This is a genomic window from Gordonia sp. SGD-V-85, from assembly GCF_001456905.1.
Lineage (GTDB): Bacteria > Actinomycetota > Actinomycetes > Mycobacteriales > Mycobacteriaceae > Gordonia > Gordonia hongkongensis.
Genome location: NZ_LNQO01000001.1, coordinates 402,046 through 459,276, shown reverse-complemented (window position 1 = coordinate 459,276; position 57,231 = coordinate 402,046). Strand labels below are relative to the sequence as shown.

55 protein-coding genes and 1 riboswitch (2 of these 56 cut by a window edge) are annotated in these 57,231 nt (G+C 68.9%); of the genes, 18 read left to right on the top strand and 37 right to left on the bottom strand.

The annotated features are described in order from the left end of the window. The 4 genes from AS181_RS02035 to AS181_RS02020 form a co-directional block, all read right to left on the bottom strand. Positions 1-840, bottom strand: the 5' portion of a protein-coding gene (locus AS181_RS02035) for an aldehyde dehydrogenase family protein (RefSeq protein WP_058249909.1). It extends 690 nt beyond the left edge of the window; the window shows 840 of its 1,530 coding nt (coding positions 1-840); it begins with the start codon at positions 838-840; the stop codon falls past the left edge of the window. Positions 841-1,032: 192 nt separating this feature from the next. After that, a complete protein-coding gene (locus tag AS181_RS02030) occupies positions 1,033-2,190 on the bottom strand; it encodes an acetyl-CoA C-acetyltransferase (RefSeq protein ID WP_058249908.1) in 1,158 nt (385 codons plus the stop codon). A gap of 37 nt (positions 2,191-2,227) precedes the next feature. After that, positions 2,228-3,067 (bottom strand): SDR family oxidoreductase, encoded by an 840-nt coding sequence (locus AS181_RS02025; RefSeq protein ID WP_058249907.1) that lies wholly within the window; start codon positions 3,065-3,067, stop codon positions 2,228-2,230. Between the two features lies 1 nt (position 3,068). Next, positions 3,069-4,328 carry an acyl-CoA dehydrogenase family protein gene (locus tag AS181_RS02020; RefSeq protein WP_058249906.1) on the bottom strand — a complete coding sequence of 420 codons (1,260 nt, stop codon included), beginning with the start codon at positions 4,326-4,328 and terminating at the stop codon, positions 3,069-3,071. 42 nt (positions 4,329-4,370) lie between these two features. Between AS181_RS02020 and AS181_RS02015 the strand changes: the two genes are divergently transcribed. Both AS181_RS02015 and AS181_RS02010 read left to right on the top strand, forming a co-directional pair. Next, positions 4,371-5,957, top strand: coding sequence for a FadD3 family acyl-CoA ligase (locus tag AS181_RS02015; RefSeq protein WP_058249905.1), 1,587 nt, complete (start codon positions 4,371-4,373; stop codon positions 5,955-5,957). Positions 5,958-6,055: 98 nt separating this feature from the next. Beyond that, complete coding sequence (locus AS181_RS02010) at positions 6,056-6,856, top strand: type IV toxin-antitoxin system AbiEi family antitoxin domain-containing protein (RefSeq protein WP_231742217.1); 801 nt, start codon at positions 6,056-6,058, stop codon at positions 6,854-6,856. A 43-nt stretch (positions 6,857-6,899) separates the two neighbouring features. Here AS181_RS02010 and lysS read toward each other — a convergent pair whose 3' ends face one another. The 3 genes from lysS to AS181_RS01995 all read right to left on the bottom strand — a co-directional run bounded on the left by lysS (position 6,900) and on the right by AS181_RS01995 (position 10,325). Next, the gene (gene lysS / locus AS181_RS02005) at positions 6,900-8,468 is read right to left on the bottom strand and encodes a lysine--tRNA ligase (RefSeq protein ID WP_091344212.1); all 1,569 of its coding nucleotides are present in this window, start codon (positions 8,466-8,468) and stop codon (positions 6,900-6,902) included. A gap of 59 nt (positions 8,469-8,527) precedes the next feature. Next, the gene (locus AS181_RS02000; RefSeq protein ID WP_058249903.1) at positions 8,528-9,010 is read right to left on the bottom strand and encodes a hypothetical protein; all 483 of its coding nucleotides are present in this window, start codon (positions 9,008-9,010) and stop codon (positions 8,528-8,530) included. A 172-nt stretch (positions 9,011-9,182) separates the two neighbouring features. Next, a complete protein-coding gene (locus tag AS181_RS01995; protein WP_058249972.1) occupies positions 9,183-10,325 on the bottom strand; it encodes an FAD-dependent oxidoreductase in 1,143 nt (380 codons plus the stop codon). Between the two features lie 81 nt (positions 10,326-10,406). Between AS181_RS01995 and AS181_RS01990 the strand changes: the two genes are divergently transcribed. After that, entirely contained in the window at positions 10,407-10,877 is a 471-nt protein-coding gene (locus tag AS181_RS01990; protein ID WP_058249971.1) for a TetR/AcrR family transcriptional regulator, read from the top strand. A 10-nt stretch (positions 10,878-10,887) separates the two neighbouring features. Here AS181_RS01990 and AS181_RS01985 read toward each other — a convergent pair whose 3' ends face one another. Continuing rightward, the gene (locus AS181_RS01985; protein WP_058249970.1) at positions 10,888-11,853 is read right to left on the bottom strand and encodes an alpha/beta hydrolase; all 966 of its coding nucleotides are present in this window, start codon (positions 11,851-11,853) and stop codon (positions 10,888-10,890) included. A 60-nt stretch (positions 11,854-11,913) separates the two neighbouring features. Between AS181_RS01985 and AS181_RS01980 the strand changes: the two genes are divergently transcribed. Further along, a complete protein-coding gene (locus tag AS181_RS01980) occupies positions 11,914-12,501 on the top strand; it encodes a TetR/AcrR family transcriptional regulator (protein ID WP_058249902.1) in 588 nt (195 codons plus the stop codon). Between the two features lie 201 nt (positions 12,502-12,702). On the opposite strand, the gene AS181_RS01975 is transcribed toward AS181_RS01980, so the two are convergent. From AS181_RS01975 to AS181_RS01960, 4 genes are read right to left on the bottom strand one after another with little or no spacing between them, the layout of a single operon-like run. Continuing rightward, positions 12,703-13,506 carry a type III pantothenate kinase gene (locus AS181_RS01975; RefSeq protein WP_058249901.1) on the bottom strand — a complete coding sequence of 268 codons (804 nt, stop codon included), beginning with the start codon at positions 13,504-13,506 and terminating at the stop codon, positions 12,703-12,705. 17 nt (positions 13,507-13,523) lie between these two features. Then, positions 13,524-13,964 (bottom strand): aspartate 1-decarboxylase, encoded by a 441-nt coding sequence (gene panD / locus AS181_RS01970; RefSeq protein WP_058249900.1) that lies wholly within the window; start codon positions 13,962-13,964, stop codon positions 13,524-13,526. Positions 13,965-13,966: 2 nt separating this feature from the next. Next, positions 13,967-14,914, bottom strand: coding sequence for a pantoate--beta-alanine ligase (gene panC / locus AS181_RS01965; RefSeq protein ID WP_058249899.1), 948 nt, complete (start codon positions 14,912-14,914; stop codon positions 13,967-13,969). Between the two features lie 20 nt (positions 14,915-14,934). Then, a complete protein-coding gene (locus AS181_RS01960) occupies positions 14,935-15,969 on the bottom strand; it encodes a Rossmann-like and DUF2520 domain-containing protein (protein ID WP_058249898.1) in 1,035 nt (344 codons plus the stop codon). 312 nt (positions 15,970-16,281) lie between these two features. On the opposite strand from AS181_RS01960, the gene AS181_RS01955 reads away from it, so the two are divergent. After that, entirely contained in the window at positions 16,282-17,694 is a 1,413-nt protein-coding gene (locus tag AS181_RS01955) for a serine/threonine-protein kinase (protein WP_058249897.1), read from the top strand. Between the two features lie 26 nt (positions 17,695-17,720). Here the strand turns inward: AS181_RS01955 and AS181_RS01950 are convergent, their stop codons facing one another. The 9 genes from AS181_RS01950 to hpt all read right to left on the bottom strand — a co-directional run bounded on the left by AS181_RS01950 (position 17,721) and on the right by hpt (position 26,180). Next, positions 17,721-18,506 (bottom strand): hypothetical protein, encoded by a 786-nt coding sequence (locus AS181_RS01950; RefSeq protein ID WP_058249896.1) that lies wholly within the window; start codon positions 18,504-18,506, stop codon positions 17,721-17,723. A gap of 160 nt (positions 18,507-18,666) precedes the next feature. Next, the gene (locus AS181_RS01945; protein WP_058249895.1) at positions 18,667-20,022 is read right to left on the bottom strand and encodes a DUF6779 domain-containing protein; all 1,356 of its coding nucleotides are present in this window, start codon (positions 20,020-20,022) and stop codon (positions 18,667-18,669) included. Positions 20,023-20,137: 115 nt separating this feature from the next. Beyond that, entirely contained in the window at positions 20,138-20,653 is a 516-nt protein-coding gene (locus tag AS181_RS01940; RefSeq protein WP_058249894.1) for a DUF3180 domain-containing protein, read from the bottom strand. Then, positions 20,650-21,168, bottom strand: coding sequence for a 2-amino-4-hydroxy-6-hydroxymethyldihydropteridine diphosphokinase (gene folK, locus AS181_RS01935; protein ID WP_058249893.1), 519 nt, complete (start codon positions 21,166-21,168; stop codon positions 20,650-20,652). The genes AS181_RS01940 and folK overlap by 4 nt, the downstream gene beginning before the upstream one ends. After that, complete coding sequence (gene folB, locus AS181_RS01930; RefSeq protein WP_058249892.1) at positions 21,165-21,536, bottom strand: dihydroneopterin aldolase; 372 nt, start codon at positions 21,534-21,536, stop codon at positions 21,165-21,167. Before folB ends, folK begins: the two co-directional genes overlap by 4 nt. Further along, positions 21,529-22,383: a dihydropteroate synthase gene (gene folP, locus AS181_RS01925; RefSeq protein ID WP_058249969.1), complete on the bottom strand. Its 855-nt coding sequence runs from the start codon at positions 22,381-22,383 to the stop codon at positions 21,529-21,531. The genes folB and folP overlap by 8 nt, the downstream gene beginning before the upstream one ends. Positions 22,384-22,433: 50 nt before the next feature. Then, on the bottom strand, positions 22,434-23,045 hold the full coding sequence (gene folE / locus AS181_RS01920; RefSeq protein ID WP_058249891.1) for a GTP cyclohydrolase I FolE: 612 nt from the start codon (positions 23,043-23,045) through the stop codon (positions 22,434-22,436). Positions 23,046-23,054: 9 nt separating this feature from the next. Beyond that, on the bottom strand, positions 23,055-25,445 hold the full coding sequence (gene ftsH / locus AS181_RS01915) for an ATP-dependent zinc metalloprotease FtsH (RefSeq protein WP_058249890.1): 2,391 nt from the start codon (positions 25,443-25,445) through the stop codon (positions 23,055-23,057). Positions 25,446-25,616: 171 nt separating this feature from the next. Beyond that, entirely contained in the window at positions 25,617-26,180 is a 564-nt protein-coding gene (gene hpt / locus AS181_RS01910) for a hypoxanthine phosphoribosyltransferase (protein WP_058249889.1), read from the bottom strand. A gap of 334 nt (positions 26,181-26,514) precedes the next feature. Between hpt and AS181_RS01905 the strand changes: the two genes are divergently transcribed. Continuing rightward, positions 26,515-27,219 carry a hypothetical protein gene (locus AS181_RS01905; protein ID WP_058249888.1) on the top strand — a complete coding sequence of 235 codons (705 nt, stop codon included), beginning with the start codon at positions 26,515-26,517 and terminating at the stop codon, positions 27,217-27,219. A gap of 28 nt (positions 27,220-27,247) precedes the next feature. Here the strand turns inward: AS181_RS01905 and tilS are convergent, their stop codons facing one another. From tilS to dacB, 3 genes are read right to left on the bottom strand one after another with little or no spacing between them, the layout of a single operon-like run. Next, positions 27,248-28,186 (bottom strand): tRNA lysidine(34) synthetase TilS, encoded by a 939-nt coding sequence (gene tilS / locus AS181_RS01900; RefSeq protein WP_078112647.1) that lies wholly within the window; start codon positions 28,184-28,186, stop codon positions 27,248-27,250. Beyond that, the gene (locus AS181_RS01895) at positions 28,183-29,313 is read right to left on the bottom strand and encodes a zinc-dependent metalloprotease (RefSeq protein ID WP_058249968.1); all 1,131 of its coding nucleotides are present in this window, start codon (positions 29,311-29,313) and stop codon (positions 28,183-28,185) included. The genes tilS and AS181_RS01895 overlap by 4 nt, the downstream gene beginning before the upstream one ends. Beyond that, a complete protein-coding gene (gene dacB / locus AS181_RS01890; protein WP_078112648.1) occupies positions 29,310-30,713 on the bottom strand; it encodes a D-alanyl-D-alanine carboxypeptidase/D-alanyl-D-alanine endopeptidase in 1,404 nt (467 codons plus the stop codon). The genes AS181_RS01895 and dacB overlap by 4 nt, the downstream gene beginning before the upstream one ends. A 164-nt stretch (positions 30,714-30,877) precedes the next feature. Here dacB and AS181_RS01885 point away from each other — a divergent pair, with 164 nt between their 5' ends. After that, the gene (locus tag AS181_RS01885) at positions 30,878-31,390 is read left to right on the top strand and encodes an inorganic diphosphatase (protein ID WP_058249886.1); all 513 of its coding nucleotides are present in this window, start codon (positions 30,878-30,880) and stop codon (positions 31,388-31,390) included. A gap of 162 nt (positions 31,391-31,552) precedes the next feature. On the opposite strand, the gene AS181_RS01880 is transcribed toward AS181_RS01885, so the two are convergent. Beyond that, complete coding sequence (locus tag AS181_RS01880; protein WP_058249885.1) at positions 31,553-32,053, bottom strand: hypothetical protein; 501 nt, start codon at positions 32,051-32,053, stop codon at positions 31,553-31,555. Further along, a complete protein-coding gene (locus AS181_RS01875; RefSeq protein WP_058249884.1) occupies positions 32,050-32,976 on the bottom strand; it encodes an aminotransferase class V-fold PLP-dependent enzyme in 927 nt (308 codons plus the stop codon). Before AS181_RS01875 ends, AS181_RS01880 begins: the two co-directional genes overlap by 4 nt. 19 nt (positions 32,977-32,995) lie before the next feature. Continuing rightward, a riboswitch (SAM riboswitch) is annotated at positions 32,996-33,109 on the bottom strand. 107 nt (positions 33,110-33,216) lie between these two features. On the opposite strand from AS181_RS01875, the gene AS181_RS01870 reads away from it, so the two are divergent. Both AS181_RS01870 and AS181_RS01865 read left to right on the top strand, forming a co-directional pair. Continuing rightward, complete coding sequence (locus tag AS181_RS01870; protein WP_058249883.1) at positions 33,217-34,293, top strand: isochorismate synthase; 1,077 nt, start codon at positions 33,217-33,219, stop codon at positions 34,291-34,293. 50 nt (positions 34,294-34,343) lie between these two features. Then, a complete protein-coding gene (locus AS181_RS01865) occupies positions 34,344-35,288 on the top strand; it encodes an ERCC4 domain-containing protein (RefSeq protein WP_058249882.1) in 945 nt (314 codons plus the stop codon). 83 nt (positions 35,289-35,371) lie between these two features. Here AS181_RS01865 and AS181_RS01860 read toward each other — a convergent pair whose 3' ends face one another. The 3 genes from AS181_RS01860 to AS181_RS01850 are packed head-to-tail and all read right to left on the bottom strand — an operon-like array spanning position 35,372 to position 37,466. Further along, positions 35,372-36,589 carry an O-succinylhomoserine sulfhydrylase gene (locus AS181_RS01860; RefSeq protein ID WP_058249966.1) on the bottom strand — a complete coding sequence of 406 codons (1,218 nt, stop codon included), beginning with the start codon at positions 36,587-36,589 and terminating at the stop codon, positions 35,372-35,374. Beyond that, positions 36,586-36,999 (bottom strand): rhodanese-like domain-containing protein, encoded by a 414-nt coding sequence (locus tag AS181_RS01855; protein WP_058249965.1) that lies wholly within the window; start codon positions 36,997-36,999, stop codon positions 36,586-36,588. Before AS181_RS01855 ends, AS181_RS01860 begins: the two co-directional genes overlap by 4 nt. Further along, positions 36,996-37,466 (bottom strand): Rv0361 family membrane protein, encoded by a 471-nt coding sequence (locus tag AS181_RS01850; protein ID WP_058249881.1) that lies wholly within the window; start codon positions 37,464-37,466, stop codon positions 36,996-36,998. Before AS181_RS01850 ends, AS181_RS01855 begins: the two co-directional genes overlap by 4 nt. Positions 37,467-37,636: 170 nt before the next feature. On the opposite strand from AS181_RS01850, the gene AS181_RS01845 reads away from it, so the two are divergent. After that, entirely contained in the window at positions 37,637-38,662 is a 1,026-nt protein-coding gene (locus tag AS181_RS01845; RefSeq protein WP_035716936.1) for an ABC transporter substrate-binding protein, read from the top strand. Between the two features lie 178 nt (positions 38,663-38,840). Then, complete coding sequence (locus AS181_RS01840) at positions 38,841-40,238, top strand: FAD-dependent oxidoreductase (RefSeq protein ID WP_010840728.1); 1,398 nt, start codon at positions 38,841-38,843, stop codon at positions 40,236-40,238. Between the two features lie 183 nt (positions 40,239-40,421). Here AS181_RS01840 and AS181_RS01835 read toward each other — a convergent pair whose 3' ends face one another. Beyond that, on the bottom strand, positions 40,422-40,928 hold the full coding sequence (locus AS181_RS01835; RefSeq protein ID WP_014928029.1) for a hypothetical protein: 507 nt from the start codon (positions 40,926-40,928) through the stop codon (positions 40,422-40,424). 273 nt (positions 40,929-41,201) lie between these two features. Between AS181_RS01835 and AS181_RS01830 the strand changes: the two genes are divergently transcribed. The 3 genes from AS181_RS01830 to AS181_RS01820 are packed head-to-tail and all read left to right on the top strand — an operon-like array spanning position 41,202 to position 44,208. Beyond that, positions 41,202-42,245, top strand: coding sequence for a FecCD family ABC transporter permease (locus AS181_RS01830; protein ID WP_044507228.1), 1,044 nt, complete (start codon positions 41,202-41,204; stop codon positions 42,243-42,245). Further along, positions 42,242-43,381: a FecCD family ABC transporter permease gene (locus AS181_RS01825; protein WP_058249880.1), complete on the top strand. Its 1,140-nt coding sequence runs from the start codon at positions 42,242-42,244 to the stop codon at positions 43,379-43,381. The genes AS181_RS01830 and AS181_RS01825 overlap by 4 nt, the downstream gene beginning before the upstream one ends. After that, positions 43,378-44,208 carry an ABC transporter ATP-binding protein gene (locus tag AS181_RS01820; protein WP_058249879.1) on the top strand — a complete coding sequence of 277 codons (831 nt, stop codon included), beginning with the start codon at positions 43,378-43,380 and terminating at the stop codon, positions 44,206-44,208. Before AS181_RS01825 ends, AS181_RS01820 begins: the two co-directional genes overlap by 4 nt. A 79-nt stretch (positions 44,209-44,287) precedes the next feature. Here AS181_RS01820 and AS181_RS01815 read toward each other — a convergent pair whose 3' ends face one another. After that, a complete protein-coding gene (locus AS181_RS01815) occupies positions 44,288-45,625 on the bottom strand; it encodes a ClC family H(+)/Cl(-) exchange transporter (protein WP_058249878.1) in 1,338 nt (445 codons plus the stop codon). Between the two features lie 76 nt (positions 45,626-45,701). Beyond that, a complete protein-coding gene (locus tag AS181_RS01810; protein ID WP_010840734.1) occupies positions 45,702-46,739 on the bottom strand; it encodes an Lrp/AsnC family transcriptional regulator in 1,038 nt (345 codons plus the stop codon). Between the two features lie 146 nt (positions 46,740-46,885). On the opposite strand from AS181_RS01810, the gene AS181_RS01805 reads away from it, so the two are divergent. After that, on the top strand, positions 46,886-48,451 hold the full coding sequence (locus tag AS181_RS01805) for an MFS transporter (protein ID WP_058249964.1): 1,566 nt from the start codon (positions 46,886-46,888) through the stop codon (positions 48,449-48,451). A gap of 15 nt (positions 48,452-48,466) precedes the next feature. Here the strand turns inward: AS181_RS01805 and AS181_RS01800 are convergent, their stop codons facing one another. Further along, positions 48,467-49,381, bottom strand: a complete 915-nt coding sequence (locus AS181_RS01800; protein ID WP_058249877.1) for an IclR family transcriptional regulator — start codon at positions 49,379-49,381, stop codon at positions 48,467-48,469. 112 nt (positions 49,382-49,493) lie between these two features. Between AS181_RS01800 and AS181_RS01795 the strand changes: the two genes are divergently transcribed. The 3 genes from AS181_RS01795 to AS181_RS01785 are packed head-to-tail and all read left to right on the top strand — an operon-like array spanning position 49,494 to position 53,658. Beyond that, positions 49,494-51,209 (top strand): thiamine pyrophosphate-binding protein, encoded by a 1,716-nt coding sequence (locus AS181_RS01795; protein ID WP_058249876.1) that lies wholly within the window; start codon positions 49,494-49,496, stop codon positions 51,207-51,209. A 32-nt stretch (positions 51,210-51,241) separates the two neighbouring features. After that, positions 51,242-52,033: an SDR family NAD(P)-dependent oxidoreductase gene (locus AS181_RS01790; RefSeq protein ID WP_175404244.1), complete on the top strand. Its 792-nt coding sequence runs from the start codon at positions 51,242-51,244 to the stop codon at positions 52,031-52,033. Then, positions 52,030-53,658 carry a long-chain-fatty-acid--CoA ligase gene (locus tag AS181_RS01785; RefSeq protein WP_058249875.1) on the top strand — a complete coding sequence of 543 codons (1,629 nt, stop codon included), beginning with the start codon at positions 52,030-52,032 and terminating at the stop codon, positions 53,656-53,658. Before AS181_RS01790 ends, AS181_RS01785 begins: the two co-directional genes overlap by 4 nt. On the opposite strand, the gene AS181_RS01780 is transcribed toward AS181_RS01785, so the two are convergent. The 4 genes from AS181_RS01780 to AS181_RS01765 form a co-directional block, all read right to left on the bottom strand. Next, complete coding sequence (locus AS181_RS01780) at positions 53,632-54,111, bottom strand: hypothetical protein (RefSeq protein WP_231742213.1); 480 nt, start codon at positions 54,109-54,111, stop codon at positions 53,632-53,634. The genes AS181_RS01785 and AS181_RS01780 overlap by 27 nt on opposite strands. A 32-nt stretch (positions 54,112-54,143) precedes the next feature. Next, entirely contained in the window at positions 54,144-55,046 is a 903-nt protein-coding gene (locus AS181_RS01775; protein WP_231742211.1) for an LLM class flavin-dependent oxidoreductase, read from the bottom strand. 88 nt (positions 55,047-55,134) lie between these two features. After that, positions 55,135-56,418: a fatty acid desaturase family protein gene (locus tag AS181_RS01770; RefSeq protein ID WP_058249873.1), complete on the bottom strand. Its 1,284-nt coding sequence runs from the start codon at positions 56,416-56,418 to the stop codon at positions 55,135-55,137. A gap of 8 nt (positions 56,419-56,426) precedes the next feature. Further along, positions 56,427-57,231, bottom strand: the 3' portion of a protein-coding gene (locus AS181_RS01765) for a ferredoxin reductase (protein ID WP_058249872.1). It continues 308 nt past the right edge of the window; 805 of the gene's 1,113 nt are visible here — the last part of the coding sequence; its start codon lies off the right edge, out of view; it ends in the stop codon at positions 56,427-56,429.

Below are 57,231 nucleotides of genomic sequence, written 5' to 3'. Positions count from 1 at the left end.
GAGCTTGGCCTCGGGGACGAAGACGTAGTCCGGGCACAGGCACACCTGGCCGCCGTTGACCATGCGGGCGTCGGCGAGCATCGTCGCGGCTTTGTCGATGTCGGCGTCGACGTCGACGACGGCCGGGTTCTTGCCGCCGAGTTCGAGGGTGACCGGGATCAGGTTCTTCGCGGCCTCCTGGGCCACCGAGGCGCCCACACCGGGTGAGCCGGTGAAGAACATGTGGTCGACCTTGAGCTTGGCGAAATCCGATCCGGAGCCGTGCTTGGAGGTGGCGATCGCCAGCTCCTCGATCGAAAAGTAGTTCGGTGCGTGCTTCGCGATCACGTCGGTGGTCTTCGCGGTCACCGACGACGGTCGCATGATGACCCGGTTACCGGCGGCGAACGCCGAACCCGCGGGCACGACCGTCAGCTGCAGCGGGAAGTTCCACGGCCCCATGATGCCGACGACGCCCAGCGGGTCGTGGCGGATGCTCTGCTTGTACCCGAGCAGGCCCTGCACCTTCGCGACCTTCGACTCGGCCATCCACTCCTTGACCCCGCGACGCTGGTGGGCGAGGTCGATCATGCAGCCGGCCACATCGGCGGCGAGCGAGAGCTCGCGCGGGCGGGCACCGAAGTCCTCGGCCAGCGCGGCGGCGATCTCGTCGGCGTTGTCGAGGAGCAGGGCTGCAAGCCGCGTGATGCGGTCGATGCGCGTGTCGGCGTCGGGGATCCCGTCGCGCAGGAACGCCGCGCGCTGGATCTCGACCAGTTCGGTCAAACTATGCGCTTCCGACGAGACGCCACGCGTCGCGCCGGTGGCGCCGGTGCTGGTGTGCTCAGCAGGCTTGGTCATCGAGATCCCCTCAGCTAGGTCGTGCTGCACCTGACGTGCGGCGGTTGGAACGAAATGGTCCGCGTGTGCCACACAATAGTATGCGCCAGATCACACCCGTATGTGGGCACGCCTGTTGTCAGAATGGTACGGCCTCGAGAGGGGAACGTCGAGGGGCGAACTGTGGCCCTCAGGCAGCAGAGGTGGTGACTCTCAGCCGAGCCGCTCGATGATCGTGACGTTGGCGGTCCCGCCGCCCTCGCACATCGTCTGGAGTCCGTAGCGGCCGCCGGTGCGCTCGAGTTCGTTGAGGAGGGTCGCGAACAGCTTGGCGCCGGTGGCGCCGAGGGGGTGACCGAGTGCGATGGCGCCACCGTTGGGGTTGACCTTCGCCGGGTCCGCGCCGGTCTCCTTGAGCCACGCGAGCACGACCGGCGCGAACGCCTCGTTGATCTCGACGACGTCGATGTCGTCGATGGACATGCCGGTCTTGTCGAGGGCGTACTTGGTGGCCGGGATCGGCGCGGAGAGCATCATCACGGGGTCGTCGCCGCGCACGGACAGGTGGTGGATGCGGGCTCGCGGTGTCAGATTGTGTTCCTTCAGCGCGCGTTCGGAGACGACGAGGGTCGCCGACGACCCGTCGGCGATCTGCGAGGCGACGGCCGCGGTGAGCCGGGAACCATCGGCGAGGACCTGCAGGCCGGCCATCTTCTCCATCGAGGTCTCGCGCGGGCATTCATCGACGACGCAGTCACCGAGGGCGACGTTTTCGTTGTCGAACTTGCCGTCGGCGATCGCGGCCCGGGCCCGCTCGTGCGACTGCAGCGCCCAGCGCTCCATGTCCTCGCGACTGATGTCCCACTTCTTCGCCATCATGTCGGCGCCGAGGAACTGCGAGATCTGCGCGTCGCCGAAACGTTCCTGCCAGCCGGCGGATTCGGCGGTGGGCGTGGTGAATCCGAACTCCTTGCCCGAGATCATCGCCTGCGAGATCGGGATGGCGCTCATGTTCTGCAGGCCGCCGGCGACGACGATGTCCTGGGTTCCGCTCATGATGCCCTGCGCTGCGAAGTGGATGGCCTGCTGGCTGGACCCGCACTGCCGGTCGACGGTGGTGCCGGGCACCTCGAGCGGGAGACCGGCTGCGAGCCATGCGGTCCGGGCGACGTTGCCCGCCTGGCCACCGATGGTGTCGAGGCAGCCGAACACCACGTCGTCGACGGCCGCGGGGTCGATGCCGGTGCGCTCGACGAGTGCGGAGATGATGTGGGCGCCGAGATCGGCGGGGTGGGTCTTGGCGAGCGAGCCGTTGCGCTTGCCGACCGGGGTGCGGACGGCGTCGACGATGTAGGCCTGGGGTGTGGTCATGGTCGGTGCTCCTTGAATCGGTAGAAGTCGTTGGCGGTCAAGCACGCTGGCTGGAGATCGAGACGACCTCGCCGGTGAGGTAGGTGGTGTAGTCGCTGGCCAGCATCGCAACGGTCGCGGCGACCTCCCAGACCTCGGCCGCGCGCCCGTAGGCCTCTCGGGAGGCGAGTTCGTCGAGGAGGTCGTCGCTCGTGACCTTGGCCAGGAACGGGTGTTTGGCGATCGACGGCGCGATCGCGTTGATGCGCACCCCGACGTCGGCGGCTTCAAGTGCCGAACAGCGGGTCAGGGCCATCACCCCGGCCTTCGCCGCAGCGTAGTGCGCCTGTCCGCGCTGGGCCCGCCAGCCGAGGACAGAGGCGTTGTTGACGATCACGCCGTTGTGCTCGACCGAGCCGAAATACCGCAGGGCTGCGCGGGTGGCGCGGAATGTACCGGTGAGCGTGATGTCGAGGACACGATCCCATTCCTCGTCGGTCATCTCGGCGACCGGGGTCTCGCCGCCGAGCCCGGCATTGTTGACCAGTACGTCGATACGTCCGAGTTCGGTTGCGGCATCGGCGATCAGCGCGTCGACCTCCGCGGTGACCTGCACATTGCAGGTGCGCTGGGTGACCGTGCGCTCCGGGAATTCCGCCGACAGCTTCTCGGCGGCCTCACCGAGGCGTCGTTCATGCCAGTCGCTGATGAGCACATCCGCGCCTTCGAGCAACGCACGCCGGGCCGACGCGAAGCCGATTCCCGTTCCGGCGGCGGCGGTCACCACGACCTTCTTGCCCAGCAGCAGGCCGTGCCCGGCGATCTCGGCAGGCGGTGTGGCCAGCGGCGAGACCGCTCGGCCGGCCGCCCGGGCCCCGTTGACGTCGACTCCGGTCATCTCAGCGTGCCTCTCGGGGTAGGCCGAGCACGCGCTCGGCGATGATGTTGCGCTGCACCTCGTTCGAGCCGCCGTAGATGGTGTCGGCGCGGGTGAACAGGTAGAGCCGTTGCCATTCGTCGAGTTCGACGTTCTCCGGGTCGGCGATGTCGTTGGCCTCGCCTTCGGCGGTCGCGGCCGGCCCGATCAGCGACGGTGCGCCCACGACGTCCATCGCGAGCTCACCGAGGTCGCGATGCCAGTTGGCCCACAACAACTTCGAGACCGAGGCCGCACCCGCTTGCGAGGTCACGTCCCCGTCCAGCGTCCGCTGGGCGTGGGCGCGCATGACCATCAACCCGATATCCGCCCGAGCCAGCCGCGACGCGATCTCCGGGTCGTCCAGCGCGCCGTTGGCTCGCGCGAGATCGGTGAGATTGCCCAGCTCGCGCGCGAATCCGACCTGCTGACCCAGCGTCGACACCCCGCGCTCGAACTGCAGCAGCCCCATCGCCACCTTCCAGCCGTCGCCCGGGTCACCGACGATGAGATCGGCATCGGTTTCCGCGTCGTCGAAGAACACCTCGTTGAATTCTGAAGTGCCGGTGAGCTGTTGGATCGGGCGGACGGTGACGCCCGGTTGGTCGAGCGGCACCAGCAGGAAACTCAGTCCGGCATGGCGCGACGATCCCTTCTCGGTACGCGCGATCACGAACACCCACTGCGCCACGTGGGCGAGCGAGGTCCAGATCTTCTGGCCGTTGATGATCCACTTGCCGTCTTCGAGCCGCGCCGACGTGGACACGCCCGCGAGGTCCGATCCGGCGCCCGGCTCGGAATAACCCTGCGACCACAACTCGGTGACATCGACGATGCCGGGCAGGAAACGCCGCTTCTGCTCGTCGGTCCCGTAGGCGATGAGCGTGGGGCCCAACAGTTCCTCGCCCAGATGATTCACGCGCGCAGGTGCGTTTGCACGTGCGTACTCGCGATGGAAGATGATGCGCTGTTCGAGCGTCGCACCACGACCGCCGTACTCGACCGGCCAGCCGATGCAGGTCCACCCGGCGCGCGCGAGGTGACGATCCCATTCGAGGCGCTCGGCGAAGAACTCGTGTTCGCTGCCCGGCCCCCCACGACCCTTCAGATCGGCGAAGTCGCCAGCGAGGTTCTCGTCGAGCCACGCACGCACCGCGGCCGCGAACTCGGTGGTGGCGTTCGGTGTCGATTTCGCCCATTCACCCAGGTCGACGGCACGATCGGCGAGATTCGTCGTGGTCATGGGCGCTAGCATAACGCACCAAGCAAGTGCTAGGTTGGGCGCATGGCGCAGACCCCACTGCACGAGGTCCTCCCCACGCCCACGACCCCGGCCGCACTGCGCCGGGCGGCGCAGACCTGGCCCGACCGTATCGCTCTCGTCGACGGTCAGTGGCAGTCTTCGACGCATCCGCGGATCGAGTCGACCTGGACCCGTCTCCACGAGTCCGTCCGGGATTTCGCGGCAGCGTTGGTGGCCTCGGGTATCGAGGCCGGCGACCGGGTCGCCATCTGGTCGCCGAACAGCTTCCACTGGCCGATTGCGGCGCTCGGGATCCACTACGCCGGTGCGACGCTCGTCCCCTTGAACACGCGCTACACCGCGGGCGAGGCGATCGAGATCATCGAACGGTCCGGGGCCCGGGCCGTCGTCGTGTCCGGCGAGTTCCTCGGTGCCGATCATGCGGCCGAGTTGTTGCGCGATCACCGCGCCACGATGCCCGACGTCGTGATCCGGGTGTCGCTCACGGACGACGCCGCCCCGCTCGACGGTGCCGTCGACTGGGATGAGTTCCTCAGTCGGGCGGCAACCCCCGACGCACTCGCCGAAGCCGACCGACGCGCCGATGCCGTCTCACCCGACGATCTCTCCGACATCCTCTTCACCTCCGGCACGACCGGAAAGTCGAAGGGTGTGCTGGCCACCCACCGGCAGACCCTGACCGGCTCGTACGGCTGGGGCGCGAACGCCGGCCTGGGCCCGGACGACCGCTACCTGATGGTCAATCCCTACTTCCACACCTTCGGCTACAAGGCGGGCATCCTGCCGAGCGTGCTGTTCGGCGTGACCATGCTGCCGCTCGCCGTCTATTCACCGGACCAGGCGATGAAACTCGTGTCCGACGAACGCGCGACGGTCTTCCCGGGCGCGCCCACCATCTTCCAGACCATCCTCGACGACCCGAAGCGGGCCGACCACGACCTCTCCAGCCTGCGGATCGTCATCACCGGTGCCGCGATCGTGCCCGTCGTCCTCGTCGAACGCCTGCAACACGACCTGGGCGTCGACACCGTCATCACCGCCTACGGCCTGACCGAGGCGAGCGGCTTCGTCTCGACGTGCACCCCCGACGACGACGATGCGACGGTTGCCAACACCTGCGGACGTGCGTTCCCGGGTATGGAGATCACGCTCTCCGACGACGGTGAGGTGCTGGCGCGCGGAGACATGGTGATGGTCGGCTACCTCGACGACCCGGAGGCCACCGCCGCGACGATCGACGCCGACGGGTGGCTGCACACCGGCGACATCGGGACCCTCGACGAGCGCGGCAACCTCAAGATCACCGACCGGCTCAAAGACATGTACATCTGCGGCGGGTTCAACGTCTACCCCGCGGAGATCGAGCAGACCCTCGCGCGGCTCGACGGTGTCACCGAGTCCGCGGTCGTCGGCGTGCCCGACGACCGGCTCGGCGAGGTCGGCCGCGCCTACCTGACGGTCCGGGCGGACGCCGACCTCGACGAGGCGCAGGTCATCGCGTTCGCCAAGGAGCACCTCGCCAACTTCAAGATCCCCCGGTCGGTGGTCTTCGTCGACGAGTTCCCCCGCAACGCGTCGGGCAAGATCCTCAAGCGCAACCTCACCTGACCCCAGGATTTCGTAGCACCAATGCGCGCTATTCACCTACTGACGCTACGAAATTCGGGGCTGGGAACCGGCCGGACGTGCGGTGCGTCCAAGTGTGTATGACCGACGACCTGCGCGCCATGATCGCTTCCCACGACGGCGTCTTCACCACGCATCAGGCACACTCGCACGGGGTGTCGGCCGACGGCATCCGGCATCGGGTTCGGACCGGACAGTGGGTCCGGGTCACGCGAGGTGCCTTCCGGGTGGCCGACCGGACGGTCGACGATCGGATGCGGATGCGGCTCGCCGTACTCCAGACCGGACCGGGCGCAGCCCTGGCCGGCGCCGCAGCCGCGTGGTGGCACGGCCTCGTCAGCCGGGTTCCGGATGTCCCGGTCGTGGTGGCACCGCACGGCCGGCACGGGACCCGCGTCGAGGATGCGACCGTGTGGCACCGTACCGTCGCGCCTCGCGATCTGACCGAGGTCGACGGGCTGACGGTGACCGGCCTCGAGTTGACGGTGCTCGACGCCTCGGTGGCGCTGGGGGTGAAGGTGATGGACTCCGCGCTGCCGAACAAGAAGGTGACCGTCGCGGCCCTCGACACGGTCCAGCGCCGCAACGCGGGTCGTCGGGGTTCGCCACGCGCGCGGGCGATGCTGGAGGCGATGTCGTCGGGCGCGAGGTCGGAGGCGGAGCGGATCACCGCGAAGCTACTCGAGGGCAGCGGGTTCACGGGGTGGTCGGCCAACACGCCGGCGTGTGGCTACGTCCTCGACTTCGCGTTCGAGGCGTCGAAGATCGCCATCGAGATCGATGGGATGGCTTTCCATAGTGACGCCGTCGCATTCCAGCGAGACCGCACCCGACAGAACGACCTCGTCAGATCCGTACAGCCCTACGACGGAAATCCGTAGCGTAGATGCGGATTTAGCGCGTATCCGCGCTACGAAATCCCGGTCAGGAGCGGGGCTTCACCAGCGGGAACAGGATGGTGTCGCGGATGCCGAGGCCGGTGAGGGCCATCAGCAGGCGGTCGATGCCCATGCCGGTGCCGGTGGTCGGGGGCATGCCGTACTCCATCGCGGCGAGGAACTCCTCGTCGAGGACCATCGCCTCGTCGTCGCCGGCGGCGGCGAGGCGGGCCTGGTCGGCGAAGCGCTCACGCTGGATGACGGGGTCGACGAGTTCGGAGTATCCGGTCGCCAGCTCGAAGCCGCGTACGTAGAGGTCCCACTTCTCCACGACGCCAATCCGCGACCGATGTGCGCGGACGAGCGGCGAGGTCTCGACCGGGAAGTCGCGTACGAAGACCGGGCGGTCCAGCTTCTCGCCGACCATGTGCTCCCAGAGTTCCTCGACGAGCTTGCCGTGCCCGTATCCCTTGTCCTTCGGGATCTCGAGGCCGACGCGCGCCGCGATGGCCAGCAGCTGCTCGACGGTGGTCTCCCCGTCGGCGCCGGCCGGGACGATCTGCTCGCCCAGCGCCTCCGACAGCGACGGGTACATCTCGAGTGCGGTCCACTCGCCCGAGAGGTCGTAGGTGGAACCGTCCGGCATGGTCGGGGTCTGGGTGCCGAGCGCCGCCTGCGAAACCTCTTGCACCAGTTCGCGGATCATGACAGCGGAGTCGTCGTAGGTGCCGTAGGCCTGATAGGTCTCGAGCATCGCGAACTCCGGAGAGTGCGTGGAGTCGGCACCCTCGTTGCGGAAGTTGCGGTTGATCTCGAAGACGCGCTCGATGCCGCCGACCACACAGCGCTTGAGGAACAGCTCCGGTGCGATGCGCAGGAACAGATCGATGTCGAAGGCGTTGGAGTGCGTGACGAACGGTCGCGCGGCCGCCCCACCGTGCAGGGTCTGCAGCATCGGGGTCTCGACCTCGAGGAAACCCCGACGGCCCAGCGCCGCACGGAGTTCGGCGATCACCGAGATCCGGGTGCGGGCGATGCTGCGGGCCTCCGGGCGCATGATGAGGTCGACGTAGCGCTGCCGGACGCGAGTCTCCTCGTTCATGTCCTTGTGCGCGACGGGCAACGGCCGCAACGACTTCGACGCCATCTGCCAGCCGTCGGCCATCACCGAGAGTTCGCCGGTGCGCGAGCTGATGACCTCGCCCGAGATGAACACGATGTCCCCGAGATCCACCTCGGACTTCCACCGCGCCAGCGCTTCCTCGCCGACGCCGTTGAAGCTGACCATCGCCTGCAGCTGCGTGCCGTCGCCCTCCTGCAGCGTGGCGAAGCACAGCTTGCCTTTGTTGCGCAGGAAGATCACGCGTCCGCTCACGCCGACGTGCTGTCCGGTCTCGGTACCGGCCTCGAGGTCGGGGTAGGCGGCGCGGATCTCACCGAGGCTGTGGGTGCGCGGGATGGCGACCGGGTAGGCCTCGCGACCCTCGGCCAGGATCCGCTCACGCTTCTCGCGGCGGATGCGCAACTGCTCGGGCGTCTGCTCGTCGGTCGCTTCGGGGGTGGCGGTGCTGGTCGGGCTGTCACTCACCCCACGCACCCTATCGGGGCCGGTCATCGACTCCAACTCACTGCCTCGCGGTGACCGCGGACACAACCGGGTCGCGCTGGGCGGGTTCAGCTCTCGTGGGCGGAGATGACAGCGAGGTCGTCGGGCCGAATCCGACCGTTGACCCGTGCCGACCGCATCCGACGGTGCCCGCCGACGACGAACACCGCGCCGTGCACCCCGCGCGCCTGCAGGTGCCAGGCGAGCCATTCGGCCTCGTGCCCGTCCTCGCTGACGAGGATCCATCGTGATTCCGGCCGGGCGACGCGCAGTGAGTCCGGGGTGTCCGGCGTGAGCCGGTCGAGAACCTCGACGGCGTCGATGGCCAGGGCCCCGAACAGTGCGCCGTCGAGCTGACGGCGCCGGTGGGAGCGGACGTCGACGGGGGTGGCACCGGCGGCGACGGCGAACGCGTAGTCCTCGACCCGCAACGACAGCGGCGCAGACGGGGCCGGGGCGACGGTCGGCGGTACAGCGGCAAACACCGAAGCAGGGGCAAACACCGAACCGGTGGAAGAAGGACGAACGGAAGAAGCAACCGAAGCGGTCATGAGAGGGGGTCCTCAGGTGATCGAGATCGAGCGGGGAGCGCGAAGGAGGGCAGCCGCAGACGCGGTACTAGCCCTGACAACACTCCCGACAGCTCGTGATCACGGCGACGAGTATGCCACAGCACACCCGCACCGGCCAGGCCCCGACCCGACCGAGGTCGTCACACCGACGTCACACTTCCGGCGGCTGCCACCGCTGCACGCGTCGCATCTGCGCGTTCAGGACGGCGTCGGGCGTCATGCGCAGTGCGAGGTCGCGCGCCCAGACCGCGGGGCCGGCACGCAGTTGCCCGACCCTGCCGATCATCGACGCCTGCCGCACGATCCGCTGGGTCCGCGGGCGTCGGAGCCGGTCGTAGGTGCGCAACGCCTCGTCGAGGTCACCGCGGCCGTGCCGGCGTACCAGCGCCGTCAGGGTGGCCGCGTCCTCCATCGCCTGGTTGGCACCTTGACCCAGGTTCGGGGTCATCGCGTGCGCGGCGTCGCCGATGAGAACACTCGCGCACCCCCGGCCCGCTCTGACGAACGTGGGCAGCGGCTTGGCGAGCTCCTCGATCGGCAGGTATCCGACGGTCGCCGGATCGGTGGCGTCGAGCAACTCCCCGATCGGTCGATGCCACCCCGAAAACCGTTGCCGCACTGCATCGAGCCCGCCCGCCGAGTCGCCCCCGTCGTCCGACACCGAGGCGAACCAGTAGACATGCCCGTCGGGCAGGGGCGCGATCCCGAAACGCGCCCCACGTCCGGTCGTCTCCCCGGCCGCGTCGACCGACACCGGGGTCGTCGTGATGGCCCGCCACGCGGAGTAGCCACATCGCCGGACGCCCGGGTCCTCGACGACCGCGGCACGCACCCGGCTGCGCAGACCGTCGGCGCCGACGATCAGGTCGCAGTCACCGATCTCGGTGCCGTCGGACAGTCGCACGAGACCGCGGTCGGGCACGGCGTCATCGACGCCGGAACCCGTCCTGATGTCCACGACGTCGGCCGCGGCGGCGAGGAGGGCCGCGTGGAGATCGGTGCGGCGCACGACGCGCATGTCGGTCAGCGACGCCGGATCGAACCGGCTGAGCCATCGCCCGTCCGGTGTCCGGGTTCCGCTGGTCGGCGGGGTCGGCGCCGCGGCGCCGCCGAGGACCGACCGCATACCCAGCGCCTCGAGTGCGCGGACCCCGTTGCCGAAGATGCTCAGGCCGGCACCCCCGCCGCGCACCTCCGGCGCCCGCTCGACGACCGTCACCCGGGCGCCCGTCGACGCCAGTCCGACCGCGGTACACAGGCCGGCGATCCCGGCTCCCACCACGACGACCTTCATCAGCTTCTTCTCCACATGGAGAAGAAGCTAGCAAATAAACTTCTCCACGTGGAGAAATCAGCCAACGGGTCGACGCGTGATCTGCTGCTCGACACCGGCATCACCCTCATCGGCACCGTCGGGAGCCGGCAGGCGTCGGCACGCGCGGTCGAAGACGCGTCCGGGGTGCCACACGGGAGCGTTCGGCATCATTTCGGCGGTCAGAGCGGTTTTCTCGCGGCTCTCGTCGAGCATGTGTTCAGCGCCGACCGCGCTGCGGAGGGCGAGTCGACCCAGGAGGTGATCGTCCGCTGGTTGGGCACCGACCGCGTCCGCACCAGGGCGCGGTACGAGCTCATGCTCCTGGCGACGCGCGACGAGGACCTGCGACACGTGATTGTCGGGCATCGGGAGCGCTACGTCGACGGACTCGTCTACGGCGGGTTGACCCGTACCGAGGCCCGGCAACTGGTCGCCGCGCTCGACGGCCTCGTTCTCGACGCCCTCCTGCGGAACTCCGACGGCACCGACTCCGACCACGATCCCACTACCCTGCTGCGCGCGTTCCGCTGACGATCCGGGGTCACGTCGTCCCGACGAGTTCGGCGGCCAACGTACGGAGGTGGTCGGCGAGTTCGTCGACGCCGGGCTGCTCCACCGGGAAGTGCCCGCACCCGGTCAGCAGATGGATCTCGGCGCGCGCCGCGATCCGTCGCGCGAAGCGCACACTGACCTCCGGCGGCGTCCACGAGTCGGCCGCCGGATGGACCAGCAGCACCCGTGGACCCCGGTACTCCTCAGGGGGCGGCACCTCATGCGTCATCAGGTCCGCCAGGAACCCCAGCGACACTGACGATCCGGCACCGAGACGGTCGTCGACGCAGGCCCGGGACAGGTCCGGGTCGCGACTCATCGCCGACATCGGCGCCACCCATCGGATCGGAAACCGCATCCGGGCGAGCACCCCGACGCGGGCGAGCACCGGCATCAGCGGGGTGAGGCGACCGAGCGCCGGCGTGCGCGCGACCGCTCGACGCGCATCGGGATCCCCGGCCAGATCGAGCAGGCAGGTCGCGACGACCGCGGCCACCCGTCCGGTCCGGCTCGCGACCTCGTAGGCGAGCATCCCGCCGAGACTCGCCCCCAGCACGATGAGCGGACGCGGATCGTCCTCGGTCTCGGTCGTCACGAGATCGCAGATCAGATCGACCCAGTCCTGGTAGCGGACCCTCCCCGGATCGGCCACCCGCGTACGTCCGTACTGCGGCAGATCGGGGGCGAGCACCTCGACCCCCTCGTTCGCGAGGATCGCGCCCAGCGGCCAGACCAGGGCACTGTGTCCGCCACCGCCGTGCAGCAGCAACACGCGCAGCGGTGCCGCGCTCGGGCGCGCCCGCAGGATGTGGACGTCGACCTCCCCGCAGGCCCGGCCGGAGCTCGACGGCCAGGTCCACCAGGTGGATTCGGCCGCGACCCCGGCGGCGACGGACCGCCACGGCTCGGGCAGGAACCGAAGGTAGGATTCGGGGGTTCCGGATCGGCGGATCATGTATCCATCGTCGAACCGGCGGCGGGACTCCACAACTCGCATTTCCCGAGGATCGATCAGATGCGCAAAAGGCCACGGCAACAACGCTCTTCGTTCACCGTCGACACGATTCTCGAGGCGGCCACTCAGCTTCTCGACACCGAGGGCGCGGAGATGACGACCAACCGCATCGCCGAGAAGGCCGGGGTGTCGGTGGGCTCGATCTATCAGTACTTCGGCGACAAGCAGGCGATCTTCGACGAACTGGCGCTCCGCCATCTCGACGCGGCCGCCGGGGCGATGACGGCCGTCCTCGACGACCACCCGCCCGGTTCGTGCCCGTGGCCGGAGGTGCTGCATGCGGTGATCGCGGTCGCGGTCCGCGAGAACTCGACGCACGGCCGCGCCCACGGGCGTCTGCGCGAACTGGCCGACCCGACACGCCTGGCCACGGAGTACACCACCCTGATCGATTCGCTGATCGACCGGTTGAGCGCTCATCTCCTCGCCGACGGCTGGACGGCGCAGTCCGCGGCCGCCGACCTACGGCTCGCCTTCGCGGCCGTCGACGCCCAGATCCACCAGCTGGCCGGTACCGACGTGACCGCCGGCGAACTGACCGACCGCATCACGGCCTACACCGAGGCAGCACTCCGCGCGCACCGATGACACGCCGAATCCCCGTGCCGCCGTTCGGTTCGCCTAGTGTCCCGGGTCGGAAATTCGTTTCATGAGTTCGGCGGTCCAGGTGGATGCATCGCGAGGCGGCGGAGGACGCAGCTACTGGATGTACCTGCGACGACGCCAACGAAGCGAGGCGCCGCCTGGGCGTCGCAATCATCAACGAATTTCCGGCGCGGGACACTAGATCTACTTCCCGCGACGGGGATTCGCCTTGGCCCGCTCGTGAACCAGACGCAGGCCATCCAGGGTCAGGTGCGGGTGATGATCGGTGAGGGAACGACATTCGTCGAACATCAGCGGCGCGAGAAATCCCGTCGCGACCACCGTCACGTCGTCGCCGTCGAATCCCGGGACGGTGTCGCAGACGCGGTCGACCAACCCGTCCACCTGGCCGGCGAAGCCGTACAGGATGCCGGACTGCAACGCTTCGACGGTGTTCTTGCCGAGCACGCTGCGAGGCGGCATCAGCTCGACCTTCCGCATGGTCACGGTGTGCTCCGACAGCGCCTCGACCGCGAGGTTGACGCCCGGTGCGATGGCCCCGCCGAGGAATTCGCCCGTCGCGGAGACAGCGTCGACGACCGTTGCGGTACCGAACGCGACCACGATGCAGGGTCCGCCGAATTCCGTGTGCGCGGCAAGGCAATTGGCGACCCGGTCGGTGCCGACCTCTTTCGGGTTGTCGACCAGGAGGGGAACCCCGGTCCGCACCCCGGGTTCGAGCAGCACGTGTGGCCCGTTGCCGAAGTAGCGCGGCACCATCACGCGCAGTTCGCGCAGGAGCGACGGAACCGTCGACAGCGCACTCACCCCGGTCACCTGCTCGATGTCGTCGCCGAGCATGCCGCGGAACGCCCACGCCAGTTCGTCGGCGGTGTAATGCGGGTCGGTGTGGATTCGCCAATCACGCACCAGGCGCGCGTGATCCCCGACCCCGGCGTACACGCCGAGATGGATGTTGGTGTTGCCGACGTCGACGGTGAGCAGCATCGAAGGTCGTCGCCGCGTCAGAGCGAGGCGTCGGCGAAGACCGGACCGTCGAGGTGACGCGGGTCGAGCAGGCCCGACCCCGCGGGCACGTCGGCCGGATCGTCGCCCGTGGTCACGATGCGGTTCTGCGCGTCGACGAACACCACGTTCGGCGAGTACTCACGCAGCTCGGCCGCATCGAGCATGCTGTAGGCGATGATGATGACCAGGTCGCCGGGGTGAACGAGATGCGCTGCCGCACCGTTGATCCCGATGACACCACTGCCGCGCTCACCGGCGATCGCGTAGGTCACCAGCCGGGCACCGTTGTCGATGTCGACGATCGTGACCTGCTCACCCTCGAGCAGGCCCGCGGCGTCGAGCAGGTCGGAGTCGATGGTCACCGAGCCGACGTAGTGCAGGTCGGCCTGGGTCACGGTGGCGCGGTGGATCTTCGAGGTCATCATGGTGCGCAACATGGTCATCGTCCCTCTGTCGTGGTTGTGGTGGCATTGGTCCAGGCGATTTCTTCTTCGAGCGCGGCGATCCCGCCGACCGTCACGCCGACGTTGTCGATCAGGCGTGCGCCGCCGAGCCGGGCGGCGACGAGCAGCCGTCCCGCGCCCTTCTCCGGTGGTTCCTCGAGCTGACGCCCGCGCAGGTCCAGGTAGTCGACCTCGATCTCCGGGACCGTGGCGAGCACCGACCGTGCGGCGGCGAGGATGGCTTCGCGTCCGCCTTCGGCCGCGTGGGCCCCCGCGACGAGCGACGCCGAGAGCGTCGTCGCCAGCTCCCGCTGCTCCGGGGTGAGGTAGCGGTTGCGTGACGACATCGCCAGCCCGTCGGACTCGCGGACGGTCGGGACGCCGACGATGTCGACGTCGAGGTTCAGGTCGGTCACCATCTGCTTGATGAGCACCAGCTGCTGATAGTCCTTCTCACCGAAGAACGCCGCATTGGGTCCGACGATGTTGAGCAGCTTGAGGACCACCGTCAGCATCCCGGCGAAGTGTGTCGGCCGCGAGATCCCGTCGAGGATTCGGCCCACCTCGCCCGGGTGCACCGTCGTCTGCGGACCGTTCGGGTACATCGACGACGCGGACGGCGCGAACACCAGCTCGACGCCCAGCGGCTCGAGGAGCGCGAGGTCGGCGTCGAGGGTGCGCGGGTAGGCGTCGAGGTCCTCGCCGGCGCCGAACTGCAACGGGTTGACGAAGATGGACACCACCACCACGGTGTTGCCCTTGGCCTTGGCGGCCCGGACGAGCTGCAGATGGCCGGCGTGCAGGGCACCCATGGTCGGGACGAGCACGACACGTTTGCCCGCGGCCCGCAGCGCGCGGGTGACGCGGCTCAGGGACGCCGGCTCTCGATGCACGGTCATCGTGCCGGCCGAGTAGGTGGGCTGTGCGTCGGACGGGCCGCTCACGCCGTCTCCTCCGCTTGATGTCATCGGTCCTCCAATGCGTCGATCAACGCCTGCGGTGCGTGGCTGTGGTCCGCGGCGCGCCGGGCGAGTGTGCGATATGCCTCGGCGATGCCGTGCGGTCCCGGGCCGGCGGGGACGGTGCGCAGCGCCGCCAGGTGTCGGGCGACCGCGGGCGCGTCACCGCGGGCGACGGGCCCGGTCAGCGCCGATGGGCCGAGTTCCAGCACGTTTCGCAGCGACGCCGCGGCCAACGGCCCGAGGATGCGTTCGGCGAGGCGGTTACCGTGTCCGTCGACGGTCGCGGTGTCACGGCCGGAGTGGTCGATGGCGGCGTTGAGTGCGAGGACCGCGTCGGAGATCAAGGCGATCAGGTGGTTGGCGCCGTGGGCCAGTGCGGCGTGGTAGAGCGTGCGCTCGGCTTCGGCGATCCGCACCGGGTCACCGCCCATTTCCAGCACCAGCGACGACGCGATGGCCTCGCCGACCGCATCGGCGGCGGTGATGGCGAAACAGGCGTTGGTGAGGCGCGCGGTGTCGTCCTCCGAACCCACGAACGTCATCGCCGGATGCAGTGCGATCCCCAGTGCACCGCGGTCGGTCAGCGGTTGCAGCACGGCCACCCCGTGCGCGCCCGCGGTGTGCGCGACGATCGTCCCCGGACGGAGCGAGTCGGACGCCGCGATCTCGTCGACCACGGCGGCGAGCTCGGAGTCGGGCACGCTGACCAGCAGCAACTCGGATCGCGCGACGACCGCGTCGAGGTCGAGGACCTCGGAATCGGGGAGTCGACTCACCGCGCGGGCCCGGGACTCGGGCGACCGCGCCACCACGGCTCCGACCACATGCCCGGCCTTCTCGAGCGCCTCGCCCAGAGCGGTCCCGACGCGGCCGGCGGACACGAGGCCGACGGTGAGGCGAGCGGGCGTCGGCAGATTCGTCATGCCGGGAAACTGGTCGGTGAGACCGGAACGGAGGTGCGAGCCATCGACGAAGGCGTCATCGCCACCGGTTCGCCGTGCCGATGGCATACCGGCATCACCGCTCGGTGAGGTCACCGCTGTCCTCCAGAGTGTCGTTCCAGTCCCGCATCTGCCGAGACGTCCGTCGGATGAGCGGACTCATCGCGGCGGCGTCGGCACGGGTACCAGACGTTGCAGAGCAAGAGTAGGTCCGACACCGCGGCCGGTGCCAACGTCTGTGACAGGTGTCACCTCGAGGTTGTCCGGTCGATCCGCCGGTCGTGCCGACCGATCCACCGAACCACCGGTGACCTGCGCCGACGCGGCGTAGTCTGAGACAGCCGCAGTCCGCCAAGGTTTGCCGGCCCGGACGACATCGACACACCCGCGCACACGAAGGTCCCGCCCATGAGCTTGGAACCGGGCACAGAGTTCGCCGGTTACCGGGTCGTGCGCAGGATCGGTGCGGGCGGGATGGGTGAGGTGTACCTCGTCCGCCATCCCCGGCTCCCGCGCCATGACGTGATCAAGGTCCTCGCCGAGCAGGTGTCGAACGATCCGATCTTCCGAGCCCGGTTCACCCGCGAGGCCGACCTCGCCGCCCAGCTGGACCACCCGTGCATCGTCAGTGTCTACGACCGGGGCGAAGTGGACGGACGACTCTGGATCTCGATGCAGTACGTGCCCGGCACGGACGCCGCGGCATTGCTCGCCACCAGCCCCGGCGGGCTCCCGCTCGCCGACGTCGCGGCCGTGGGCGACGCGATCGGCGCGGCGCTCGATCACGCGCACCGCTCCGGACTGCTCCACCGCGACGTCAAACCGGCGAACATCCTGATCAGCCCCGAGGAGTCCGATCCGCGACTCCCCCAGCACGTCACGCGCCGGCGTATCCGGCTGGCGGACTTCGGGATAGCGCGTCCGACCGACGGTGGTGCCACCTCGCTCACCTCGACGGATCTCGTCATCGGCTCATTCCCCTATTCGTCACCCGAACAGCTCTCGGCCGAGACCCTCGATGCCCGCAGCGACGTCTACTCACTGGCCTGCAGCGTCTTCGAATTGATCGCGGGCACAGTGCCGTTCGCCGCACGGACGCCCGCCATGATGATCCACCACCACCTCAGCACCCCGCCCCCGGAGCTGTCCGACCTCCGGCCCGACGTGCCGCCGGCGGTGTCCGACGTGGTGCGCTCCGGTCTCGCAAAGAACCGGACGGACCGTCCGTCGTCGGCGGGGGCCTTTGCCGCCGAACTCCGTTCGGCGATCGACTCGACGGTGTTCGCCCCGGCGCCACCGCGGCCGGAGCGCACCGTGCGCGGCCACGCCGCGGCGGCACCGATGTCCGGTCCACCGATGTCCCGACCCGCACCGCCGGCGCTGCCCCCGACCGCCTTCGCACCCACTGTTGCGATCCCGGTCACCGGTGCCACCCGGCCGGGGGACGACGAGTCTCGGCCCACCATCGCACGGGGCGCGACGGCGTACTCCGGACTCCCCGGACACGCTGTCCCCCAGCATGATCCCGGGTCGTCGACGGTCCGCGCCTCGCGCGATCTACCGGTGCTGGACCCACCTCGGCCCGGCCCGGGTGCGACCCGGCGGACCACCGCGTCGCTCGCATGCGGTGTGGCGGCGATCCCGTTGAGCGTCGTCGGTGGACTGGGCCTGCCGGTAGGCGTGGCCGGCTGGTATCTCGCCGGCCGTGGTCAGCCGGGTTCGGCCGGGCGGTTCGCCCGTGTGCTGTGCGTCCTGGGCGTCGTGCTGAGCCTGGGGTTCATCGCGTTCACCGTCGGACGCGCCGTGGCGATGCAGTTCTGACTTCGACGTCGTGGCAACGGATTTCGTCAGCGCCAGCTCCCCGGCCGGGACTTCTGCGGCTCACGCGCCTGCCTGGACAACGCGCCGAACACGGCGTCGACCACCCACAGGGTCAGGATCCCCGCCACGATGTCGACCACGTCGTCGAACGGCGAACGGAATCTCGGCGAGAACGGGTCCAGTACCTGCGAGGCCGGGACGTCGAGGAGTCTCCCGGTGCCGTCGACGATCGCGTCGACCGGGTTCGACGCCCAGCCCTCATAGGCGTTGATCGCCAGCAGCATGATCACCGGAATCGCCAGCACCCACCAGAATCCACGTCGACGCGCGACCGACCACGCCACGATCAGCATCACGACGAAGGCGGGCATGTGCTCCGAACAGAACGTGAGCACGGGGTAGTCTCCCGATCGCACCAGGACCGGGACCTGACCACCCCAGAATCCGAGTGCCCCGACCGCGCCGATCACCACCGCGATCCCCGACCGCATCGGATTACGAGCCCAGATCCCCAGCACGAGAACCATGTACAGCGGCATCAGAGCCGTCAGCGACCAGATGAGCAACAGGCTCGCCTCGGGACCGTTGGCCTGGAGGTTCGCGTGGTACTCGGGGAACGGGGTGCCGTCGAGCGGGTCGAAGGTGAAGAGCCACAACACCGTCGGCCACCACACGATGACCGGCAGGAACACCGCGGTGCTCACCAGCGACTGCTTGACCGCGTTCCCGCGCTCGGTGTGGCGGATCGCGGCCATCGACGGATCGGACCCCGGCCCGAGACCGAACTCCCCACCCGCGAGCGTCTCGCTCATACGGGAATACTAGGGCGATCGTCCAACTCGTATCGGCGAATCCGCGGCAACGCCGCAGATGCACCCGGACGGATGACAGGGGCATCGGACCGCGACCCGGCAGTGTCGCAAGCAGCCGGGCCCGCCCGGGGTCGCAAGCGGCCGGGCCCGCCCGGGCGGATCAGCCGTTCCGTCGGCGCCGTCCGCCGCCGGTGGACTCGGTCTGTGACCGCAGCTGGCTCAGGAGTTCGGAGACGGGCAACCCCGCCGAGTGTGCCGATTCCGCGTCGTCGGCGACCGCACGGCGTCGACGACCACCGCCGAAGGACTCCGCGGGCCGACCGCCCGGCTGATTCTCGTGTCGTCCAGCGGACCCGAGGAAGGGCGGGGGCTCCACGTCGTCGGAAGCATCCGCGACGCCCGGGGTCTCATCGCTCTCGGGTGCTTCGCCCGACGCCGCCCGGGTCGACCATTCGTCGGTCGGGGTGTCGTCGGTGTAGAGCGGTTGATTCGCGTCCGCGACCGGCGACTGCGATCCCGGGCCTCGGGTATCCGACGCGTCGGCATCGCTTCCGAGGTAGAAGCCCCCGGAGAACGGCACGGACGCGGACTCTCCGGCGCCGGTTGACGCACCACTGTCCGCACCCGAGGTCTCGCCGCCGGCGGTGGCTTCCGTGCCGCCGGGGTGATCGGTGTCGACGATCTCGGCGTCGGAGACGTCTGAGTCGGACGTCCTCCCGGACGTCCCCGTCGCGGCAGCGGGTTCGGCCGGCGCGCTCGTCGCCGCGGGCTCATCGGGCGATACCTCGGTGGCGATCCGGCCCGAGATCGGATCGTCGGTGACGACCGGGATCACCTCGGTCATCTCGTTGGGATCGACCGGTCCCGTATGCCTGCCGTCGTCCGCGGTCGGAGCCGTCGCCGCGAAGTCGCGCGCGGCGAGCACCCCGTCGTCGGCGTAGGTGGCGCCGTAGGACGACACGCCACCGAGATCACCGGAGAAGCCACCGCCGTAGGGTGCACCGGATCGACGACCCGCGCGTGATTCGTCGTTCAGGCCCGAGGCCAGTTCGCGCATCTTCTCACTCGACAGGGCGACCCGCTGATCCGGCAGCGGTTCACCGAGGAGCATCTCCAGGCTGGAACGCAACGCCAGCACCTGGGCCTTGAGCTCGGAGAGTTCTTCGTTCGACTCGGCGGTGACCTCTTTGCGGATGGTCGTCTCGACATCGAGTTCGTACTGCCGACGCGCGGCGATCTCGCGTTCCAGCTGCAGTTCGTAGACCAACCGGAGGTCACGGCTCTTCGCCTCGGCGCTCTCGGCCTGTCGACGGAACTTCGTCACCAGGATCGCGCCGATGACGGCCGCCCACAACGCCGCGATGACTGCCAGCGAGCCGGTGATCGACAGCCTGTCGGTGAAGACCATCAGGATGCTGGCGATCAATGCGAGCACGATCAAGAGGCCGAGCAACCACTGAGCCGTCGACCGACTCGAGCGGCGCGAGTCGGCGGCACGGCCGTTCGAGGTCGTCATGATCGTGAATTTACCCGCTGTGAGTGCATTCGGACCGCAGGCGGGTGCGGAGTTTCTCCGATAGTCGACATGTTAGGCGACGAGTGCGCGGGGCGTCCGAGACTTGCCCCGACCCTCACGGACCGCCGACGGCGGACGGATCGTCGGGTGCTCGGCAGCAGTACTCGAGCCACAGCGCGGCACCGACGAGGACCACCCCGCCGATCAGTCCGACGATCGCGCCTGGCCGGTCGTGGTCGGCAGCGGCCAGATCGTGTTGGCCGAGCAGGAAGGCCAGCAGACCCAGCCACACCCCGAAGGCGATCGCGCCGAGGATCGCAGAAGCCTTGGCCAGGGCCAGCACCCGCGCGGCCGTGAGTGGATGGAGCTGCCCCCGCGCGCGACCGACATCCCGCGAATCGACCCGGGAACGGACGACGAAGGCGATGACGATCTCGAGTGCGGCAAGCACATACAGCACCACACCGGCGAGCAACGGCAGCGGCGGGAAATCGGAGTAGTTGTACCGCACCAGGATCCACGCGACGATCGCCGTGACCGCCGCGATGACGGCGAGATCGCGGACCCGGGTGGGACCGAGACCGGTCTCCTCGTCGTCCTGATCCGGCCGGCGCGGATCCGGCGCGGTCACGACTCGACCCCGGTCAGGCGGCCGACCGGAAGCACCGCGTCCCGCTCTGCGTCGTCGAGCCCGGCCACGAGATCGGACACCGCGCGCGTACCGTCCGGGGTCCAGAGGATGGCATCGGGTTCGATCTCGAGCCACGGGACGAGGACGAAAGCCCGTTGCGCGGCACGGGGATGGGGCAGTGTCAGGTCCGGGTCCCCGGACACGACGACCTGGCCGGACTCGGACACGGTGACGACGTCGACGTCGAGAGTTCGCGGCCCCCAGCGGATCTCGCGCGTCCGTTCGGCGGCCCGCTCGAGTTCGAATCCGCGCTCGAGCCACCCGCGCGCATCATGCGGGCCGTCGACGACGAGCGTGATGTTGCGGAAGTCCTCCTGCTCGACCCCGCCCCACGGCGGCGTCGAATAGACCGCGGACACCGCGACCAGGTCGTCGGCGAAAGCCTCGACGACCGAACGCAGGTGCGCGGTCGGGTCACCGATGTTGGAACCGGCCGAGAGCACCGCGCGGCTCATCGCGTCCCCTTGCGGGAACGTCTGGTCACCACCGCGACGTCGTCGAAGGTCAGTGGGATCGGCGCCGACGGCTTGTGCACGGTCACCTCGCAGGCATCGATGCGCTCGTCGGTCATGATCGACTCCGCGACCTCGGCCCCCACCTTCTCGATGAGGTTGCGCGGTTCGCCCCCGACGATGCCGGCGACCTGCTGCGCGAGCGTGCCGTAGTCGACGGTGTCGGCGAGGTCGTCGGACTCGCCGGCGGCCCGTAGGTCCAGCCAGAGCACGACGTCGATGTAGAAGTCCTGGCCGTCGGCCCGTTCATGGTCGAACACACCGTGATTGCCGCGCACCTTGAGGCCGCGCAGTTCGATCCGGTCAGCCATTCGAGTCTCCTACCGAGGACGAGGTTCGGGAACCGCCGGTGCGCCAGGCCGCCGCGACCGCGACCGCGTCGCGACTGCTCGCGACGTCGTGGACGCGCACCCCCCACGCGCCCGCGGCGGCGGACAGCGCCGAGACCGACGCGGTGGCGACATCACGTCCGGCGGGCGGCCGATCCGCACCGTCGCGACGCAGCAGCGACCCGAGGAAGCGTTTGCGGGAGGCTCCGACCAGCACCGGGAAGCCGAGCCCGGTGATGGTGGGCAATGCGTTGAGCAGGGCCCAGTTGTGCTCGGCGGTCTTGGCGAAGCCCAGCCCCGGATCCAGGATGAGGCGGTCGGCGTCGACGCCGGCCGACACCGCCGCGTCGACCTGGGCCAGCAGTTCCCCACTCACCTCGGCGACCACGTCCCGGTACCCGTCGACGTCTCCACTGCGGTGCGTGAACCGCCGGTCCGTGCTGTCCCCGGCCGGGCGCCAGTGCATCAGGATCCACGGCAATCCCGCGTCCGCGACGACCCGCGCCATGTCGGCGTCGGCACGCCCGCCGGACACGTCATTGACGATCGCGGCGCCGGCCCGGATCGCGGCGGCCGCGACCGGGGCGCGCATCGTGTCGACCGACACGGTCACCCCGCGCGCGGCGAGTTCGCCGATCACCGGGACCACGCGCTCCGCCTCGAGACCGGGGTCGACCCGGACCGCGCCGGGCCGGGTCGATTCGCCACCCACGTCGATGAGGTCGGCACCCTGCTCGATGAGTTCGAGCCCATGCGCGATGGCCGCATCGGCGTCGAGGTAGCGACCGCCGTCGGAGAAGGAGTCGGCGGTGACGTTGAGGACGCCCATCACGAGAGTCCGGTGCACACCGCCGCCGGCGGGGACTGCGTGCGCCTGCGTCACCGGGTGATCAGGTCGAGGGCTTCGCCGCGGGACACCGCACTGGTCTTGAAGATGCCGCGCACCGCCGACGTGGTGGTCGTCGCGCCGGGTTTGCGGATACCGCGCATGGCCATGCACAGGTGCTCGGCCTCGATCACCACGATCACCCCGCGGGGCTCGAGTCTGCGCATCATCGCGTCGGCGATCTGGCTGGTGAGCCGCTCCTGGACCTGCGGACGCTTCGCGTACAGGTCGACCAGGCGCGCCAACTTGGACAGCCCGGTCACCCGGCCCGAGGTGCCGGGGATGTAGCCGACGTGGGCGACACCGTGGAACGACACCAGGTGATGCTCGCAGGTGGAGTACATCGGGATGTCCTTCACCAGCACCAGCTCGTCGTGGTCCTCGTCGAACGTCGTGGCGAGGACCTCATCGGGCTCGGTGTACAAGCCGGCGAACATCTCCCGGTAGGCGTTCGCCACCCGCGTGGGCGTCCGGATCAGACCTTCCCGATCCGGGTCCTCGCCGACGGCGAGCAGCAACTCGCGGACCGCAGCTTCGGCGCGTGCCTGGTCGAAGTCGGACCGGGGTCCCTCGAGTACGGCGTCCCGCCGCTCGCTGATACTCATCCGGCCACTTTACGAACTCGGACGCGAGTCGTCGTCACCGGCGCGATGACCCCAGCCGTTCGTGTCGCCGTTGCGACCCGACCGCGGGTCGGGCTCGGGTGGCCAACCGGGTGCGGACCAATCGCGCGGCGCGCCGTAATCCGGACGCGTGCCGCCCCCGTACGGCCCACCCGACCCGGGTGCCGCCGTCCGGCCGTTGCCCGGGTCCGGATACTGCGGGTTGGGGTAGTTCGGGTTCGGATACTGGGGGTTCGGATATTGGGGATTCGGATAGTGGGGGCCGGGATCGGCCGGCGGATATCCGTGGTCGGGGAACCGCGGTTCCGGATTGCCCTGCGTCGGGGGTGTCGGACCACCCGGCTCGGGATACATCGGCGGGTAGTTCGGCACTTGGCCGGGGACCTGCGGCCCACCGGGATAACCGGCACCCACCGGCTCGGGGATCTTGGCCTGCTCCGGCGGCGGCCACGGCTCACCGCGTTCGATCGCCAGCTCTCCCGGCGTCTTCACCGGCGGTTTGTCACTCGGAGTGCGTTCGCCGAAGTCGTTGAACGCGGTGATCCGCGGACGCTTGTCGACGTCGGCGAAGATCTTCTCGAGGTCCTTGCGGGTCAGCGTCTCCTTCTCGAGGAGCTGCGTCGCGAGCACGTCCAGGGTGTCCCGGTACTCGGTCAGGATGGCCCAAGCCTCGGTGTGCGCGGCCTCGATGAGCCGGCGCACCTCGTCGTCGATCTCGCTCGCGATTTCCGCGGAGTAGTCGGTGTGCGAGCCCATGGACCGGCCGAGGAACGGATCGCCCTGGTCCTGGCCGTAGCGCACTGCACCCAACTTCGAACTCATGCCGTACTCGGTGACCATCGCACGCGCGATCTTCGTCGCCTGGTCGATGTCCGACGACGCGCCGGTCGTCGGCTCGTGGAAGACCAGTTCCTCGGCGGCACGGCCGCCCATCGCCATCACCAGCCGCGCGATCATCTCCGAGCGGGTCATCAGGTCCTTGTCCTGCTCGGGGACGGCGAGCGCGTGGCCGCCGGTGCGCCCGCGCGCCAGGATCGTGACCTTGTAGATCGGGTCGAGATCGGGCATCGCCCAGGCAGCAAGAGTATGGCCGCCCTCGTGATAGGCGACGACCTTGCGCTCGTGTTCGCTGATGATCCGGGACTTGCGGCGCGGACCGCCGATGACCCGGTCGACCGCCTCTTCGAGGGCCTCGGCGGTGATCGTCTGCTTGTTCTCCCGTGCGGTGAGCAGCGCCGCCTCGTTGACGACGTTGGCCAGATCCGCTCCGGACATGCCGGGCGTGCGCTTGGCCAGACCGTCGAGATCGGCGTCGGAGTCGATCGGCTTGCCCTTGGCGTGGACCTTGAGGATGGCCCGGCGACCGGCCATGTCGGGGTTGCCGACCGGGATCTGCCGGTCGAATCGGCCGGGGCGCAGCAGAGCCGGGTCGAGGATGTCGGGGCGGTTGGTGGCCGCGATCAGGATGATGCCCGAGCGGTCGCCGAAACCGTCCATCTCGACGAGGAGCTGGTTGAGCGTCTGCTCACGCTCGTCGTGGCCACCGCCGAGACCCGCGCCGCGCTGCCGGCCGACGGCGTCGATCTCGTCGACGAAGATGATGCACGGACTGTTGTTCTTGGCCTGCTCGAACAGGTCACGCACGCGCGACGCGCCGACGCCGACGAACATCTCGACGAAGTCCGAACCGGAGATCGTGAAGAACGGGACGCCCGCCTCGCCGGCCACCGCGCGGGCCAGTAGCGTCTTGCCGGTTCCGGGAGGGCCGAAGAGCAGCACACCGCGCGGGATCTTGGCGCCCAGCGCCTGGTACCGCGTCGGGTTCTGTAGGAAGTCCTTGATCTCGTAGAGCTCTTCGACGGCCTCGTCGGCGCCCGCGACGTCGGCGAAGGTCGTCTTCGGCATGTCCTTGGTGAGCTGCTTGGCCTTCGACTTGCCGAAGCCCATCACGCCGCCGCGGCCACCGCCCTGCATACGGCTCATCACGAAAAAGAACAGACCGAACAGCAGGATCATCGGCAGCACGAAGATGAGGATCTGCCACAGGACGGACTGCTCGTTGACGTTGGTCGTGTACGGGGCGCCGGTGCCCTGGACGGCCTCGAAGACCTGGTCCCCCGCCTGCGCCGGGTACTTGGCGCTGATCTTGTCGGCGTCGGCGTCGTTGACCTTGATCGGGGTGTTCAGCTCGATGCGCAGCTGCTGCTCGCGGTCGTCGATGCTGATGAACTTGGTGTTCTTGTCGTTGAGTTGCTGCAGTGCGACAGAGGTGTCGACGCCGCGGTACTCCCGACCGGAGTCGCTCATCACGCTCCAGCCCCACAGGGCGAGCAGGATGAGCGCCAGGATGGCGAGGTTGCGGAAGACTGTCTTACGGTTCATGCCAGTTGGTGGGGGTCGTGCGGGCTCACGGGATCGAGTCCCGGTGCCGACGCCGTTCCCATGTCCTTCCCGTCGACGTACACATTGAGGCTACCGGTCAACGATCGCGCTGGTGAAACCGTTCCCTCGCAGGTCGGACACGCGGGCGCCGCGTCATGCGCCGGCGATGGATCAGTGCGTGTACACCGACGGCTTCAGTCGTCCGATGTAGGGAAGGTCGCGGTATCGCTCCGCGTAGTCGAGGCCGTATCCGACGACGAACTCGTTGGGGATGTCGAACCCGACGTCGGCGACCCGGATGGTGGAACGCACGGCGTCCGGCTTGCGCAACAGAGCGCACACCTCCAGGCTGCGTGGCGACCGTGTGGCGAGATTCTTCATGAGCCAGGACAGCGTCAGACCGGAGTCGATGATGTCCTCGACGATCAGGACGTCGCGTCCCTCGATGTCGCGGTCGAGGTCCTTGAGGATGCGGACCACACCCGAGGACGAGGTCGACGACCCGTAACTGGAGACCGCCATGAACTCCATCTGCGACGGGATCGGAAGCGACCGGGCGAAGTCGGTCATGAACATGATCGCGCCCTTGAGGACACCGATGAGAACCAGATCCTCTTCGATGTCGGCGTAGCGCGACGCCACGGACTGGGCGAGTTCGGCGGTGCGCTCCTTGATCTCGTCCTCGGTGATCAGGACAGCGTCGATGTCGGCGGCATACGGATCGGCAAACTGCACGGTCCCAGCTTCGCATGTTTCGGCCGCACCGCGATGAACGGGGGCCGCACCGGGGTCGTCGCCATAGGCCGAAGAAATGACCGACCGTCCACCTGGGGGTTTTCCGAGAAATTCCTGCTCAAATCATTGTCGCCCTTTCATATCGATATTTCGCCGAATTGCCGTGCAGATAACGGTCGCATAACAAGTCGCCACACCGGCACCAATCCGAGTGGTTGCGTTTCGGAGTGGATCAAGCGTCTGACATTCTCGAGAACAGAGATCTGAGTAACCAGGCCTCGAAATTCCCCTCCCTTCTCACGCCCTGTCCCCGTGTGGACAAGAAGGAGCGCTCGTGTCCCCCACTTCGCGTTCTCCCCTGCGCAGAAAACGTTTCAGCGCCATCCTGTGCCTGGTCACCGCGGTCGTCACCGTATTCGCCGCGACCGCCGAAGCCGCACCTCAGCGGGCCTCCGCCGCGACCTACGATGCGTCGTGGAATGCCTCGGCGCTCACTCTCACGGTGCACAACGCGTCGGTCAGCACGGCGAACGGAAATCTGACGATCCGGGACACCGCCGGCGCGGAACTCTTTCGCATGCCGCTCATGTATCGCAGCGAGTATCGGCAGTTCCCGATCGACACGCGGACCACGGGAAACAAGGTGACCCTCATTCCGTCCCGTGAGGTCGCACGTTCGACGACACTCAATCCGACCGCGGTCGATCAATTACGCGGGGCGGCCCGACACAATGTCGCGGCGCCGCAAACGCGCCAGGAGCGCGACGACCAGGCGCTCGAACGTTTCCGTTCGCAGCTCGCCGCGGGAACGTCGATCGGGACATTGGTCGGGACCATCGTCGGTGGAATCGTCGGCGGAATCATCGGGTGCGTCATCGGACTCGCCGCTGCGGTGGTGGGCTGCCTGGTGGGCGTCGCGCCGGCCGCTGCGATCGGCGGCATCGTCGGCCTCGCCCTCGGCGGCGGGGGCACCCTGATCGGGGCCGGGATCCACTACTTCCAGACGATCAACTCGCCGTTCGTTCCGCCGCGACGCTGATCGCGGAGTCTGTCCTCGACGGTCCGTCTCACCTCTCGGTGAGGCGGACCGTCAGTGTCTCGCCGCGGCGGACGACGACGCGGCGGACCGCGGGGTCGCCGCCGACGGCGACCTGGGTCCGGTCGCCCGCGGCGCCGGTCCGGTCCAGCAGAGCCGCCACCGCGGAGATGACCCGATGGGTCGGCTCGGTCGCACCGACGTCGAGCAGCCAGGCGCGCAGGGCACGGGTCCGGACCGCGGGCGGCGCGTCGCGCAGCGGGGCGATCTCCAGTACGTCACCGCGGCCGGCCTCGGCCAGGACCCGGGCCGCCCACTCGTCGAGCGCGTCGTTGTCTGCTCGCAAACCGTCGGCGGTGCGACCCAGCGCGTCGACGACACCCCCCTGGAGCACGTCGTCGAGCAGCGGTAGCACCTCGGCCCGCAGACGAACCCGGGTGAAACGCGGATCGCGGTTGTGCGGGTCGTGGTGGGGCTCGAGGCCCATCTCCGTACAGGCCGCCAGGGTCTGATGTCGCCGGACCCCGAGGAACGGTCTGCCCCAGGGTCGATTCCACGGGCGCATACCCGCGATCGACCGGGACCCGGATCCGCGTGCCAGTCCCAACAGCACGGTCTCTGCCTGGTCGTCCGCGGTGTGGCCGAGCAGGACCGGCCGGCCGTCGCGGGCCTGCTCGAGCGCCGCATATCGCGCGTCACGTGCGGCGGCCTCGAGACCGCCCCGCCACCCGACCCGCACCGGGAGAATTCGCACGCGGGCACCGAGGGACTCCGCCGTGCGCGCCGCCGCCGCGGCCACCTGCGTCGAACCCGGTTGGAGGCCGTGATCGACGATCAGCGCGGTGACGTCGAGTCCGGCACCGACCGCGCCGGCGGTCAGCGCGAGCGAGTCAGCTCCACCGGAGAGTCCCACGCAGACGTCCGGCCCGGCGAGATGAGCGGCCGCGAAGTCCGCGACCGCCCGCCTCACAACACCCGCTGAATCCATGCCTGCGGGTCGTCGATCTCGCTCGGCAGCGGCATCGTGTCCGGCGAGGTCCACACGACGTTGAACCGCTCCATCCCGACGGCCTCGACCACCGCGTCGACGAAGGCCTTGCCGCGGATGTACTGCGCGAGCTTGGCGTCCATCCCGATGAGCGCCCGGATGAGCCGCTGGACCGGGTTCTGGGGTGCGGTGCGTCGTTTGTCGAAGGCGGCTCGGATGCTCGCCACCGACGGCACATGCGCCGGTCCCACGGCGTCCATGACATGGTCGGCGTGACCCTCGAGCAGCGTGCCCAGGACCATCATGCGTTGGAAGGCGGCGTGCTGCTCCGGGCTCTGCAGCAGTTGCATCGCCCCGATCACACCCTTTTCGCGCGGACCGTCGGAGCCCTTGAGCGCCTTGGTCATCCGCGTGACGATCTCGGTGGTGGACTCGCCGGCGTCGGAGGTCAGCACGGCCACGTTGTCCTGCATGTAGTCGCGCAGCCACGGGTTGGCCGAGAACTGCACCCGGTGGGTGACCTCGTGTAGGCACACCCACAGGCGGAAGTCCGACGGGATCACCTTGAGCTGACGTTCGACGTTGATGATGTTCGGCGTCACCACCATCAGCACACCCGGTTCGCCGGTCTCCGGGTCGGGGGTGAACGGGTCGTACTGGCCGAGGATCGCGGTGGAGAGGAAGGCGAGCAACCCGCCGGCCTGGAGGCCGCCGAATCGGGCCCCGAGTCCGGGCGATCCCGCATCGATCGACTCGTCGGAGCCGAGCATCGAGCGCATCGACCGGGATGCGGCGTCGATCCACCCGGCCCGGTCGAGGACCCGGGTGGTCGGTACGCGAAGGCCGTCGGCGAGCCCGGTGACCTCACGGACCGGGGCTTCGGCCCGGGTCGCGGCGTCGGCCAGTTCCGTACGGGCCGCCTCGTAGGTGTAGGCCGTGGTCTTGGGACCGGGACGGGTGAGACGTTTCGCGGTCGACGCCGCGAGCGACCAGTCGATCTGCGACCCGATGCCCGGTTGACGGTCGGCGGTCTCGGCGACCTCGGTGGTCCCGGTTCCGGTGATCCCGGCGTCGGTGACGTCCGATCCGGCGATTCCTGAAGTGGTCATCGGCACCCGCACTCTCTCAGTTGACCCACCACGGCGTCGAGGGCGGGTCGCGCGTCCGCCGGCGAGGTGCCGCCGGACATCAGGGCGAACGACAGCACGCGGCCGTCGACTGTCTGCACTATGCCGGTCAACGAACTGACCCCGGTGAGTGTTCCGGTCTTGGCGCGTGCCCAGCCCGCGCCCGGGTTGCCCGGGGCGTCGAACCGGTCCGCGAGCGTACCGGTGCCACCGGCGATCGGCAGCCCGTCGAGCATCGGGCGCAGCGCCGGCCGGCTGGGCCCGCTGGCGGCCGTCATCACGGCGTCGAGCAGTTCCGGCGTGGTGCGGTTGGCGTAGGAGATCCCCGACGCATCGTGCAGGGTGGTGCCCGCCCACTGGTCCGGGAACATCGACGACAGGACTTGTTCGATCGCCTCCACGCCGCCGGCGTGCGTGGGCGGCCCGCCCCGGTGCACCGACAGTTCGATGGCCAGGGTCTCGGCGAGCACGTTGTCGCTGTAGCGCAGCATGTCGTTGACCCGGGTGACCAGCGGCGCCGACTGGACCTTCGCGATGACGCGGTCGTTCCCCGATGCGGCTGCGCCGGAACCGGTCACCTCCGTGACGGGACCCTCCACGCCGAGAGCCGCGGCCAGCGCCTCGCCGGCCATGATGCCCGGTTCCGCGGTGCGCGGCGAGTACTCGTCGAGCGGTTCGAGCCGGGCGCCGTCGACCATCAGCGATTCGATCGGCGCGATGTCGCCACCCTGGATGTCCCGGCGGTCCCAGGTGGTGTCCATCGTCGGACCCGAGAACGCGCTCAGGTCGACTGCCACCGACGTCACCGGGATCTCGGTGTCCTCGATCTGCCGCGCGAGGTCGGCGATGCGACCGGGGTCGGTGTAGAAGGTGTCGGTGCCGGCGGGCTGTGCGGACAGGGTCGGGTCACCCGCACCTCGGAGGATGATCTGCCCGTTGCTGCCGGCCACCACCGTCGTGGTCAGTCGCTGATCGTGCGGCACGGCTTCGAGGACGGCCGCGGCCGAGAGGACCTTGGCGTTCGACGCGGGGATCCGCGGACGCTCGGGGTTGCTGGTCCACAGGACGGTGCCGGTCAGCGAGTCGCTGATCATGCCGGTGAGTTCGCCGAGCGCCGGATCCCGCAGTGCCGGCGCGATGGCCCGCGACACACCGCTCGGCGTGGGCTCCGGCGCGGAGGCGACCACCGGGTCGATCCGGGGGTCGACGGCGATCGCGGCGGGCTGCGGGGGAACCCCCGGCGGCAGTTCGGGTTCCCGGTCGAGCCGGAGCGCGATGACCACCGAGGCCGTCGCGACGAGGGCCAGGATCACCACCGCGGTGATCGTCCACCACAGAAGTCTCCGACCGGAACGACCGCCGTTTCGGGTGGATGCGCCCACAAAGCCTCCGGGTCTCTCGCGGTTGACGGTCGATGGAACGGCCCGGACATACGCACAACGAGGGGTACGAACATCGAGGTCGCCGGACCAACAGTATCGTTGGGGCAGCGTGCGGGCGTTTCGGCCCGACGCGGCATCCCCGATCAAGACTGCCAGGAGGAACTGTGGAATTCGATGTGACCATCGAGATCCCCAAAGGTGGCCGCAACAAGTACGAGGTCGACCACGAGACGGGCAAGGTCTACCTCGACCGCTACCTGTACACCTCGATGGGCTACCCGGCCGACTACGGCTACATCGACGGCACCCTCGGTGAGGACGGCGACCCGCTCGACGCGATGGTCCTGCTCCCCGAGTCGGTGTTCCCCGGCATCATCGTGCGCGCACGGGTCGTCGGCATGTACACCATGACCGACGAGGCCGGTGGCGACGACAAGCTGCTCTGCGTCCCCGCCAAGGACGTGCGCTGGGACCACATCAAGGACATCTCCGACGTGTCCGAATACGAGCTGGGACCCATCGCCCACTTCTTCGAGCACTACAAGGACCTCGAGCCGGGCAAGGAGGTCGACCCGGGCGGATGGGTCGGCCGCGACCAGGCCGAGAAGATCGCACAGGAGGCCATCGATCGCCTCGCTGCGCACCCCGACGCGGCCAACGAGCCCTCGCGCGGCTGATCTCTCCCACACACGAGACCGCCGGCACCATCATCCGAGATGGTGTCGGCGGTCTTGTCTGGTCACCAGGTGGCTTCGACTCGGCGCCTCGACCTCCACGCGCTCCTTCGTCGCTTGCTCGGCCCGGCGGCTACGCTCGGTGCCGGCTCAACCAGCAGTGGGTCAGGCCACGCGGTACCGCTGCTCGGCGAGCACCGGCAGGATCTGTTCGCGGATGCGGCGTTCGGTGGCCGCGCCGTCGATCGGGATGAGGATCACGGCGTCGGCGACCTCGGCTGCGTAGATGTCGCGGACCAGCGTGATCAGTCCGTGTGTCGTCCCGATGTAGCGGATGGTCCCCGAGCCCGTCTCCGACGACGCGTTCACCGCCGCAGCAGCGGCCGTGCGCGCCGACGCGGCGTCCGGCGCGACGGCCACCTCCACCTCGAGTGCGACCACGAAATTGGCCTGATCGTGGCTGCCGGCCCGGAGCAGGGAGCGGGCGCGCTGCGCCTCGCGGAGGGTCTCCCGCCGCACGACGATCGGAAACGTCTGTGCGAGATCGTCTCCCGCGAGCGCGATCTGGAATCCCGGACGTCCGATGCTGATCGGGGCCGTCGGGGTGGCAGTCTGTGCGGCGATCACGGTGCCGCGGTCAGCACGTGCGTCGAGTTCGATGGTCATCTATTCACCCCTGGTCGAGTTCGGTCGGTCTGTTCGGTTCGCGCCCGGAATGCATCGAGAATCCGGTCGATGTCGTCGACGGTGGTGCCCGCTCCGAAACTCGCGCGCACCGTGTCGGCCGGCGGTGCGAGGCCGTCGACGGTGTAGCCCGCGACTCCCGCGCGGTCGGTGGAATCGGTGAAGATCCGCAGCGGCGTGAAGCTGCCGATCGCGGCCAGGCCGGCGTCGAGACGTTCGGCGAGGCGGCGTTCATGCAGGCCGATCGTCTCGGGTCCGAGATCGGCGAGCACCCGACACGCCTCGGCGACCGCGATCGCCCCGGGAACGCCGTCGGCGTCCGGCGAGGCATCGACATCGGCGGCGTCGAACCAGTCACGACGACCGATGAGAACGCCGGCGCCATCCGTCCTACGACCTGGTTCACCGAACGCCAGGTAGTCGATGCCGTGGCTGACGACGGAGACGGGCCGGTGCCCGACGAGTTGCGCGGCGTCGACCAGGATGCGGGCCCCGGACCGGTGCGCGAGCGAGGCGAGCCGGCCGATCGGCAGCACCTCGCCGGTGATGTCCGATACCGCGGTCACGACCAGGAACGATGCCGGCGCCGAGGCGAGCTCGGTCTCCAGCGCGACCAAGGTGTCCTCGATGGTCTCGCAGGCCGGGACGAACCGCGCCCGGTCGCGCCCCTGCCGTGGTGCGCACCACCGCAGCAGGTCGGCGCCCTGCCCGATGTCGAGGACGACGACGTCGCCAGGAGTGATGCGCGCCGCGAGGTCGAGGGCAACGGCGGCATCGCGGGTGAAGACGACGGTGTCGTCGACCCGCGCACGGACGAACTGCCGCACCGATTCCCGGGCGGCGTCGAAGCGGACGTCGACTGCGGGCGACAGGCGACCGGCGGGTGCGGACAGGACAGCGGTCACGGCAGGAAACTCCTCAGACAATTCGCGCTTGCCGCGTCCGGTCGGTACGCGGCCGGGTCGTCACCCGGAGCACCCCACCGCGAAGGAGGGTTGCCGACCAGCGAGCCGGGGCTTGTCACTGGCACTCATGACCTACGACCAAGGGTCGTCGATCTCGCGCGGACGTGTCAATTTTCACTCAACGTGATCGGAAGTTAGGGCACACTTACCTGTAGCGTGTCAGGGGTGTCAGCGACTGATGTGTTCGTGTTGTCCCGCCCGCACGGCACCGTGCGGGGCATGGGCGCGGTCCGTGCGTTCACCGACGTCGACGCCGCCTCGGCCGCCCTGCGCGCCGGGACCGTCGACGGTCTGACCGGCGCGATCCCCTTCGACCTCGCCGAGCCCGCCGCGCTGGTGGTGCCCGAAGTCCTGCACGTCGACGCGGCGCCGCTGGCAGGCACACCACCGCTGACGCGCACCCCGGTGTCGACGACCCTGCACCCCACGGCCGACGAGCACCGCGAACGTGTCGCACACGCGGTGAAGCGGATCGTCGCCGGCGACGTCGGCAAGGTCGTACTCGCCCGCAGCGTCGACATCGTGCTCGACGCCGAGGTCGAGCCTCTGCAACTCCTCGACGCACTGGCGGGCGGCAATGCCGGACACAACGCATTCGGTGTCGATCTCGGCGCGGCCACCGGCTCGGGTTCGTGGCTGTTGGGCGCGAGTCCCGAAGTGCTGCTGCGCAAGTCGGGTTCCGTCGTCACCTGCCACCCGTACGCGGGATCGGCGCCGCGGTCACCCGACCCGGTCGTCGACCGCGCCGCTGCCGACGGATTGTTCTCCTCGGCGAAGGATCTCGCCGAGCACGCCTTCGTCGTCGACCACCTGCGAGACCGGCTGGGACACCTCTGCGACGACGTCGACGCGCCGTCGACCCCGCAATTGCAGTCGACCGGGGAGGTCTGGCATCTGGCCACCCCGATCCGCGCGCGGCTTCGGGACCCGGCGACCACTGCGCTCGATCTCGCACTCCTGCTCGGCCCCACCCCGGCGGTCTGCGGCACGCCGAGTGATGTTGCTGCGCAGATCATCCGCGAGGTCGAGGGTGAGCGCGGCTTCTATGCGGGGGCGGTCGGCTGGTGCGACGCCGCCGGCGACGGGGAGTGGATGGTCACCATCCGGTGCCTCGAACTCGAGGCCGATCGTCGCAGCCTCCGGACGTGGGCCGGCGGCGGTATCGTCGAACACTCCGACCCGCAGGGCGAACTCGAGGAGACGGCGTTCAAGCTGCGGACGGTCCTGAACGCGTTGGGCATCGCCGCACTCGACTGAGCGGATCAATTGCGGACGCGCGCGATCTTCGCCCGTTACGCTCGTCGATGATGCCCGACGACCTGATCATCGCCCGAAATCCGGAACAGGGCTCCTCACTGCCCTTTCTGGTCCGGATTCCGCTCGGCAGTGACGGGATCGTCTTGAAGGTGAGGGAGACCTGGCCGCGAACCAGCAAGGTCTATTGTCATCGCGCCGACGAATGGCCGACCACACCGCAGATCGTCGAACGTCTTCCGGTTCGGTCGGTGACGCGGCGCGGGGCGGCGATCGATCTGGTGCTCGACCGCGCTCGCGAGAATCGGTCACAGTTCGTCGTCACGCGGGCTCGCGGACGCGAGATGATCTTCTGGCAGACGCGCAAAACCACCAAGCAGGCGCGTCCAAACGTCACGCTTCCCAAGGCTCGGGCACACGGCCAGGCGCTCGAGATCGTCGTCGACACAGGCGAGAAGTACGCCTACTCCTTCGGTCATCAACAGGCGACCACCACTCGACACCGCCTCGATGCCGGCGATTACGCGATCGTCGAGGACGACCAGGTGGTCGCCGCCGTCGAACGCAAGTCGATCGACGACCTCGGCAACGGTCTCATGAAGGGAACTCTCACCTACCAGTTGGCAGGTCTCGCGGGACTCCGACGCGCCGCGGTGGTCGTCGAAGCCTCATACAGCAAGGTGTTCACGCGCGAATACGTCAGCGGCGCCGCGCTGGCCGAGGCAGTCGCCGAGGCGCAGGTCCGGTTTCCGACCGTGCCGATCGTCTTTTGCGACAACCGCAAACTCGCCGAGGAATGGACCTACCGCTGGCTCGGTGCCGCGCTACACGAATGGCGGCTCACCGTCGGCAGCGAGCCCATCGTGCAGGGCCTGCACGGTCCACCGGCGACACCGTCGGAGATCAGGGCGTGGGCTCGCGCCCAAGGGATCGAGGTGCCCTCCAAGGGACGGATCCCGAGTACGGTGCGAGCGGCCTGGGATCGCCGGAACGACTGAATGGCACCACCCTCCGGGGACTCGGCCCCGCTCACCGAGGCGGATTCGCGCTGTGCCGCAACGGAATACGTCAGCGCTTACCCTCACCCCAGCGCGTGGTCCAGGTCGCCCAACAGGTCGTCGACCCCTTCGAGGCCGACCGACAGCCGCACCACCGAGTCACTCAGACCGATCGCCGCGCGTCCCTCGGGACCCATCGCACGATGAGTGGTGGTCGCCGGATGCGTGATCAGCGACTTCGAATCTCCGAGATTGTTGGAGATGTCGACGATCCGCAGGCCGTTGAGGACCTCGAAGGCGCGCTTCTTGCCGTCGATGCCGTCGTGGTCGTTGAGCTCGAAGGTCACCACCGTGCCGCCGCCGGACATCTGCGACTTCGCCAAGTCGTACTGCGGGTGTGACTGCAGGAAGGGGTATTTGACCCAGCGCACGCGCGGATCGCTCTCGAGGAACTCGGCGATCCGCAGCGCCGACGACACCGAGGCGTCGACGCGCAGACGCATCGTCTCCAGCCCCTTCACGAGGGTCCAGGCGTTGAACGGACTGAGTGCCGGACCGGTGTGTCGCATGAGTTGCTGCACCGGACCGTCGACGTACTCCTTGGTCCCGAGTACCGCGCCACCCATGACGCGCCCCTGGCCGTCGATGTGTTTGGTGCCCGAGTAGACGATGACGTCGGCGCCGAGTTCGAGACCCCGCTGCAGCAGCGGGGTGGCGAAGACGTTGTCCAGCACCACCTGTGCGCCCGCGGCGTGCGCCATCTCGGACACCTTCACGACGTCGACGAGGCTCTGCATCGGGTTCGACGGTGTCTCGAAGAACACCGCGTCGGTGGGCTTGGACAGGGCCCGCTCCCACTGCTCGAGGTCTTCACCGTCGACGAACTCGGTCTCGATCCCCCAGCGCGGGAGGATCTCGTTGCAGACCACGAAGCAGGAACCGAACAGGCTGCGGGCGGCGACGAGACGGTCGCCGGCCTTCAACAGTGCACCGAGCGCGACGAACACCGCGGCCATGCCGCTCGCGGTGGCGAAACACGCCTCCGCGCCCTCGAGCCGGCGCAACCGCTCCTGGAACATCTCGACGGTCGGATTTCCGTAGCGCGAGTAGACGAATCGTTCGTCCTCGCCGGTGAAGGCTCGCTCGGCGGCCTCCGCGGAGTCGTAGACGTAACCGCTCGTGAGATAGAGCGCCTCGGCCGTCTCGTGGAAACCCGAACGCGCCAGCCCGCCGCGAACCGCGATCGTGTCAGCCGAGAGCCCTTCAGGCAGTTCACGACTGACGGGCAGATCAGAACTCACGATTGCCTCCACGGCAGGTTCTCGGCACGCCAGCCCGACGTCCCGCGGTGGTCGTTCTCGTCGAGGGCGCCTTCGAACCCGTCGATCACGTTGTATGCCTTCGCGATACCGTCGGCGGTCGCGGCCTCCGCAGCGCCGATCGACCGGTGCCCCGAACGGCAGATGAAGATGACCTCCTGGTCGTCGGAGACACCGGAATCACGCAGCTGTGCCACGAAGTCGTCGTTGCGACGCCCCTCGGGGAAGGTGGTCCACTCGGCGAAGATCGCGCGCTTGCCCAGGACCTCGAGGTCGGGCACGCCGACGAACGACCACTCCGCCTGCGTGCGACAGTCGACCAGCACCGCATCCGGGTTGTTCTCGAGCTTCTCCCACGCCTCGCGCGGGGTCAGGTCACCGGCATAGCTCATGAGGAACACACCTTCCACTCGCCGTTCTCGCGCACCACGATCGTGTCGACGACATTCACGTCGTCGGGGGTCTTGTCATAGTGCCAATGAACCTTCGCGGTCGCGCGGTCACCGTCGACCACCAGCTCGGTGATCTCCGGGATCTCGATGTGACCGTTGGCGACCAGCGACTCCCGGTTGTCGGCGAGGAATTGTTCCTCGGAGACGAAGTCGGCCGCCTCGACGTCGGCCGCGCAGGTGTTGGCGCGGTACTCGACGTAGTTCGGGCCGTTGCGGGCGGTGTAGACGTCGTTGATCGCGTACTGGACCTGGGCCGAGTCACCGGCCCGATCCTCGGCAGGACGGATCACGTTCGACAGCACGACGCCGAGCACGACGAGGCCCACGACGCCCGCCGCGACGAAGAACGGCCACGCGTTCTTCCACGACGGGGGCCTCTGGTCACCCTCACCTGCAGCTTCGGCCATGGCGGGGAGTCTATCGAGCGTCCCGGAGGCAGCTGAGACCGGCGTCGACGCGCGTGACCTGCCGGACGACGGACCGGCGCCTGGTCGACGATCGGAGGGCCGTGAGTAAGGTGGCCCTAAGTACCGCGGAGAACAACGACGCCGAACGCAACGACCAGCGAGGACCCCGGATGCGCTCTACCACCCACCGCACACTCACCCTTCTCGTCGGGCTGCTGACAGCAGCTCTCCTGGCGACCTCGTGTTCGCCGCCGGACGAGACGGTCGACTCCGGCACGGCGCAGGTACCCGCACCCGAGGCCGGCGCGATCCCGGTGACCGTGCAGCAGGCCTACGCCCCGGCGACGGTCGCGCAGGCGCCGAAGCGCATCGCGGCGATGGGTGTGGGCGACGGCGACACCCTGCTCGCCCTGGGGGTCACGCCCACGACCATCGCGCCCTTCGCCGACCCAGATCAGGCCTCGGCGCCGTGGAACGCCGAGCTGCTCGCGGACTCGACGCCGGTGGTCCTCCCCAACGTCTCGGGCGCCTTCGGCGACGAGATCCCCAAGGCCCTCGCCACCGAACCCGACCTCATCACCGCGGTCGGCGCGGATCCCACCCGCGATCAGTTCGACCTGTTGAGCAAGACCGCACCGACGATCCTGCGGCCCGCCCAGTTCCAGCCGTGGCAGGTGCCGTGGGAGGCGCAGACCCGCCAGATCGGCACCGCCGTGGGGCTTCCCGAGCTCGCCGACCGCAAGGTGGCCGAGACCGAACAGTTCCTCGCGGGCGTTCGCGAGCAGAACCCGCAACTGGCGGGCAAGACCGCTGTCGTCGTGACCGCCAGCCCCACCGGCGGCGTGTCGATCTACGGCCCCGGCGATGGCCGCGGGCAGACGGTCGCCGGTTACGGACTCACCTTCCCGCCTGCGCTGCAACCGTCGGTGACCAGCGGTTTCTACGGTGAACTGCCGGCCGAGAGCCTCAATCTGCTCGATTCCGCCGACGTCGTCGTCGCCGTCGACTGGGAGGGCTCCAACGATCGGCTGAAGGCGAACGCGGCATTCAACCGCCTGGCCGTGGCGCAGTCGGGCCGCGTCGTCTACCTCCCCCAGGAGGTGGGCAGCGCGATGTCGGTGCCGACGGTCCTGACGATCCCGTGGGTCGCCGACCAGGCCGTCGAACCGATCGCGGCCGCCGCCGGCAAGGCCTGAGCCGCCGCGACCTCGACCGTCCATCCCTCGTCCAGGTGAGGGTTACCTCACAGACGGATTTTGGTCGTGGACAGCAAGCGCCTACCGTAGAAGGGATAGGCCTTATCCATACGCGCGGACCCGGGGGTCGCCGAGATTACTGGTCCGCGCGTGCTGAGCAACGGAAGACACCTACTCCATGAGCGACAACAGCCGCCCGCTGCGGGTTGCGATCGTCGGTGCCGGTCCCGCCGGTATCTACGCCGCCGACGCGTTGATGAAGTCCGACACCGCCAAGGACCGCGGCGTCAGCATCGATCTGTATGAGCGCATGCCCGCTCCGTTCGGGCTGATCCGCTACGGCGTCGCACCCGACCACCCGCGGATCAAGGGCATCATCACCGCCCTGCACAAGGTCCTCGACAAACCACAGGTGCGCCTGCTCGGCAACGTCGACTACGGCACCGACATCACCATTGACGAGTTGCGCGCCCACTACGACGCGGTGATCTTCTCCACCGGCGCCACCGACGACCGCGCGCTCGACATCCCCGGTGTCGACCTCGACGGCAGCTACGGCGCCGCCCAGTTCGTCGCCTGGTACGACGGACACCCGGACTTCCCCCGCACGTGGCCCCTCGAGGCGGAGAAGGTCGCCGTGATCGGCGTCGGCAACGTCGCCCTCGACGTCGCGCGCGTGCTCGCCAAGACCGGTGACGAACTGCTCCCCACCGAGATCCCGGCGAACGTCTACGAAGGCCTCAAGGCCAACAAGGCGATCGAGGTCCACGTCTTCGGCCGTCGCGGACCCGCGCAGGCCAAGTTCACCCCGCTCGAGCTCAAGGAGCTCGACCACTCGCCGAACATCGAGGTCATCGTCAATCCCGAGGACATCGACTACGACGAGGGTTCGGCCGTCGCGCGCCGCGGGTCGAAGATCACCGACCAGGTCGCCACGATCATCGAGAACTACGCGATCCGCGAACCCAAGCAGGGCGCGATCCACAAGCTGTTCCTGCACTTCTTCGAGAGCCCCACCGAGATCCTCGGTGAGGACGGCAAGGTCGTCGGACTGCGCACCGAGCGCACCCAGCTCGACGGCACCGGCAACGTCAAGCCCACCGGCAAGACCACCGACTGGGAGGTCGGCGCGGTCTACCGCGCGGTCGGTTACCTCTCGGACAACCTGCCGCAGATCCCGTTCGACTCGCAGGCCGGGGTCATCCCGAACGAGGCCGGACGCGTCTTCGACGAGGGCCAGCAGCTGACCGGCATCTACACGACCGGCTGGGTCAAGCGCGGACCCGTGGGCCTCATCGGCCACACCAAGGGCGACGCCAACGAGACCGTCGACTGCATCCTCAAGGACATGGAAGCGGGAGCGCTGCTCGAGCCCGCCCACCCCGGTGAGGACGCCATCGTCGAACTCCTCGAGTCCAAGAACATCCCGTTCACCACCTGGGACGGCTGGTACCGGCTCGACGAGCACGAGCGTGCACTCGGCGCCGCCGAAGGCCGCGAACGCGTCAAGGTCGTCGAACGCGAGGACATGCTCGCCGCTTCCGAGCCGAACAAGGTGTCACGCCCCTCCGCGTGACCCCGCTTCCCGCCGGCTGAGCCCACCCCCGCCGGCTGAGCTTGTCGAAGTCACAAGAGCGGCGGCCGAGTTTTCTCGGTCGCCGCTCTTTCGCATGCGCCGGGCGATGTGCGGAGGCGTCCTCCCCGCACCCGCCCGACGCGAAATGTCTTGTCGTGGACGCTCGGTCGTGGCGGAGTACGGTCAGCGGCCCGGGATCGCGGGGACGCCCTCGACGTCGGTGCCGCCACCGGTCAGCGCAGCCGCAGACGCGGACGAGCCCGTTCCGAACCGGTCCAACGGGTTGTCGATGCGCCGGACGTTCCACCAGAAACCGGCGTTGTCGGTCAGGTTCTCGGCGTAATCAGAGATCGCGTATCCGGCGATGGACGACGGGAAGCAGCCGAACCAGACGGTCTTGATCGTGAGCGACTCGTTCTTCTTCAGCTGCGACTTGAACTTCGTCGCGCCGTTGATCTCCTGCAGTGTGACGTTCCGGAAGTCGCCGTCACGCGCGGTGACCCGCATGAACCGGGTCATGCTCCACGCCTGATTCCACGGCGTGCCCGGTGCTCCGAACTGGCAGTAGACCCCGCCCGTCATCTGGAGGTTGGGAACGGCGGCGTGCGCAGGCGCGGCACCCACCAGCGATCCACCCGCGATTCCTGCGGCGACCAGAACCCCCGTGAGAGCCCGTTTCAGCGATTTCATCGATCCTCCTCGTTCGTAGGCGACACTGCTGTGTTTCCCGACGTCGCCATCGTGGGAGCGGCTCATGCCGTCCCACCGGCAACCGGTCTTGCTGCTGTCGGCCCGAGATGCTCACCGACACCGGGATTATCGACCCAGCCTGAGCGAAGTGTTACCGCGCGCACAGCCTTCCCTCAGGATTCGTCAGCAATTCGTTATCCGAACGACACCCATTCCGCGCGATCGGTACACGGTGGGCAAGAGCCGAATCCAAGGTTGGTAAGGTTTACCTTTGTGCGTCGATCTCTCCGAGTTCTCGGAATCCCGCTGCTGCTCGCGACCCTTGCAGCGCTGGTCGTCGCGTCCGTGCTCTTCGGCACCCGACCGGTCCCTCTCGACGAGATCTGGCCCAGCTTCACCGCAGGTGCCCAGGAGATCTGGAACGCCCTGATCAACCTGCGGATGCCGCAGGTGCCGAAGGACACCGACGTCGACGGGATCGTGTGGGATCTGCGGGTCCCACGCACGCTGCTCGGCCTGACCGCCGGGCTCGCGATCGGCGCGGCCGGTGCCATCACCCAGGGCCACACCCGCAACCCGATCGCCGACCCCGGAATGCTCGGCGTCAACGCCGGAGCCGCATGTGCTGTCGTGGGCGGCATCTACCTGCTCGGGATCACCAGCCCGATCGCCTTCATGTTCTTCGGACTCATCGGCGCGATCATCGCGGCCACCGTCGTGTTCGGGTTGTCGTCGCTGAGCGGCTCGAGTCCGCTGACCCTGGTGCTCGCGGGTACCGGCCTGACCGCGATGCTGACCGCCATCACATCCGCGATCGTGCTCGTCGACACCAATTCGCTGGACCAGTGGCGCTTCTGGAGCGTCGGCTCCACCGCGGGCCGAGGCATCGACGTGTTCTGGGCCAGCCTGCCGTTCATCGGGGTGGGACTCGTCCTCGCCCTGGCGAGCGGGTTCTTCCTCAACGTGTTGAGCCTGGGCGACGACATGACCAAGGCACTCGGTTCCCGGGTCGTGCTGATCCGCGCCCTCGGCGTGCTGACGATCACGCTGCTCATCGGCGCCGCCACCGCGGCCTGCGGGCCGATCGTGTTCCTCGGTCTGGTCGTGCCGCACATCGCGCGCGCGTTCGTGGGCGCCGACTACCGGTGGATCATCCCGTACTCGGCTCTGCTGGGCGGCATCCTCCTCGTCGGATGCGACATCCTCGGCCGCATCGTCGCCCGACCCGGCGAAGTGCAGGTCGGTGTGATGCTGGCGCTGGTCGGCGCCCCGTTCCTCATCGTCATGGTCCGCCGACAGAGATTGGGGACCGTGTGAACCCGCCGACCTCCATCAAGACCGAGACCGCCGAGAAGAGCGGGATCAGGGCCAAGACCCGGATCGCACCTCATCCGGGCGGATACCGGATCGCGATCGAGCCGATGTCGATGGTGGTGCGGCCGCGCATGCTCGCCGTGGCGCTGGTGGCCACGGCCATCACGATCGTCCTGTTCCTCACCAGCGTCGGCGTCAGTGACTTCCCCCTGACTCCGATCGACGTCGCGCGCATCCTGCTCGGGGGCGGGACCCGGGTCGAGAACGTCGTCGTCTTCGACGTCGCGCTCCCCCGCGCGCTGGTCGCGCTGCTCGTGGGATTCGGCCTGGGCCTCGCCGGTTCGCTGACCCAGCTGATCGCCCAGAACCCGCTGGCCACACCGGACATGCTCGGTATCACAGCCGGCGCGAGCGTGGCCGCGGTGACCGCGATCGCGTTCTCGACCACCAGCTGGGGCGCCTGGCTCGGCGATCTCGGCGTCCCGGCGGCGGCGATGATCGGCGGGTTGGCGACCGCCGTCGCGATGTACGTCCTGGCGTGGCCGGGGCGCAAGGCCAACAGCGGCATCAACCCGTTCCGGCTCGTGCTGATCGGCGTCGGCATGACGTGGTTGCTGCAGGCGCTGACCCAGTTCCTGCTCTCCCGCGCCGACATCCGCGATGTCGGCCGCGCACAGGTGTGGATCGTCGGATCGGTGGCGAATGTCGGCTGGTCCAATGTGTGGCCGGTCGTCGCGGGTGTCTGCGCGAGCATCGTCGTGGTGATCGTGCTGGCCCGGCAGATCGGGATGCTCAGCCTCGGACCCGATCTCGCCCGCGGTCTCGGGGTCCGCACCGGCGCGGTGTCGACGACCCTGCTCCTGACCGCGGTCCTGGTCGCCGCACTGAGCGTGTCCGCGGCCGGCCCGATCGCCTTCGTCGCATTACTCGCCCCGCAGATCGCCCTGCGGCTGGCCGGTACCGCTGTGCCGACGCCACTGGTGTCGGGCGTGATCGGTTCGTCGCTGGTCCTGGGCGGCGACCTGCTGTGCCGCACGGTGCTGCCGGGTGGTCTGCCGGTCGGTATCGTGACCGCCGCGATCGGCGGGCCGTTCCTGATCTACCTGATGGTCGTCATGTCCCGAAAGGCGAGCGTATGACCGCGTCCTCCCTCGAAACCTCGGCTACCACCGCGCGATTGCGCGGCGTCGGCCTCACCGTCGGCTACGACGAACGGATCGTCATCGACGGCCTGGACATCGACATCCCCGACGGGCAGGTCACCACGATCATCGGGTCGAACGGATGCGGCAAGTCGACGCTGCTGCGGTGTCTCGCGCGTCTGCTGCCTCCCCGGGCGGGCACGGTCTACCTCGACGGTGACGACATCTCGTCGGTTCGTCCCAAAGAGGTCGCCCGCACCCTCGCGATCCTGCCCCAGAATCCCATCGCGCCCGAAGGACTCACCGTCGCCGACCTGGTCGGGCGCGGACGTCATCCGCACCAGCGCTGGTTCGCGCAGGCCAGTGCGGCCGACGAGGCCGCGGTCGCGCAGGCGATGGAGATGACCGACACCCTCGACCTCGCCGACCGCACCCTCGACGCCCTGTCGGGCGGGCAGCGGCAACGGGTCTGGATCGCGCTGACCCTGGCCCAGGACACCGATCTCATCCTGCTCGACGAGCCGACGACCTACCTCGACCTCGCGCACTCCATCGACGTCCTCGACCTGGTCCGCAAGCTCCGCGACGAGCACGGCAAGACCGTCGTCATGGTGCTGCACGATCTCAATCTGGCTGCGCGGTACAGCGATTCGCTGTTCGTCATGCGCAACGGCGCGATCGTCACCACCGGCTCACCCAGCGAGGTCATCGACGCCGAGACCCTCGACGCGGCCTTCGGCCTCCGGGCGCACGTCATGACCGATCCGGTCACCGGCGGCCCGCTCATCGTGCCGCTGGACTCGCGGACCCACGCCAAGTCCTGAGTCGAGCCCCCGCCCCCTGATCCGAGAGAACGACCTGCTTCCTGCTCCCTGAGCATCGTGACGCTCGCGAGCTCACCCCTCAGGGAGCGGGGTCCGGACCCGGTTCGTCCTCCCGCCGAACCGAATTCGCGAGCATCCGCTCGCGGAGCGAGTCGTAGACCGGCGGCGACCCGGACAGATGTGCGACGAGGACCGCGGCGGCCGTCGCGGCCAGCATGGGGAGGGCGACCGTGGTCGTCGCGGTCATCTCCATCACCACGACCATCCCGGTGAGCGGCGCCCGGACGACCGCGCCGAACAGCGCCGCCATCCCCGCCAGGATCATCGCGCCCCGAAATCCCGATCCACCGGGGTCCGGTTGCTGGACAACGATGTCGGCGACCTCGGCGAAGGTCGCACCCCACAGCGCGCCCAGTGCGAGCAGCGGCGCGAACAGACCACCCGGCGTGCCCGCGGCGTAGGACAGCGGGCCGGCGACGAAACGGACGAGGAAGAGCGCGACGAGCGCCGGGAGCACGACACCGCCGTCGACGACCGCCTGGGTGAGCCCGTCGCCGCCGCCCGCGGTGCGTGCATCGATGGCCAGCAACGCCCCGATCGCCGCACCGATGAGGGCTGCGCGACCGATCGGGGGCACCCGCGAGAACCGGCCGACCCAGCCCAGCGTGCCGAGAACCGTTCGGCTGTAGGCGATCCCGATGAGTCCGGACACGAGCCCGAACACGACGAAGACGGGCAGCGTCGTCACCGACGGCACGTCGAGGGACGGTACGTCGAATTCCGGGCGGTCGCCGAGGATGACACGTCCGACGGCGACCGCGGCAACCACGGCGAAGACCGTCGGCAGCACGAGGCGCAGCCGGAACGAACGTCCCACTTCCTCGAGCGCGAACAGGGCGCCGCCGATCGGGGCGGTGAACGCCACCGCCAGCCCCGCGCCGCTCAGCGACGTCTGCATCACCCGGACGTCGACGTCGTCGAGCCCTCCGCGCCGGCCGGTCTCCGAACCGACGACGGCTCCCATGTGCACGGTCGGCCCTTCGCGACCGAGCACGAGCCCCGAACCGATCGCGGCGAGCGCACCGACGAATTTGGCCGGGATGAGCCGCAGCGGGGCCGGGACCGCCTCGCCGCGCTCAACCGCCTCCACGTGTTGGATTCCGCTGCCCGCCGCGGTCGGCACCAGGCGGACGGCGAGCGCGCCGACCGCAGCGCCGGCCGCGGTCACCGCGATGGGGACGAGCCACCCGGGCACACCGAATCCCGCCGACCAGTCGAGCATCTCGACGCGCCAGCGATCCAGGTGTCCGAGGCACCAGCGGAACGCGCCGCCCAGCAGCCCGGTCGCGAGCCCGGCGACGACGGCCAGCACACACAGTCGCACCAGTCCCCGGTCGGCTCGATGTGGCGAGGTCACACGTGGACGCTACCCCGACGGGCCCGCCCCCGAGAGCCGACTGCCGACCGTCCGCCGCCGGACCCTCGTCGAGGCCTCACACCGGCTGAATCAGCCGCCCCTGCACCACAAGCGAGGCATTCTGCTTGAGCCGGCGCATCCGGATGCTGACCGAATACCCGGTGAGACCGTCGATGGCGGCGACCCGGGTACGCAGGTAGTCGTAGAAATGCGCGGTGTCCCGGCAGATCACCGACACCATGAGGTTTCGCTCGCCGCTGATCGCGGCCGCGAACGCCACCTCGTCGTGAGCCGCCAGCTCGGTTCCCACCTGATCGAGAGCCGACGGCGTCACCGTCAGCCACAGGGTGGCGCTCAGGTCGAAGCCGAGGCGATCGGGCAGGATCTCGACGTCGTAGAACAGCGCCCCGGCGCGTTCGAGTGCGCGGAGCCGGCGACGGACCCGTCCGACCGTCCATCCGCAGATACGCGCCAGCTCGCGGTGCGGTCGCCGACCGTCCTGGACCAGCGCCTCGATGAGGGTCGCGTCGTCGGCCGTGAGGCGCCCACCGCCGGCCGGGGCATCCGACGCCGAGTCGTCCTGCTCCGCGTCCTCCGGCGTGTCGTCGCCCGCACCGGCCGCGGCGGAGGCGAGTAGATCTCGGTCCCGGCCGTCGAGGTGGCCGCCGAATCCGGTCCATCTCGACGCCGGGTGCCCGGGGTCGAAGGCGTGCAGGATGAGATCGATGCTGACGTCGGTCACCGAGGCGCGGGCCGGGAACGTCTTCGCGATCGCATCCTCGCCCGATGCGCCGAGCGGCGCCCGGATCAGGCAGATGATCTCCGCACCACCGGACGCGACGTAGGCAAAGGCGACATCGCGGCGGCGGGCGAGCGAGGACGCAAGCGGTTCCATCCGGTCCGGACGGCATCGCACTCGCGCCACCCACTCCGACTGCCCGCGCACGGAGGGCTTGATGATCCCAACGACCTTCATCACCCCGGCTCGCCGTAGCGCCTGGTAGCGGCGCGCCGCCGTCTGTTCCGAGACCCCCGCAACCTCGCCCAGCTGTCGGAACGTCGCCCGGGGTGACACCTGGAGTGCGCGGAGGATCGTGCCGTCGATGTCATCCATGGTGGAGGAATATTACCGCCGGTGAGGTTGTGGTGCGATATTCGAACCGCCTCAGCGAATCCGTCCGTGGTTTCGCGGACGTGGTGCAGACAATGGATTCCTGCGCCGACCGGCGACCTCCCTTCCCCGACAGCGAAAGCGAGCGCGTGACCGCGACCACCTCTCCCGTCATCACCGACGTGTCCGCACCTCCGGAACGCCGGACGGCCACCATCGTGATGGCCTGCCTCGGCGTCTTCGTCGCCTACCTGCCCATCACCAGCGTCGCCGTGACCCTACCGGCGATCGGCACCGCGTTCGGCGCGACGACTGCTCAATTGTCCTGGGTCCAAGACGCTTTCGTGCTGCCGATGGCCGCTTTCATCCTCACTGCGGGGGTCTTCGGTGACGTGCACGGGCGACGCAAGGTGTATCTGGTCGGTCTGTGCCTCACCGCACTGGGCGCACTGGTGGCGTTGGCCGCGCAGTCGATCAGCATGGTGTGGATCGGCCAGGCGCTCGCCGGCACCGGCGCGGCCGCACTGTTGCCGACCACCCTGGCGCTGATCAGCCACGCGGTCCCCGACGTCCGCGAACGCGGCAAGTTCATCGGCATCTGGGCGTCGGCGCTGATGCTCTCGCTGACGGTCGGGCCGTTGGTGGCGGGCCCGGTCGCCGAGTCCGCGGGCTGGCGCTGGATCTACCTGCTGCCGATCCCGGTGGCGCTGATCGCGTTCGCGGTGGCGGTGGCGACGCTGCCGGAATCCCGCGCGCCCCGGGCCCGCCGCCTCGACTGGCCCGGTCAGATCTCGGCCGCGGTCTCGGTCACTGCGCTCGTGTTCGGCGTCATCGAGGCCGGCGTCTACGGTTTCGGCGACACCCGGGTCGTTCTCGCACTGCTGATCGCCGTCGTCGCCGCAGTCGTCTTCGTCATCACCGAAAAGCGTTCGGCGAGTCCGATGCTCGACCTCGACCTCTTCCGCAGTCGCGCCTTCACCGCCACCACGCTGGTGGCGATGATCGCCTTCCTGGCGCTGATCGGGTTCATCTTCGTGCTGAGCATGTACTTCGGCCTGGTGCAGCAACTGGGCACCATCGAGGCGGGTTGGCGGTTGGCCCTCATGAACGGCGCCTCGATGCTGGTCGGTGCCCTCGCCGGCAGGATGATGCATCGAGTCCACGCACGGTTCCTGATCGGCGGCGGCCTGCTCATGGTCGCCGTTGCGCAGTTCGCACTGTTGACCATCGATGCCGAGACCTCGTTCGCGGCCATCTCGTGGCGTCTGGTCGTGCTCGGACTCGGAATGGGGCTGGTGATGGCACCGATGACCGCGACCGCGGTGTCGGCGGTGCCCTATCACCTGTCGGGTATGGCCGCGGCCGGCAACAACGCCTTCCGTCAGGTCGGCGGCGCGCTCGGTCCGGCCGTGCTCGGCGCCCTGCTGACCGCCGGGGCGGTGAACTCGTTGCCGCAGAAGCTCATCGACGCCGGCGTCGACGAGCCCGTGCGCGACCGCGTGGTCGGCGCGGTCGACACCGACGGCCTTGCCGCCGCGAGCGGCCTGAACCTCGGCGCCGACACCCCCGCCGTGATGGGCGCCGTCGGCGACGCCTTCCTCGACGGCATGCAGCTGTGCCTGACCTTCTCCGGCGTCCTCACCGCGGGTGCCGCGATCCTCGCCCTCGTGATGCTGCGTCCCGGTCGGGCCGTCGAGGAGCAGCCGGTCGAGTGACCGTCGGCCGCCGGCCTACGGCTGGACGGGCGGAGTCCCGCCGAGCCCTTCGGTCACCGCATCTGCTGCGGCCCTGACCTTCTCGCCGAGCCCGATGACCTCGCGCCCGCTCAGCGACGTCCGCGCGTCGACGATCGCGAGGATGACGGCAGGCACTCCGCCGGGCGCGAAGGCGACGGCATTGACGGAGATGGGCCGATACTCTGTGTCCGCATCGATCTCACCGACCACGACGTCGGTGGGCAAGCGACGCTGCGCCTCCCGTAACGCGGTGACCGCACGCTGACCTGCGACACCCATCCCGCGCAACCCCGCGACGGTTGCCGACAGCGACTGCTCTCGCTGGTCGGCGCACTCCACCGCGTACCCGCGGGCGCGGATCACCTCCAGCATCGGCCGGTACAGTTCGCGCAGTTCGGCATGGTCGATCCCGACGTGGTCCGCCCCGAGGAGCAGCCACTCGTCGAGCCGGTCGGGCGGGTACCACGCGGCCAGCCCCGCACCCAGCGGCGGCGCGATCTCCAGGGTGTCGCCCAGTCGCAGACCGAGCGTGCCGCGGCGACCGGTCACGGGCTGCACGATCTCACCGATGGCGAGATCCGCTCCGGAAGGCACGAAAGCGATTGCGGCCATGCTGCTTTCGTCAGCCAGGTCGCGCATGAGCGGGCGGGCGACCTCGACCGGGGCCATCGCCCGCGACGCCGCCTCACCGATCGGGACCACCGCGGGTCCCAGCCGATAGCCCTTGGTGACCGGGTCCCGGAGGAGCCAGCCCGCTTCGGTCAGCGCGATGACCATCGGATAGCACGTGGGCTTCGAGACCCCGAGATGCCGCGCGATGTCGGCCAGACTCCGGGCCGTCGTCGGCTGGTCGGTCAGCAGCTGCATCAGCATGACGATGCGTTCGGTCTGCGGTGAGGAGCGCGCCATCCGCCCATCGTGCCACCGCCGCAGGTGTTTGCATAATGCGACTCTGGCGTCGCACTGTGATCGCAGTTACCCTCAGCCGCACACGTCGGACGGCTCTCGAAAGGTCCCCACAATGGCAACTGTCAATGGCGGTCAACTCCTTGCCCGCGCACTCGCCCAGGCCGGCACGACGGAGGTCTTCACCCTCCACGGCGGACACCTCGACGCCTTCCTGATCGCCTGCGCGGGAGAGGGAATCCGGCTCACCGACACCCGCCACGAGGCCAGCGCCGGCCACGCCGCCGACGCCTACGCACGCGTCACGGGCGGGTTAGGCGTCTGCGTGGTCACCTCGGGACCCGGGTTCACCAACGTCTACACCGCCCTGGCCAACGCCTATCTGGACCGCTCACCGACGCTGTTCGTCGTGGGCGCCCCGCCGCTGCGGGAGACCGAGACCAATCCGCTGCAGGGCGGTTTCGATCAGATCGCCGCGGCCGATCCGGTCACGAAGTGGGCATACCGGATCACCGACGCCGCCCGGGTCCCCGAGATCGTGGCGCTCGCGATCCGCAAGGCCACCAGCGGCGTGCCCGGTCCGGTCCTGCTCGAGCTGCCCATCGACGTCATGTTCGGCGAGGCCGACGACGACCGGGTGCGCTTCCCCACCAACTACCGGGTACCGACCCGGTCCGGGGCGGATCCCGACGCCGTCACCCACGCGCTCGACCTGCTTCACACCGCATCGAATCCCGCGATCGTGATCGGCGGCGGCGTCACCTTCTCGCGTGCCGAAGAAGCGCTCGTGACCTTCGCCGAGACCGTCGGCGTACCCGTCTTCTACCCGGGCAAGGCCGACGGCGCCATCCCGGCCGACCATCCGCTCGCCGGTGGCGGACTCCTGTCGATGGGCACCATCCCGGCTCTTGGGGCACCGACACCCGACGTCGTCCTCATGGCGGGCACGCGGGCAGGGATGTTCACCGGCGGCCGCGCCAGCATGTTCCCCGATGCCAAGATCATCCAGATCGACATCGACGCCGCAGAGATCGGCCGGATCTACGACGTCGAGGTTCCCATCGTCGCCGACTGCCGCGCCGCGCTCGAACAACTCGCGGCCGAAGCCGCCGGACGAACCTGGCCGGACTGGTCGGAGTGGGCGGCTACGGTCAAGGCCGCCAAGGGCGCTCACGCCGCCGGTTTCCCCGACGCGGCCACCGACACCGGAAAGATGCACCCCTACTTCGCCGCCAAGGCCATCGTCGAAGCATGCCCGCCGGACACCATCTTCGTGCTCGACGGTGCCGAGGCCCCGTCCTGGGCGGAGTTCTTCGTCGCCGTCGGCCGTCCGGGAAGCGTCCTGCGGCTGGGTTACCTCGGGTGCCTGGGTGTCGGGCCGGGATTCGCGATCGGAGCGGCCCGCGCCCGACCAGGCGCACCCGTCGTGCTGATCACCGGGGACGGCGCGGCCGGCTTCCACCCGCAGGAGTTCGACACCATGGCCCGTCATCACCTGCCGGTGACCACGGTCGTCTTCAACAACGCCGTCTGGGGCATGTCGATCCACGGCCAAGAGGCCGTCTTCGGGCCCCGAGGCGTGGTCGTGTCCGAGCTGGCCGACAGCGACTACGAGAAGATCGCCGAGGCCTTCGGCGGTATCGGCATGCGCGTCAAGCACATCGACGATCTCGCCCCGGCCGTCGACAAGGCACTCGGCGCCGGTGTCCCCGCCTGCATCAACGCCGAGATCGAACCCGGCATCGTCCATCCGATCACGACCATGATGCTCGGCGACGTGACGAGCACCGACGAGATCGTCGTCCCCTATTACGAGAACCTGCCCCGGTGACCACCGACCACACCCATCGAGAGGGAAAGACCATGGCAGACCAACGAGTCGCAGGCAAGATCGCCGTCGTCATCGGCGGCGGCTCGGGCATCGGCGAAGCCGCGGCCCGTACCCTGGCCGCTCACGGCGCCACGGTGGCCGTGGCCGACGTGAATCGCGAAGCCGCCGAATCGGTTGCGCGAGAAATCGGGGGCGGTGCGCGGGCTCACTGGGTCGACGTGACCGACGAGGAATCGATCGCCGCACTCCTCGCCGGTGTCTCCGACGACCTCGGCGGCGTGGACACCGTGGTGAACTGTGCGGGGCTGAACGTCCCCGGCTTCATCGTCGACCTCGACGCACAGCAGTGGCACACGACCATCGAGCTGTGCCTCACCGGCTCGTTCCTGGTGACCAAGCACGCGGGACGAACGCTGAACGACGGCGGATCACTCATCGGCATCGCCTCTCTCAACGCCCGCCAGCCGGCAGCCGGCTTCGCGGGCTACTGCGCGGCCAAGGCGGGCATGGTGATGCTCGCCGAGGTCGCCGCACTCGAGCTGGCCCCGCGCGGTATCCGGGTGAACTCGATCTCGCCGGGACTCGTGGACACCCCGCTGGTGCAGACCCTCACCTCCATTCCGGTCATCCAGGACGACTTCACCGCGAACACCCCGCTGGGGCGCAACGGCCGACCGGACGAGATCGCCGACGCGGTACTCTATCTCGCCTCCGACGACTCGCGGTGGGTCACCGGGGAGACGATCAACATCAACGGCGGCGCGCATCTGCGCCGGTACCCCGATGTGATGCGACATCTCGCCGAGATCTCGGCCGCGCAATGACGGCTCCGACACAACGGGACGACGCCGAGACGCGCACCGCGACCCGGGCCGGCGGATACCGTCTCGCCGAGCAGAGCCGGCTCCGGGCCCGTCTGCAGGGGAACGCCCCGGCGTTGTCCGGGGCCGGGGTCCACCTCACCTACCGGCAGCTCGACGACCGCACCAGCCGCCTCGCGAACGTGTTGCGCGACCGCGGCATCCGAGCCGGTGACCGTATCGCCGTGTTGGGCAAGAGTTCGACGGAGATCATCGAGACGGTGCTCGCCGCCGCGAAGATCGGCGCGGTCACCGTGCCAGTGAACTGGCGACTCTCGGTCCGCGAGCTCGGCGAGGTCGTCGCCGACGCACGAGCACGTCTGATCGTCTGCCACCGCGACTTTCTCGACTCGGTCGCCGAGATACGTTCGAATGCAAACACTCTCATCGAACCGATCGTGTACGGCGACCCACGACAACCGCGGTCGTACGAACAGTTGGTGGCGACGGCGTCCTCGAGCGATCCGGGTCATGTCGGAGACGCCGACGACGTCGTCCTCCAGCTCTACACCTCGGGCACCACCGGCCGCCCCAAAGGGGTGCTCACCTCCAACACCAACCTGGGCGCCTGCACCCAGGCCGGTGGGCCGTGGGGCTTCGACGAATCGTCGGTCAGCCTGTGCGCGATGCCCCTCTTCCACATCGGCGGGCTGGGCTGGGCGCTGGTGGGACTCGCCAACGGCGCACACAACATCGTGATCTCCGACTTCACCCCGGAGTCACTCCTGGACACTTTGGTCGGCGAACGCGTCACCAACGTCTTCCTGGTCCCGACGGTCATCGGCATGCTCGTGGACGTACCGGGCGCCGAGCGGGCCGATGTCGGAGCATTGCGTTCGATCGCCTACGGGTCCGCACCGATCACCCCTGCGCTGCTGCGACGGACTCTGCGCACCTTCGGCACCCCGCTGTTCCAGGTGTACGGACTCACCGAGACCCACGGCGCAGTAACTCAACTCGACGCCGAGGACCACAGCACCGACCCCGATCGCGCTCACCTGCTCCGCTCCGTCGGCCGGCCGTACCCCTGGGTGGAACTGAGCATCCGGACCGCATCGGGGAAGGACGCGCCGCGCGGCGAGCAGGGCGAGATCTGTGTGCGGACACCGCAGGCGACCCGCGGCTACCACCGACGCGACGCCGAGACCGCGGCGACCATCGATCCCGACGGCTGGTTGCACACCGGCGACATCGGCCGGATCGACGCCGACGGCTACGTGTACGTCACCGACCGGCTCAAGGACATGATCATCACCGGCGGCGAGAACGTCTACCCCACCGAGGTCGAAGCGGTTCTCGGCGACCACCCGGGTGTCGCACAGGTCGCGGTCGTCGGGCTGCCGCATGACACCTGGGGTGAGGTGGTGACGGCGTTCGTCGTGGCCGCACCGGGACACGAGGCCACTGCCGCTGACCTGCGCGCCTTCGCCCGGGCGCGGCTGGCCGGGTACAAGGTGCCCAAGGCCGTCCACGTCGTGGACACGCTCCCACTCGGAGCGACCGGGAAGATCCTCAAACGTGCCCTGCGCGAGCAGTTCACGACTCCTCCCGGACCGGCCGGGTCAACCCCGACGCCCCCCGACCAGTGAGGTGACATAACGCGCGGGTACGTCGAACCAGACCTCGCGGGCCGGTGCCAACTGCAGCGCCGAGGACGGCAGCTCGGTCGTGTAGGTCAGGTTGAGTGTGCCGGAGAAGTCGGGGTCGACACGATCGAGCGCGGGGATCTCGATGACGAGACCGTCGGTGTCGAGACGAGCGCGGACCATCGAACCTGGCACGGCCGTCCACTCGCAGTCGACGGATCGACCCGCCCGGCCGGGCACGGTCGACATGGTCGCCAGCACGCGGCGCTGGGTCAGCGCCAGGGCACCGGTGAAGGGACGGACGTTGCCCTGCGCCTTCCGGCCCGGGACCCGGCCGCTGAATCGCAATGTCACGGGCACGAATTCGACGATGTGATGGGCGTGCTCGGCGACGACTTCGCCGCGTAGGTCGTCGGGGAGTTTGCCGATGCCGAGCATCCGGCGCAGGGAGGCCACGGCCACACCCTAGAGCCGGTGGCGCCGTTTCGTCAGGCGAATGCCGCGACCACGTCTGCGGCGCGTCTCAGCTGCTCGGGGTCCGAACTGGTCGGGATGAGTTGCACCTCGTCGGTGCCGATGTCGGCGAAGCGCCGGAGGACCTCGGTGAGCTCTGCCTCGGTGCCCGCCCACCCCGTGGTGGGTGCGATCGCGTCGACGAACTCCGTCGGGATCCAGTTCATGTAGTGGTGCAGGTGCCGGGTCACCTGGGCACGGGGTCCGTCACCGTCACCGATCGCGAACCAGAACGAGGTCGCGAGGTGCGGCGCCGCGCGGCCGGCGTCTGCCCACGCCGACCGGGCGACGTCGAAGAGTTCGTTCTGCTTGCGGGTGTCGAGATCGAGGGTGACCCCGGCGATCCCGTCGGCCCAGTCGACCGCGCTGCGGATGGTCTTCGGTCCGGTGGTGCCGACATGCAACTGCGGCCCGCCCTTCCGGTGCGGCGGCGGACCGACCGGCAGGACCGACTCGGTGAGCTTGTCCCCGGCCCACACCCGTTTCATCGTCGCGGCCCGGTCGGCCAGTTGACGCATCGTCTGCGTCGACGGGTCGGCGCCGACCGCCCGGTAGTCCTCGTGTCGCCCACCGACTCCGAGCGCCACGGTGAGGCGTCCGGCCGACAGCATGTCGCCGGTCGCCAGCGACTTGGCGAGCATCACCGGGTCGTGCAGCTGCGGGACGACGACCGTCATCACCAGCGGCACCCGGCGCGTCCACGCCGCCAGGGCCCCGAGGAAGGTCAGACATTCCGGGTTGTCGAACGCGATGCGTTCACCCCAGCACAGCGAGCTGAACGGACCGTCGTCGATGGTGGTGGCCCACGAGTGGAGCGTCTCCGCGTCGAGATCGGGCTCCATCACGGGCATCGTCATCCCGATGCGCACGAGCGCCATTCTGGCACGGACACCCCGCGCCCGGACGTGGTTTCGCAGATGTCGCGCATCGTTGCGGGAAACGCACCGATGCGCGACATCTGTTGTGTCAGTTCTGGTTCCGTCCCGGACTACCGGACGCGGCCCGTCCCACATGCGCCGACCGCACCGGCGAGTTCTTCAGTTCGCGCAACGCGGTCCGCAACCCGCGGCGCTTGCCGGTCTCCGGGTCGACGCCGAAGTGGTCGGTCATCCCCTCGCGGATCGCGAACCGCAGCTCCGACGCCGTCTCCGGCGCATCGTCGGATGTCGCCTTCAACAGTGAATTCGGCAGTGCCAGCTTCGCGATGGTCCGGAACGACTGGGCATATTGACCCAGGAGGGTCCCCGTCGTGTACGGCAGGTCGTATTTGTCACACAACTCGCGGACACGCACACCGATTTCCTCGTACCTGCTGCTCGGCAGGTCGGGGAACAGGTGGTGTTCGATCTGATGACTGAGGTTCCCGCTCATGAACCGCATCAGCGGTCCGGCCTTGAAGTTGGCCGATCCCAACATCTGACGCAGATACCAGCGCGGTTGGTCCTCGTTCTCGAACTCGTCGACCGTGAACTTCTCGGCTCCGTCGGGGAAGTGACCACAGAAGATCACCATGTACGCCCAGTAGTTCCGGATGATGTTCGACGTGAAGTTCGCGGTGAGCGTCGTCTTCCAGTTCGGACCCGCCAGAGCCGGGAAGATCAGATAGTCCTTGGCCGCCTGTTTGCCGACCTTGGTGCCGATCACCCGGAGATCCTTGGCCGCCTGACGGTAGGTCTTCTCTTTGTTGCGCAGCTTCTCCGTCTCCAGATGGTGCAGCGCCACACCGTATTCGAAGAACGTGCCGAGCGTCAGGTTGTAGATCGGGTTACCGACGTTCCACCACTCCCAGGGCTGGTCCCGGGTGACGCGCAGGATTCCGTAGCCCACGTCGTCGTCCATCCCGACGACGTTCGTGTACTTGTGATGGACGAAGTTGTGCGAGTGCTTCCACTGCACGCTCGGGCAGGTGGTGTCCCACTCCCACGACGACGAGTGGACCTCCGGATCGTTCATCCAGTCCCACTGGCCGTGCATCACGTTGTGGCCCAGTTCCATGTTTTCTATGATCTTGGCGAGCGAGAGCATCGCGGTCCCGGCAGCCCAGGCGACCTTCTTGTCGCTGAACATCAGGGCGAGCCGGCCACCGGCAGCGAGGCTGCGCTGCAGGGTGATGGCCCGGCGGATGTACTTGGCGTCGGCCTCGCCCCGCGACTCCTCGATGTCACGACGGATGGCGTCCAACTCGGCGCCGAGGGTTTCGACGTCGCTCTCGGTGAGATGTGCGTATTGATCGATGTCGGTGATGGCCATGAAGCCTCCTACAGATCTAGGGTGCATTCACCAGACACGGCGCTGATGCATGTCTGGATTCGTTCTCCTTCGCGACGTTCCTCGCCGGTGCGCAGGTCACGCACGTAACCCCCGGCGAGCGGCACGACGCAGGTCTGGCAGATACCCATCCGGCAGCCGAACGCCATCTGGATTCCCAGGTTCTCCCCTGCTTCGAGAAGTGTTGTGGCGCCGTCGATCTCGGCTTCCTTGTCCGAGATCGCGAACTTCACGGTGCCGCCCTCGCCACCGTGGTCGGTGCGCGCGATGGCGAACCGCTCCACGTGGAGACGTTCACGCAGGCCGCCGTCCTCGTAGTGCGACTCCATCGCGTCGAGCAGCGCGACCGGTCCGCAGGCCCAGCATTCGCGTTCACGCCAATCCGGCGCCCACTCGTCCATCCGCGAGACGTCGAACTTGCCCATCTCCTTGGTCAGCTGGAGATTCAGATCGTAATCATCGGCCTCGTCGGCGAGCGTCTCCATCTCGTCGAGGAAGATCACGTCGTCGCGGGTGGGCGCGGAGTGGATGTGCACGATGTCGGGTGTCTGACCGTGCGAACTCAGCTGCCGCAGCATCGCCATGACGGGAGTGATCCCGCTGCCCGCGGTCACGAACAGGATCTTGCCCGGAACCGGCTCGGGCAGGTGGAAGTCGCCCTTGGGCGACTGCAGCCGGATGATCGTCCCGGGGCTGACGCCGTCGACGAGATGCGACGACAGGAATCCGTCGGGGTTCGCCTTGACCGTGATCGCGATGGTCTTGTCCTCGTTGGCGCCGAACGACGTCAACGAG

Coding starts and splice junctions, on each gene's coding strand:
- lysS (WP_091344212.1), bottom strand. CDS start 8,468: ATGACCGGCCCCGATAGGGTGCGTGGGGTGAGTGACAGCCCGACCAGC.
- folP (WP_058249969.1), bottom strand. CDS start 22,383: ATGGGCGTCCTCAACGTCACCGCCGACTCCTTCTCCGACGGCGGTCGC.
- AS181_RS01810 (WP_010840734.1), bottom strand. CDS start 46,739: ATGGATGACATCGACGGCACGATCCTCCGCGCACTCCAGGTGTCACCC.
- AS181_RS01800 (WP_058249877.1), bottom strand. CDS start 49,381: ATGGCGCGCTCCTCACCGCAGACCGAACGCATCGTCATGCTGATGCAG.
- AS181_RS02010 (WP_231742217.1), top strand. CDS start 6,056: ATGACCGACGACCTGCGCGCCATGATCGCTTCCCACGACGGCGTCTTC.
- AS181_RS01955 (WP_058249897.1), top strand. CDS start 16,282: ATGAGCTTGGAACCGGGCACAGAGTTCGCCGGTTACCGGGTCGTGCGC.
- AS181_RS01980 (WP_058249902.1), top strand. CDS start 11,914: ATGCGCAAAAGGCCACGGCAACAACGCTCTTCGTTCACCGTCGACACG.
- AS181_RS01785 (WP_058249875.1), top strand. CDS start 52,030: ATGACGGCTCCGACACAACGGGACGACGCCGAGACGCGCACCGCGACC.
- AS181_RS01945 (WP_058249895.1), bottom strand. CDS start 20,022: ATGACGACCTCGAACGGCCGTGCCGCCGACTCGCGCCGCTCGAGTCGG.
- AS181_RS01835 (WP_014928029.1), bottom strand. CDS start 40,928: ATGAAATCGCTGAAACGGGCTCTCACGGGGGTTCTGGTCGCCGCAGGA.
- AS181_RS01950 (WP_058249896.1), bottom strand. CDS start 18,506: ATGAGCGAGACGCTCGCGGGTGGGGAGTTCGGTCTCGGGCCGGGGTCC.
- AS181_RS01995 (WP_058249972.1), bottom strand. CDS start 10,325: ATGAAGGTCGTCGTGGTGGGAGCCGGGATCGCCGGCCTGTGTACCGCG.
- AS181_RS01895 (WP_058249968.1), bottom strand. CDS start 29,313: ATGACCACTTCAGGAATCGCCGGATCGGACGTCACCGACGCCGGGATC.
- AS181_RS01775 (WP_231742211.1), bottom strand. CDS start 55,046: ATGGCGCTCGTGCGCATCGGGATGACGATGCCCGTGATGGAGCCCGAT.
- AS181_RS02015 (WP_058249905.1), top strand. CDS start 4,371: ATGGCGCAGACCCCACTGCACGAGGTCCTCCCCACGCCCACGACCCCG.
- AS181_RS01790 (WP_175404244.1), top strand. CDS start 51,242: ATGGCAGACCAACGAGTCGCAGGCAAGATCGCCGTCGTCATCGGCGGC.
- AS181_RS02000 (WP_058249903.1), bottom strand. CDS start 9,010: ATGACCGCTTCGGTTGCTTCTTCCGTTCGTCCTTCTTCCACCGGTTCG.
- AS181_RS01795 (WP_058249876.1), top strand. CDS start 49,494: ATGGCAACTGTCAATGGCGGTCAACTCCTTGCCCGCGCACTCGCCCAG.
- folK (WP_058249893.1), bottom strand. CDS start 21,168: ATGAGCCGCGCGGTGCTCTCGGCCGGTTCCAACATCGGTGACCCGACC.
- AS181_RS02020 (WP_058249906.1), bottom strand. CDS start 4,328: ATGACCACGACGAATCTCGCCGATCGTGCCGTCGACCTGGGTGAATGG.
- panD (WP_058249900.1), bottom strand. CDS start 13,964: ATGTTGCGCACCATGATGACCTCGAAGATCCACCGCGCCACCGTGACC.
- AS181_RS01770 (WP_058249873.1), bottom strand. CDS start 56,418: ATGGCCATCACCGACATCGATCAATACGCACATCTCACCGAGAGCGAC.
- ftsH (WP_058249890.1), bottom strand. CDS start 25,445: ATGAACCGTAAGACAGTCTTCCGCAACCTCGCCATCCTGGCGCTCATC.
- AS181_RS02025 (WP_058249907.1), bottom strand. CDS start 3,067: ATGACCGGAGTCGACGTCAACGGGGCCCGGGCGGCCGGCCGAGCGGTC.
- folE (WP_058249891.1), bottom strand. CDS start 23,045: ATGAGTATCAGCGAGCGGCGGGACGCCGTACTCGAGGGACCCCGGTCC.
- AS181_RS02030 (WP_058249908.1), bottom strand. CDS start 2,190: ATGACCACACCCCAGGCCTACATCGTCGACGCCGTCCGCACCCCGGTC.
- folB (WP_058249892.1), bottom strand. CDS start 21,536: ATGGCTGACCGGATCGAACTGCGCGGCCTCAAGGTGCGCGGCAATCAC.
- AS181_RS01855 (WP_058249965.1), bottom strand. CDS start 36,999: ATGAGCTATGCCGGTGACCTGACCCCGCGCGAGGCGTGGGAGAAGCTC.
- AS181_RS01985 (WP_058249970.1), bottom strand. CDS start 11,853: ATGATCCGCCGATCCGGAACCCCCGAATCCTACCTTCGGTTCCTGCCC.
- AS181_RS01975 (WP_058249901.1), bottom strand. CDS start 13,506: ATGCTGCTCACCGTCGACGTCGGCAACACCAACATCCATCTCGGCGTG.
- AS181_RS01820 (WP_058249879.1), top strand. CDS start 43,378: ATGACCGCGTCCTCCCTCGAAACCTCGGCTACCACCGCGCGATTGCGC.
- AS181_RS01850 (WP_058249881.1), bottom strand. CDS start 37,466: ATGGCCGAAGCTGCAGGTGAGGGTGACCAGAGGCCCCCGTCGTGGAAG.
- AS181_RS01845 (WP_035716936.1), top strand. CDS start 37,637: ATGCGCTCTACCACCCACCGCACACTCACCCTTCTCGTCGGGCTGCTG.
- AS181_RS01880 (WP_058249885.1), bottom strand. CDS start 32,053: ATGACCATCGAACTCGACGCACGTGCTGACCGCGGCACCGTGATCGCC.
- AS181_RS01840 (WP_010840728.1), top strand. CDS start 38,841: ATGAGCGACAACAGCCGCCCGCTGCGGGTTGCGATCGTCGGTGCCGGT.
- AS181_RS01865 (WP_058249882.1), top strand. CDS start 34,344: ATGCCCGACGACCTGATCATCGCCCGAAATCCGGAACAGGGCTCCTCA.